Origin of the sequence: Colwellia sp. 75C3, assembly GCF_002836255.1 — a bacterium.
Taxonomy (GTDB): domain Bacteria; phylum Pseudomonadota; class Gammaproteobacteria; order Enterobacterales; family Alteromonadaceae; genus Colwellia.
Genome location: NZ_PJAU01000031.1, coordinates 1 through 57,671, shown reverse-complemented (window position 1 = coordinate 57,671; position 57,671 = coordinate 1). Strand labels below are relative to the sequence as shown.

Sequence of the window (57,671 nt, the reverse complement as noted above, 5' to 3'; positions counted from 1 at the left end):
TTCTTTGCGATGTCATCTGGCGCTCTTTCAATATAAGAGTTTAACTGATTAAGCGTTGATTGAAGCTGAGATTTAGTTACCTTTCGAGTAGCTGCCAATATTGACCACTGATCATTATAAGGAATACCTTCATTGTTAATGAAAACACTATTGTTATTTTTTCTTGGCTCTAGCTGTAGTGGTAAAGCAATCAGGTTACCAAAGCCACCCTCTGGCATAATATCTTGGCAAGGGAATAGTCTATCGAAGCAATCAAACGATAGTAACGGATAGAGTTCCATTGTTTTACGAAGTAAACCATTACCTAATCGCCGAGCATCACTAGCAGCTACAGCTTCCGAGAAAAAGATCCATATATGGCCACCGTTGCCACTTCTTGAACGTTCTAATAGATAGGGAATATTTAATGATTCGCAAGTCGTTGCAAACGCCGTTGTAGCCTCAAACCAGTCCTCTTTATCAAAATCTGCTGCAAGTAAATACGTTGAATTATCACTTAATAGAGGATATATGCCGATGGTTTTAAACCCTTTCAAATGTCCATAAACGGCTTGGTGATCTGGTACTTTAAAGTTCTGATTTTTACATTCAGTACAGCTGATTTTTGGTTTGTTGCAAATCTTTGGCTGCCATTCATTCCAACAAGCAGGTGAATAACCACTTCTACCGTTTTTTGATTCCCATCTAAATGGGTAAACATCGTTACGACCTTTAAAATATGAAAGAAAAAGGTCAATTTTAGATTCAGGAGAGGCGTGTAGATTGAAATTTTGGGTTAATTCAGCTTCATGTTGCGTTATTAACGCTTGGCGATCATTAAGCAAAGCAAGCCGCTCTTCATTTAATAATTGAAGACGATCATCTATTTTGGCAAGTTTATTAATATAGCTTTCAGGCATGATTATAATATTACCAAAATACGATTAGAAATGTTTTGAGAGATCCATGCGTTGATGAAGAATACGAGCAACATCAATACCGTTATCACTGACTTGATAAAATACAATGTGTTTTTCTACAGGAAAGCTTCTAGCACCATTATAAATATCATTTCTTTCTCTACCGAAGTCAGGGTATTGAGCTAGTTTCAATAATGCCGCATCTATGGTTTGAGCATAAATTTTTGCCTGTGTACTTCCCCAAGATTCAATAGTTGTTGAAATTATTTTGAATAAATCCTCTTCGGCTAAAGGAGATAACCTATAGTTCGACATTGGTATTCTTACTTGTAGACTTACTATCTACTGCAAGGGAGGCTTGTTCAAAGATATCCATTACGCTGTGCTTTGATGATTCGCCAGCAGCTAACTGTTTAAAACCTTTAGCTACTTCTTCTCGTAATATTTCAAGTTGCTTGCTTTTAGCTACGTCTTTTTCAAATAACATTCTTAATCCATCACGGATCACTTCACTTGCTGAGGTATATAAGCCATCAGATACCTTTTCGGTAATTCTTCGTTCAAATTCTTTACCTAAAGTAATATTCATAATTAACACTCCAATCATCTCGTAAACATATTATGCGCATTATATGCACATAATTCAAGCTTGATTGAAAGGTTAAAACCAAAGCTAGCATCAGCTCATTTATATAAAATACAGTAAAAAATAAATTTATCGGGGGAAATCAAACAAATTAATACCCCACCTTATCCCCCTGAAATTGCAGTTATATGCAACCGAATGCAATAACATGCAAGCCCCTAAAAACGAAAAAAGCCCGAAAACCAAGGTTTTCGAGCTAATTTGCAACACTATGCAATATAGTGCAATAGATCTGGGCGTTACATCATGCCGCCCATGCCACCCATACCACCGCCCATGCCGCCCATATCAGGCATAGCAGAAGATGCATCGATTGGAGCATCAGTAACCATAGCTTCAGTCGTTAACATTAACCCTGCAACAGACGCTGCAAATTGTAGTGCTGAACGAGTCACTTTAGTTGGGTCTAAAATACCCATTTCTAACATATCACCGTATGTACTGTTACCAGCATTGTAACCGTAGTTACCCGTGCCGTTACGTACTTCGTTTAATACTACTGATGGCTCATCACCACAGTTAGCTACGATTTGACGAAGTGGTGCTTCCATTGCACGGATTGCAACGTTAATACCGTGTGTTTGATCTTCGTTAATGCCTTCAAGATCTTTGATTGCAAGTGCTGCACGAACTAGAGCAACACCACCACCAGCAACAACGCCTTCTTCAACGGCTGCGCGTGTAGCATGTAATGCATCTTCAACGCGGAATTTTTTCTCTTTCATTTCAATTTCAGTAGCAGCACCAATTTTGATAACGGCAACGCCGCCAGCAAGTTTAGCTAAACGCTCTTGAAGTTTTTCTTTATCGTAATCTGAAGACGAATCTTCAATTTGACCGCGAATTTGTGAAACACGTGCTTGAATATCAGCTTCAACGCCAATACCATCAATGATGATAGTTGTGTCTTTAGAAATAACAACACGTTTTGCTTGGCCTAAATCTTCTAATGTTACTTTTTCAAGTTCCATACCGATTTCTTCAGAAATCACAGTACCCGCAGTTAATGTAGCAACATCTTGTAGCATCGCTTTACGTCTGTCGCCAAAACCTGGTGCTTTAACAGCAGCAACTTTAACGATACCGCGCATGTTGTTAACAACTAAAGTAGCAAGCGCTTCGCCTTCAACATCTTCAGCAATAATCAATAATGGCTTACCTGCTTTAGCAACACCTTCAAGTGTTGTTAATAATTCACGAATATTTGATACTTTTTTATCAACAAGAAGAATGAAAGGGTTTTCTAATTCAACCGTGCCATTTTCTTGCTTGTTGATGAAATATGGTGATAAGTAACCACGGTCAAACTGCATACCTTCAACAACATCAAGTTCGTCAGTTAACGCTTGGCCTTCTTCAACAGTAATAACACCTTCAGTGCCTACTTTGTCCATTGCTGTTGCAATGATTTGACCAACAGTTTCATCTGAGTTTGCAGAAATAGTACCTACTTGCTCAATCGCTTTGTTATCAGTAACAGGCGTAGAAGAATCTTGTAATGCAGCTACTGCAGCAATTACCGCTTTATCAATACCACGTTTAAGATCCATTGGGTTCATACCCGCAGCAATCGATTTCAAACCTTCGTTAACAATAGCTTGTGCTAGCACTGTAGCAGTAGTTGTACCGTCACCCGCTTCATCATTGGCTTTAGAAGCAACTTCTTTCACCATTTGTGCGCCCATGTTTTCAAACTTGTCTTCAAGTTCGATTTCTTTGGCAACAGTAACACCATCTTTAGTGATTGTTGGACCACCAAAAGATTTATCAATCACTACATTACGGCCTTTTGGACCTAATGTTACTTTTACTGCGTCTGCTAATACATTTACACCACGTAGCATTTTTGCACGTGCGTCATTTCCAAATAATACGTCTTTTGCAGCCATGTTATTTATTCCTATAATTTTGTTTATTGCACTGTTTTTAACAAACAATGCTAAGTCTATTAATTTATTAAGGCTTTACTTTAAGCTCATCGGCTCAAGAGCAAAGAAAAAGCGCGGAGCTTACGTTAGTAAGTGAGCACTTTTGATGTCGCTATTGTGTTGTATTAGCGACAAGTTAAGTTCTTAATTATTCGACGATTGCTAAAATGTCGCTTTCTGAAAGAATTAACACTTCTTCGCCATCAATTTTTTCAGCTTTAACGCCGTAACCTTCACTGAAGATAACTTGATCGCCAACTTTTACGTCTAGTGCGCGTACTTCACCGTTTTCTAAAATACGGCCATTACCTACAGCAATAACTTCAGCGCGAGTAGATTTTTCAGCAGCACTACCCATTAGTACAATACCGCCAGCAGATTTTGACTCAGCTTCTTTACGTTTAACAATGACACGATCATGTAGTGGACGAATGCTCATTAATTCTCTCCAGAGATTACTTGTTTAATTAGTTATTTAGTAAGTTTTCTAGCCTGAGCTAGTGCTTGTTGCTAATAGAAATGGGGATAAAAAAAGCCGACACAAGGTCAGCTTTAAAATAAATTTGTTCTCGTAAGCTGTAAATACCAATAGGACTAGTCCTTACGCTTGAACTCACCTTCTAAGGTATCACCTTGGTGATGTGAAATAGGTTCATTTGATGAAGCTCTTGATGAAGTAAAGGGGTCATTGCTATTTTCATGCTGATAGACATTGCCCGCTGCCCCCTGATGAAAAGAGGCACCTGCACCAAGTTGATTAACTTTGATGTGCTTTTGTACTTGAGCAGCAATTGCTGCACGTACGCTCGGCACGAGTAACAACAAACCAAAAATATCAGTGACAAAGCCGGGTGTTACTAATAAAACACCTGCGACTAATAACATTAAACCCGTTACTATTTCACCTGAGGGCATCTCACCCTGGGCCATTTTAGTTTGTACCGACTGTAAAGTTGCTAAGCCTTGTTGACGTACATATTTAGCACCTAACCAAGCACTTAGAATAACAATAGCGATTGTTGGCCAAACACCTAATAAGGCGCCTACTTGCATAATCACCGTTATTTCGATGATAGGGATAATAATAAAAAGTACAAATAATAGTTGAAACATAATAATTCCTTATTTTTCTATGAAACTTATATTGGGCTAAACAGGTCTTTTTCAAGGCCTAGTGATAGGCATACATATTAGCCCTAAGTTTTCCTTAACACTCAAGGTATACTATCAACAAGAACAGAACGATAAGGTAACAAAATTGTATCAATTAGTACTGACAACCTGCCCAGATGAAATTGTAGCTAAAAGTATTGCACAACATTTGGTGACAGAAAATCTTGCCGCCTGCGTTAATATTGTTCCTAATATTACCTCAGTATACTGTTGGCAAGGCGAATTACATTGCGACAATGAAGTACAATTACTGATAAAAACCGATGAAAAAAAATTTGGAATGTTAAACGACCGAATTAATCAATTACACCCGTATGACGTGGTGGAAGTTATTGCCTTGAATATCCAGCAAGGTGATAAGCATTATTTAAACTGGATCACTAATTCTTTGAAGTAGGCTTAATGAAAAATTTACTATCCCTATGCTTAATGATGTTAGCAGCTTTTACTTTTCATCCCGCTGCGGCACAAGAAAAGCAATCGATTTTTGATGTCTCTAATACCAGCTTATTCAGCAATGATGATGAGTTTTTAAAGGTTGATCAAGCATTCAACTTTAATTTTCATCAGAAAGATAACCAATTAGAAGTGAGCTTCGACATTGCTCCTGGCTATTACCTTTATCGCCACCAATTCAAATTTAAAGGTAAAAACATCAACTTTACTCCGGTTTTATTACCTGAAGGTATAGACCATGAAGATGAGTTTTTTGGTGTTCAAAAAATATTTACTGAGCAACTAACATTCACCATAGACCTTGAACAAGTTTCAAGTGATGCCTCTATCAAGGTTACCTACCAGGGTTGTGCCGAAAAAGGTCTATGTTATCCACCAACAAGTAAAATCATTGAGTTAAATAAATTAATTACCAGTGAAAGTACTGCCAATAACTCATCATCAAACTTTACTGTAAGTAAAGACCTACAGTCGAGCCAAGATGGGGCGCCAAAAAGTGAGCAGCATCAATTATCTGACATGCTCAAGCAAGATAGTCTGCTATTAACGCTAATAGCCTTTTTTGTTGGTGGTTTATTACTGTCATTCACCCCCTGTGTTTTCCCTATGTACCCTATTTTAACGGGTATTATTGTCGGACAAGGCAAAGCATTAACCACAAAGAAAGCATTCACCTTATCTTTTATTTACGTACAAGGTATGGCGATTACCTACACATTATTAGGCGTAGTTGTCGCTTTAGCCGGAGCAAAGTTTCAAGCGTTGTTTCAACATCCTGTTGTACTGATTAGTTTAAGTGTCTTATTTATCTTTCTAGCGCTATCTATGTTTGGTGTTTTTAATTTAGCCTTACCCGCTAGTTGGCAAAACAAATTAAATAACATCAGTAACAAACAAAAAGGTGGTTCAATTACCGGTGTACTAATGATGGGAGTTATCTCAGGATTAGTCGCTTCACCCTGCACTACCGCGCCATTAACCGGTGCTTTATTATATATTTCTCAAACCGGTGATGTAGTACTTGGTGCCTCTGCTTTATACGCATTAAGTTTAGGTATGGGTTTACCTTTACTAGTACTGGGCAGCTCTGGTGGCAAGTTATTACCTAAAGCCGGTGCATGGATGAATATTATCAAAAATATCTTCGGCTTATTGTTGTTAGCGGTACCAATATTTTTACTTGAACGCTTTATTCCTGAAGTTGCTAGCCAAGCATTATGGGCATTATTGATATTAGCCAGTGCTAGTTATTTCTATGTAGCTAATCAAAATCATGCTGCAGCGAAAAACCCGCAACAAGCAAAAGGTTTTGGCTACGGTTTACGTTTTCTGATTATATTTTTAATGCTGTTTTTCGGCGCTAATCTTGCCTACCAGCTGATATTTCCAAGCAAGGCTGTTGCTACCAATGATGTTCAACATGCGAGTTTTAAACAAGTCACTTCTTTAGCGCAACTCCAAAATGAGGTAACTAATGCCAATATGCAGGGTAAAACTGTGATGGTAGATTTGTACGCAGATTGGTGTATTGCTTGTAAGGAGTTTGAAAAATATACTTTTGTAGATGCTCAAGTACAAAAGGCATTAGCTAATAGTGTGTGGTTGCAAATTGATATGACAGATTTTGATTCAACAGATAATGCCGAACTTGTTCAGCATTATACCATTCTGGGATTACCTTCTATTTTGTTTTTTGATTTACAAGGTAATGAATTAACCAAGCAACGTACCACTGGTTTCATGAAAGCCAGTGAGTTTACTACTCACGTACAGTCGATATTTAAATAACCTGAACTCTTTTTAATAAATAGAGTGTAGTCAGCCTACTTTAGGCTGGCTACACGTTAGGCTGACTTATTTTCTGAAATGTCATCAGTAACAACTTTGGGTACTTTCCAGTAACCTCCTGTAGTGTGTTTATCTAACGAAGATAATAATTCTTTTTCAGGGATTGGTTTAGAATAATAATACCCTTGGATAATATCGCAATCATTTTCAGTTAAACTACGTAGCTGTGCTTGAGTTTCAACACCTTCAGCAACCACCATCAAACCTAAATTTTTCACCATGGCAATGGTGGAAGTGATTATTTGAAAATCAGAATGGTTTTCTAGCATACCAAAGATAAAGCTTTTATCTATTTTAATCACATCAACTGGCATTTTCTTTAAGTAAGCTAACGAAGAATAGCCCGTACCAAAGTCATCAATAGCAAAACTAAAGCCAATTGCTTTTAAAGTTCGCATCATGCCAATGGTATGGTCCATGTCTTTAACTAACGTTTGCTCTGTTAATTCCAACTCAAAACTTTGCGCGGTTAATGAAAACTCTACTAATAAATCTTTTAAGAATGCGGGTAAATTAGCGTCCATAAACTGTCCCGCAGATAAATTAATCGCAATCCGTACGTCCTCTAAACCATATTTTTTAAGTTCTACTACTAACTCAAAGCATCGACGAATAATCCAATAGCCTAATTCAATCATATGCTGCGAGTTTTCTAAAATAGGAATAAAGTCTTCCGGTGAAATCATACCGCGGTCTGGATGTTGCCAACGTAATAGTGCTTCAAAACCATATATTTTTTTTGTTTTAGCACATATTTGCGGCTGTAAACTTAAGCTAAACTGTTGCTTAGCTAGCGCTTGCCTTACTTCACCTTCAAGCATGACGCGATGAGCAACACGCTGAAACATTTCTTGATGATAGATATGATATTGGCCACCACCATTATCTTTAGCCTCATACATGGCAATATCGGCATGGCTGATCAAGTCATCTGATTTTTCGGTAGCTGATTCAGTGTAAGCAATGCCTATACTTGTTGATACGTAGAAAATATTTGAACCGAGCTTTATTGCATCCTTAAATTGGAGTAACACCTTCTCGGCAACCTCAATGGCTTCTTCAATGCCTTTAAGGTGACTTAATACAATAACGAACTCATCACCACCAAAACGGCAGGCTAAATCAATTTCACCGACACTAACGCGAACACGATCTGCAGCTTGAATAAGTAGTTTATCGCCAATATTGTGTCCATTACTGTCGTTAACTTTTTTAAAATCATCTAAATCGAGAAAAAGTACTGCAACACCACTTTTATGACGCGCAATATTACCCAGTGATTTACGTAACTGGTAATTGAGCATGTTTCTGTTAGGTAAACCCGTTAATAAATCATACATGGCTATATTTTCTAACTCTTTGGTCTTTTGTTCGACCACCAAGTTAAGTTGTTCTAATTCAAAGCTGAGCTCTTGTGATGAATTAGCTAATACATCTAATTCATCAGCAAACAGTCTTGGTCTTTTTAAATCGACTTGTCGGAACTGACCAAATTTCTTTTGTGCTAATAAAGGTAAAGCACTAGATAGCAGTAATAACCGCTTAGTAAAAGGACTAGAAATAAAATAAACAAAGGCTGCTAATAGGATAAATATGAGACTTAACGAGAGAATAAAGCGTTTTTGATAAGCATCATTTTTTGCTTTGTAAGCTGTTACATCGTCAATTAACGCTAAATAAAAATCTTGCTTGGCTTGCTTTGATAAGGTTAATAAATTAATTAAATAACTACTATCATCTGAATTTAGGTACAACCCCTGTTCTAACGCTTGATTGAGCGCTGAGTATGATTTGTCGATAACCAACAAGGACTCAGCCAACCCCATATTCGATGCCGAAATAACTTTAGCTGGGGTGGATTTTAGTGCTGATTTATCTTTTACTGGAATACGAATGACGGCAACATCTCTGTTTAATGTTGTTTTTAGTGCAAACAGCATATCAACCAGTGAAGTACTCATGGTCACAACCACCATATCTCCTTGCTTATTAAGCAAAGGCAAACTTAATAATAATTGGCAGCTTTGCGGACAATATATTCGGTGCTCTGGTTCTTGTAATCTAAAGACTTGTGCAATGTTATCTTGCACAACTTGAGGAAAGTCATTAGTTGCGAATAATATATTTTCTTTATCATCCACTAACCAAATATCCTCTACATTAAGGTGTAACTGTAAAGCATCGTATTGCTTTTCAAGTTGAACCGCTAAAGTGGAAAAGTCATCTTGTTGAGATAATTGTATTAAGTCAGTGAATGACTCTAACCAAACAGTTAGTTTGTTACGTAAAATACTATTGTGTAAATCTACTTGTACTTGCCCTTGAGCAATATTATTTTGTTGGAATTCTTCATAATCGGCCTGTAAACGCCAATAGGATAACGAGGAAAAACCTACCGATAAAAAGAGTAAGGTGGTGACAATTAACGTCAAAAGCTTGGTTGGTACACTAACAAATTTTTTATTCATTCTTACTACTACTTTTAAAACCAATACATCAACTGGATAGCCCACATTTCCCAGTCTTCGGAGTCATTAATTAGGCTATTCGGCACCACAACAGGGGTAAGTCTTCCTGCGCCATTTACCCAGTGATATTCCATGCGAGCGCTAAAGTTACTGGTAATATCGTAATTCAGTCCTAAAGTAACATCTTTATGGAAGCCAAAGTAATAAGGAACTAAGCCACCGGTACTTTGTTCTAGCTTCTGACCATTTTTATCATCTTTATCTAAATAAAAATCTTCATATCGTGCGAGGATGGTTAAATCAGAGGTCAATTTATAACGTACTTGCCCATAATAACCTTGGCCGGTACTTTCTTTATAGACATCAGGTCCGTAAAAGCCATCAATAACAAAACGTTGTTGATATACTTCACCGCTAAACTCCCAGTGCTCACCTTCATACAGTACATTGATAGTATAAAACTGAAAACTAAAATCTGAGTTAACAAAAAAATCAAACTCTGCATTTTCTTGGTAACTAAAATCTGAATCGAGTAAGGAAAAACCAAAACGCCAAGGTGAAAAAGCGGGCTGCCAGTAAAAGCTTCCATGGGTTTCGTAATCTTGCTTGGCCACCCCCATGGCAATTCCGCCTAAAAGAATATCTGTTTGTTCATCCGAAACAGGTGATCTTCCATAACTTAAAGTAAAATCAAAGTTACCAAAGTCATCATTACTGTGGCTAATTTTTATCGCCGCACCATCACTGCCTACTGCAATATCACGAAAACCATCAAAATAAACAGATTGTGGTAAAATGATGCTTGGTCGCGCAAAAGGAACAACTCTTGAACTAGAGTAAAGCCAGTGATTATTTTTAAAACGTCCTAAATAAACGTTAGCTTGCCAAGATTCACTATTGTAAGCAGACCAATCAAGTAGCGCGTAATCGACTCGAAAGCCTTTTTCATATCGATTACCGCCATCTAAATAAACCACTTGGCCTGCAAGACGAAATTGATCTGATAATTGATAAGAAGCATTAAGGCCAATTTCAGTTAATTCTGTAGACAGCTCACCATCATCATTAACAAAGTCACTGCCATTAACATCAATTACCCCTTGCGAGATAAAACCATGTAATTGAAAATCTTGCGAGTTTGAATAGGTTTTATTTTCTTCAGACTTTATAGCTCCTGCGTAGCAAGCAGTAAATATTACCGCGAACATTACTGTTCGGGAAATAAACCGTTTTAAACAATAAAAATTATTAACACTGCTAGATATTTCTACTGCAGCATTAGTCTTTAATTTTAACAACATTGACTACTCCTTTACTGCTAACCTGCTGATTATCTTCCATATCAGCGACATCTATATTTCTATGACTTATAGTAATTTCACTTTGCTTTATCTTTATTAATGTTTTGTCATCTATATAACCAATAGCGCCGGGTGTTTTGATAATCGCTTGAATGAGTTCTTGTTCAGAGGCAACAATGGTAGGTGCTACGCCCAAACCGGAGTAAGTTAGTTTGTGCCAGATACGGTTAAGTTGATAAGGAAATATCTGTAATTTTTCTTTAGCAAATCGCTTATGCAGTTTGTGCTGACTAGGTAAAACAAACACACTAATGGCACTATTATCGCTCCAGCGTAATTGACGCATTGTATAAATACGTCGTAACTGCGACTTAGTTAAGTTACTTTCAACAACTTGTGGGTGAGTTACTACCTCAATAGCTGAAACTTGTGAAGTCACAAGGCACGCAAGCATGAGCATAATAACGAGGAAATAGTGTTTAATAAGGAAGCCCTATAATAACGCTGAATAAATACAAAAATTCTTTTTAAAATCAATACAGTAATACCAATAACTCAATAATAATAGCCCAAATAACAAAAAAATCAAACATTTACCTTACCCAAAAGAGGTATGACCAGTACTTTGCTGCTATATTCTTCGAAAACACGGGTATTATCGTCAATAACAAAAAAAACATTAAAAATTAACTTTTTTTGTTCACAGTGACTCAATTTTATGTAATTATTAGCGCCAATTATTATTTAATAGTGTTTTAGCAGAAGATGACCGCAAAGTTTACAGTTTTAGTGTTAAATGGACCAAACTTAAATATGCTGGGTAAACGTGAGCCTACCATTTATGGTAAGCAAAGTTTATCAGACATTATAGCTGAGCTGAGCCAACAAGCTGGTGAAAAGCAAATAACGCTGCAACATCTTCAGACTAATGCTGAACATGAATTAATCGATGCGATTCATCAAGGCTACCAACAGGTTAATTTTATCATCATCAACCCTGCTGCTTTCACACATACCAGTGTCGCACTTAGAGATGCTTTACTTTCCGTTGCTATACCTTTTATAGAGGTGCATTTATCAAATGTGCATGCTCGTGAAGCTTTCAGAAAACATTCTTATTTATCTGATATCGCTATAGGTGTTATTTCCGGTTTTGGTGCGCAAGGTTATAGCTTTGCCCTTGATGCTGCTCACAGCTATTTAAATAAAGCGCAAGAAGATTAATAAGAACAAATAACAAACCGTATATGTTAGTGACCAATCATTAACCTATATTTATAAATATTATTTTTAGTAACCCAAATTAAGGTGTCCCAATGGATATTCGTAAAATCAAAAAACTTATCGAACTGGTTGAAGAGTCAGGTATCAATGAATTAGAGATCTCTGAAGGTGAAGAATCAGTACGAATCAGCCGTGGCGCTGTAGTAATGCAACAAGCTCCTATGATGCAAGCAGCTCCTGCCGCAGCACCTCTAGCAGCGCCAGTAGCCGCTCCTGCTGAAGCCGTTGCACCTGTAATTACTGGTCATATCGTTCGTTCTCCTATGGTTGGTACTTACTATGCATCTGCTTCACCTGATTCTCCAGCATTTGCTGAAGTTGGTAAGCATGTAAATGCTGGTGATACACTATGTATTGTTGAAGCAATGAAAATGATGAACCAAATTGAAGCTGATAAGTCTGGCGTTATCAAAGAAGTATTAGCACAAAATGAAGACGCTATTGAATTTGACCAACCTTTATTCATCATTGAATAAGCCCACTTATCTAAAATAAAAGATTTCAAAAATAAGGGTTATTCCATGTTAGATAAAGTTGTTATCGCCAACCGTGGCGAAATTGCCTTAAGAATACTACGCGCTTGTAAAGAGTTAGGTATTAAAACAGTAGCTGTACATTCAACTGCTGATAAAAACCTTAAACACGTATTATTAGCTGATGAAACCATCTGTATTGGTAAAGCACCAGCACCGGATAGTTACCTAAATATTCCGGCAATAATTACTGCGGCTGAAGTGACTAATGCTGTCGCTATTCATCCTGGCTACGGTTTTCTTGCTGAGAATGCAGATTTTGCTGAGCAAGTTGAAAACTCTGGTTTTGCCTTTATCGGTCCAAAAGCAGAAAGCATCCGTATCATGGGTGATAAAGTTCAAGCGATAAAAGCAATGAAAATTGCTGGTGTGCCTTGTGTACCTGGTTCTGATGGACCATTAAATGACGATGATGCTGCAAACAAAGCCCATGCTAAACGAATTGGTTACCCAATTATCGTTAAAGCAGCTGGTGGTGGCGGTGGTCGTGGTATGCGTGTTGTACGCAACGAAGAAGACTTAATAGAGTCTATTGCCTTAACCAAAAAAGAAGCCGGCACTATTTTCAAGAATGATATGGTTTACATGGAAAAATTCCTTGAAAACCCACGTCATGTTGAAATTCAAATAATGGCTGATGGTAAAGGTGCTGCAATTCACTTAGGTGAACGTGATTGTTCAATGCAACGTCGTCATCAAAAAGTAGTTGAAGAAGCTCCTGCACCAGGTATTACACCTGAAATGCGCGCCAAAATTGGTGAGCGTTGTTGTAAAGCTTGTATTGATATTAACTACCGTGGCGCTGGTACTTTTGAATTCTTGTATGAAAATGGTGAATTCTACTTCATTGAAATGAATACACGTATTCAGGTTGAGCATCCAGTAACTGAAATGATCACTGGTGTTGATTTGATCAAAGAGCAACTTCGTGTTGCTGCTGGTCAACCATTATCTTATACCCAAGATGATATCAAGGTTTCAGGTCACTCTATTGAATGTCGTATCAATGCTGAAGATCCTCGTACCTTTATTCCTTCACCGGGTAAAATTACGCGTTTCCACCCACCAGGTGGTTTAGGTGTTCGTTGGGATTCTCATATTTATGCTGATTACTCTGTTCCACCACATTATGACTCTATGATTGGGAAACTAATTACTTGGGGTGATAACCGTGATGTAGCTATTGCGCGTATGCGTAACGCTTTATCAGAGCTAGTGATTGATGGCATCAAAACTAACATAACTTTGCATCAAGATATTTTAAGTGATCAAGGTTTTGTTAATGGCGGCGCTAACATTCATTATTTAGAGCACAAGTTAGCTGAACTTGACTAATACCAATTAAAATAATGAATCGACCAACTTAGAGTTACGTAGCGAGCTTAGAACAAACAAAATGAGTTAAACATAGTTATTCTATATTTATTTCATTTTGTGAGGTTATCAGTTTGCTACGAAACTCCCGAAGGGCGAGTTTAAAAGGCTTACATGCGGTGTTATTGATTTTGACAAGGGAATAACCATTCTCTTCAATCAATGCCTTGCCTCTAAGCCTTTTAATTCTCGCTAAGTGGTGCATTCATTAATTCAATTGGTATAATAAATACTCTACTCGGTAATAAACAAAAGCTCTGCAAATGCAGGGCTTTTTTGTTATTATAACCTCAACAAATTCAGTTAAATCCCCACCTATTTTGAGTTAAAAAAGTCATGTCAAATCCCCATAAAAAACCAATAGCCCCTGCAGATGATGATTGTTGCGGTGGTGGCGCCTGTAACCCTTGTGTTTGGGATCATTATTACGCTGAATTACAAAAGTGGCGTATAGCTGAAGCTAAAATTAGAGAGCTACAACAAGCTGAAGAAGAAAAAAACTCTAAATAATATCCCCGATAAATAGTTGCCTTTCATATATTTTATTGTCAAAATAAAAACGTTTTTAACCAAGCATAACTATAAATTTTAAGGATAAATCACATGAAAGCGATGAAAAAAGCGTTTACCATTAGTGCATTAGTGGCTGCGTTAGCTATTACAGGATGTAACTCAACTAGTTCACCTTCAAGTGCTGCAGAAGATGCTATGACCAACAAAGCAGGTATTATCGAGGGTGCTAAAGTATATGCTCTGGTTAATTTACATGCTGATGCCGCGAACAATCGGTTACATGCAATGAATTATCAGTTACCTAAACTCATGCCTATTTGTAGTGAGTTCGTCATTGACGATATTGAAACCAAAATTATTGAGATGTCACATAAAGGCATGAAGTATACTTATTTATGGGACAAATATACCAAAAATGCAGGGCAATCACTTAATGCTAACTTTGCCTTATTTTTTGGGAAATCGTGTGATGAAGCTAAAGCAAAAGTGAGTACTCTCAGCGACATAGATCAAAAAGGTATCAAACGTGGCAAACCTATTTTAGGAATGAGCAAAGAAGCTGTTCTACTTGCTATGGGTCGCCCGCCAATTCATGCGACCCCAGATTTAGAAGGTGATCTTTGGACATATTGGGTAAATCGCTGGGCTAGAAACGTTCTTGAATTTGATGAAGCAGGAAAGCTCAAGCATATTGAGAAATAGTTAAATAAACGTTCTACTTTAGTTTTCTGTTTCAATAAATGGAGAGCTAGAAATAAAAAAGCCAGTAAGATTTTAATCTTACTGGCTTTTTGCTATATATCATAACAGTGAATACGGCTTACAATCACACCTTGGCAATACGTTTCGCAAAGATATTTGCCTTATTAAAACCAATACTTGAGTTCCTAGCCAATCTACTAAACATCAAGTAACACCACGGCACTAGATACAAGCTAGTGACTGTTGAGAACGTTAAACCACCAATAATAGCTACAGCTAAAGGTGCATAAGAAGGTCCATCTCCGCCTATTTGTGTTGAGCCTAACGCCAGTGGCACCATACCCAATACTGTCGTTGCCACTGTCATCAATACTGGACGAAGTCGCGTTATACAAATATCTGCAATCACCGCTTCTAGTTCTTCAATCTTTGGCGACATCTGGTTTATTTGATCAATGAGTACAATACCGTTGTTGACCACGATCCCCATTAATATCAAAATCCCAATCATACCCATCACCGACATACTGCTACCCGTGAGAAGGAAAAACCAAAAAACACCAACAATAGAGTAAAGAATAGAACTAATAATAGCCGCAGGTAATAATAGCGATTCAAATAAAGCCGCCATAACAATATATATCATTGCTAAAGCCAACAACATATTCACTAGCATAATATTTTGCTCTTGCTGCTGACGATTAAAACCACGCCCTAATTTCCATGTGTAACCTGCAGGTAAGTTCAAGGTCTCCATTGCTTGCTCAATACGCTCTTTTGCTTGCTCCATAGTTATATCATTCATGTTTGCCCCTATGGTCAATGCTGTTTGTCGTTCTTCACGATAAATTGCAGCGAGCCTTGGCTGAACATGGAATTTTGCAACACTTTCTAAGCTAATATTTTGGCCATCAATTTCAGTAATGGGTAATTTTTTCAATTGATCTAAAGAGTACTTCAATTTTTCATCATAGAGTAAGCGAATATTTACTTCACCATTAGGATCATGACGGAAACTACGCAGTTCAAGCCCTCTTAATGCTGTGCCTACTATTTGTGCCACTTGGCGAGAATCAAGTCCCAGTTGATTCGCTTTAAATCTATCGATCACCACAACCATCTCTTTTTGATGTTGCGAGATATCGCTTTTTACATCGGTTAACCCCTCTACGTGAGAAAGTACCGGGACAATTTGATCTGATAACGTCATTAACATTTCTGTTGAAGCGCCCAATAAGGTGACACTAACACCGCCCGCTTTTGCACTTTGCCAACCAAAATCTGGTTTAGCTTCAGCAAATACCGGTAACTCTTTTCTAATACGCTCTTTTAAATCACTCATTGAGATATCGCGACTTTCTTTGAGCAACAAAGTAGAAGAGGCGCGCTCACCACTGTAGTAGCTATAGACCGATTCAATATAAAACTCTTCTTTATGTTTATATAAGTAGTCTTCCATCCGGTTGACCATGGCTTCTACATGCTCAACGGGAAACTGGCCTTCAACGTGATAACGCATAAACAATCGTGTACCGTCTTGATTATCATTATTATCAGAGGTGATAACTCCCATAGGAATCGCCGAACTTGCTAGAATTAACAAAGCAACAAAACCAGTAATTTTAGGATGAGCTAATACCCATGAAAGGCTTTTTTTATAGCGCATCTTGCTCTTTTTATCTGCTGTCTTAGCCGATTTTTTAGTGGTTTTAGCTGCAAGGCTCGCCAATGGCATTTTCGATAAACATAACGGTAGTAAGGTTTTGGCAATTAATAATGATGCCGCCAATGAAATACAAATGGCAATAGCGACATGCTCCAAGAAAACAGTCAACTGTACTTTTTCGCCAATGATGTTGGGTAAGAACACTATCATAGTAGTTAGCGTCCCCGTCATTACCGCTAACGACACTTTATCAACGCCGTTCAATATATTTCTTATTTTTTCTTGTTTGGTACTTGCTGGATTATTACGGTGCTCTGCAGCTATTGACTCGGTAATCACTACCGAATTATCAACCAACATGCCTACCGCTAATAATAGCCCCATCATCGATAGGATATTAAGTGAGTAACCTAAAAAGTACATAACCGCTAAGGTGATACAAATTGAAAAGGGTACTGAAGCTACCACTAAAATCGTTGCTGTGGTGTTTCGAAGAAACAGAAATAGCACAATAAAAGATAAAACGGCACCAATGCCACCGGCCATTAATAAGTCAGATAAAGAGTCAGTCACCCCTTTCGCCTGATCTTCCATCATAAAGATATTGATACCACTAAACTGAGCACTTTCTGATATTTCATCAACGGCTGTAACAACTCGGCCAGCAACATCAACAAGATTAGCACTAGACTCTTTAAAGATATTTACACCAATAGCGTAACTTCTATCTAAATGTCGACCGTCAATTCTCTCAGGTTGCTCAAAAAGAACCTCAGCGATATCGCCAAGGTAAACATTATCTTTAACCATCAGCGCTCTAATATCATTTAACTCAGTAAACTCTCCCTTAGGGCTAATACGAATAGTATTGGTGGCTGACTTTAAAGAGCCAGCATTAATAGTAAAGTTATGTGCTTGCAGTATTTGGGTTAATTGCAGGATATCAACATTATGACTCGCCACGCGCTCGCTTAGTAAACGTATAGAAATTTGTCGTTGATCCACACCATAAAGCTCAACTTTTGAAACCCCTTGCATGCGCTCAAGTGGTTTTTTCAAATAATTATTTAGTAACTGAAAGCTATTTTGTAATTCGCGTTCACTGGAAATACGTAGTGTTAAAATAGGCATATCCGCGGTTGAAAACTGGTAAACAAACACGCGTTGTAAATCTTCAGGTAATAAATGACGAACCGCATCGATTTTTTCCCGCGCTTCTATCGCTTTCCCCGTTAAACTACTTTCCCATTCAACTTCAATACCTATTTCTGCGCCATGCTCTGTAGAGGTAGAACTGAGTCGCTGTATTCCCCCCATCGTTGCTAGCGCTTCTTCAAGTGGTTTTGTTACTAACCGCTCTACTTCTGCTGGTGTTGATGCTTGATATGGCGCACTTATCATCATTTCTGGAATGTCGATACCTGGCCATTTTTCAAGTGGCAGTAACTGACTTGCCGCCACCCCCATCATCAACATAGTTAGACATAACATTAAGGTGGTTACTGGTTTTTTAATTGCCAGCTTAGTTAAATTCAACTTATTATCAGACATTTTGAGGCTCCGGTAATGGGCTTATTCCAGAATTTTTATTAACACTATTACCTTTAACACCGGAACCTTTAACATCAGAACCTTCAACATCTTCACCGTTTAACGAGGCAAACTTTTTATGGTCAAACAACTGGTAAAGTACTGGTAATATAATTAACGTTAATAACGTTGAGCAAAGTAAACCACTGATAACGGTTATTGCCATCGGCGTTCTTAGTTCAGCCCCTTCTCCCATGCCTAAAGCCATTGGTAGTAAACCAAGCGCTGTGGTTAGTGTCGTCATTATAATAGGACGTAATCTAGATTTAGCAGCCTGCTTTATAGAACTATCCTTATCCAAACCTTGTTCACGTAATTGGTTAATTCTGTCTAATAAAACAATGGCATTATTCACCACAATACCCGCTAACATAATCAAACCTATGAAGACGATAACACTGATATTACTGCCAAATAAATATAGGCCATAAATAGAGCCAACAGCTGCTAACGGCACACTAAACAAGATTAATAATGGCTGTAATAATGATTCAAACTGAGAAGCCATGACCAAGTAAACTAAAAAGACTGCAAGCGTTAATGCCATTAACATGGAATCAAATGACTGCTGCATTTCTTCACTTTGTCCGCCAAAAGTGGGTATTACGGTTAAAGGCAGTTTTAATTGCTTTATTAACTCTTTCGCATTAGCCAACGCGCTATTTTGATCACCCATGGCTATATTTGCGCTAATAACGGCAACACGCTGTTGGTTAATACGATTAATTTGAGCAGGCCCTACTGTTTCAACAATATTACTGATACTTTCGAGTGTAATAGGGAAATCATTACTTGGGTTAACAACCAACTCCCTTAAATCATCAATTGAGTTACGGTGCTTTTCATCACTACGTACTAATATATCTATTTTACGGTCAAGTAAGGTATATTTACTGGCGATATTCCCTCCTATTTTAACCGCTACAAGTCTTGCTATATCAGGTGCATTCAAACCTAACTGAGCTATTTTTTGCTGATTAAAATGTATCGCTAATTCTGGTTGCCCTTTGCGTTGGCTATTAGCAACATCAACAAACTGCTCATCTTGATTCATTAATGTTGTTAAACGCTTACTGTAAGTTGATAGTAAGTTTAGGTCGTAACTTGCTAATTCGATGCTGATTGGTTTACTAAAAGTAAATAACTCAGGATGATTTAACTGTGTGGTTGCGCCAACAATTTTTTGGCTGTACTGGCGAATATCTGCCATTACTTGCTTTTCATCTTGGCTATCATGCAACATTATTTGCAACCTAGCTTGATGTTCACCACCTTTATCAGCACTACTTGTCATCAAGCTACCTCGCCCGGTTAACGAGTAGGTACTCTTAATACGATCATCTTGTTGCAACTGTTGCGCTATTTTATTAATAGCTTTATCGGTTACTGCTAGTGGCGTACCTGGAGCAAGTTCAAGCTCAAGATAAAACTCTCCTTGTGCTAACGGCGGTAATAATTCTACACCTATCTTAGGTAAGATGAAAAACGCAGAGCCTGCAAACACTAAGCTGAAAAATAACGTAATAACACCATGTTTCAAGGCTAACGATAATGACTTTGAGTATAGAGATGCTAGTTTTTCAAAAATAAAATTAAAGCCTGCGGTGAGTGGTTTCATAACAAATGATGCGACTTTACTCACTCCGTGAAAACTTAATAACACAATGCGCGTAATGAGCATGGGTAACCAAATAAAGATAACTTTCAGTGGTAATACTAAAATAAAGGTTATTTTTTTATACCATACAAGTTCTTTAAAGCTGGTTTTATCTTGGATACTATCTTCCGTCGTTTCCTCGACGGTTTTAGCAGCCTGTCTTGAAGCAAGCATTGGTATTAATGTTAACGCGACAACTAATGAAGCAATTAAAGCAAAGGCGACTGTCATGGCTTGATCAGCAAAGAGCTGTCCGGCAACGCCTTCAACAAAAATTAAGGGAACAAAAACTGCCAGCGTAGTCAGTGTTGAGGCTATTATTGCCCCGCTCACTTCTTTAGTACCCTTTCTAGCGGCTTCAACAACACTCAGCCCTTGTTCTTTATAACGCGCGATGTTTTCAAGTACCACAATGGCATTATCGACCAGTAATCCCGTTGCTAATGCAATTCCGCCAAGGGACATAATATTAAGGCTGATTCCGTTACCATACATCATGTTAAAAGTAGCGATAACCGACACGGGTATTGATAGTGAAATAATAAGCGTAGGGGTAATAGATCGTAAGAAAAGGTACAGGATAAACATAGCTAACAAGCCGCCAATTATCGCAGCTGATTTAACTTCACTAATAGCATTAGTAATAAATGTAGATTGGTCGTATACCACGGTTAATTGATAACGATCGCCCAATAATTTGTTAATGGCGTCTAATTTATTATTTATTAATTTAGCCACTTGCACCGTATTAGCATCACCTTCTTTATATATAGCTAATTCAACGGCTTCAGCGGCGTTAATACGCGTTACATCGGTGCGTTCTTTGTAGCCATCAACAATAGTAGCGATATCATTTAGCGTGATGATTTGCTCATTTTCACGATAAACGACCAACTGACCAATTTGATTGATATTGGTAAATTGATTTAACGTACGCACTAAATATTGGGTATTGCCTTCAATTAACTTACCCGCTGAAATATTGATATTTTCTGCATTAATTCTATTAATAATTTCTTGGCTACTTAAATTAAGCTGTGCCAATTTGTGCTGGTCAATAACCACTTGATATTCTTGTTCTAAACCACCGCCTAATTTTACCGATGCGACGCCTAGCAGTGATTCTAATTGGCGTTTAACATCATATTCTGCAAAGGTTCGTAGTTGGGTTAATCCCGCGACTGAATTATCTGATGTTTGTAAACCCAAGCGAATAATAGGGTCTAAAGACGGATTAAATTTTAAAATCAGCGGTTTTTGAACATCTAGCGGTAAACGAATAAGATCGAGTTTCTCCCTGACTTCTAAGCTGGTGATATCCATGGCAACATCCCATTCAAACTCAAGTAATACGTCTGACTGGCCCGCTTTAGATACCGAACTTATTTTTCTTAAGCCTTTAACTACACCAACAGCTTCCTCAATAGGTTTAGTCAGTAGTTGTTCAATTTCAGCAGGAGCTGCCCCAGTATAGTTAGTTCGTACCGTTAAAGTTGGATAGGACAATTCAGGTAATAGATTAACCGCAAGACGAGATAAACCGACCAAACCAAAAAGCATAACAGCAAAAGTAAACATCCATACGGTAACCGGACGTTTTATTGCCACATCAACAATACTCATGATAAAGCTCCAATAGTATTCACACTACTTATTAATAATGCGGTAAAAATTAAAAATATAGTGGTTATTGGATATTTAGAAACCACAAAGAACAAGGATTCAATCAAGATATTCATACTAACTCTCTATTTAGTGGCTTTTGCTATGGCAGTATCTATCTCAGATAACTTTTCATCATTGAGATTTTCACTACCAGGAACATCTTCATCACTAACGTTGGCATTTAATATTTCAACTAAGGCATTTTCTTTCAGGTTGTGCTGACCATTGATTACCACTCTATCACCTTCATTGAACTCACCACTTATCTCTGTAAGTTGCTCTTGAACGAAACCTTTGTTGATCAATACTTCTACCGCTTTATTATCTTTGACCAAGTAAATTTTACTTTGGTTATCAAGGGTAATGATTGCATCTGTTGGAATGGTCAAGGTGTCTTTGTGAGTATCAAAAGTCAGCGCTATTTGCGCAAACATACCTGGTTTTAACTGCATTTTTTCATTAGTTAACGATAAAATCACTTTGAAGGTACCACTGCGACTGTCTATTACAGGGGAGATTGAGCGTACTTGAGCAAGAAACTGCTTACCTTGACGAGCACTAAATTGTAATAAAGCCTGTTGTCCTAATTCAACATAACTCAGCTTATGCTCTGGTAAATAAACAACAGCTTGTAAACTTGATTGGTCAACGATATGAAATAATTTTTGATAACCCTGGGTGAAATGACCAGTTTTAATAAAACGTTGAGAAATATAACCAGAAATTGGCGCTACAATTTGGCTATCTTTTAAGTCTAGAGCCGCTAATTCTTTTGCTGCAATTGCTGCTCGATGTTGATACTTCAACTTATCTGATGCTTGTGCGCTCACTAATTGCTTTTCAGCCATTAAAGATAATCGCTTTAACTCCTGATCAAGACCCGCTAGTTCGGCTTCTGCTTTATCGAGTGCTAATTGATAACGTCTGGCATCAACTTTAGCAAGCACCTGCCCTTTCTCTACATAATCCCCTTCTTCAACCGTTAGCTCTTCAATAATGCCGGTAACACGCGTGATAATTTCAGCTTCGTTACGAGACTCTAATGTTGCCGTGGTGTGAAAATTTGATGAAATATCTTTACGTTCAATACTCGCAACCATCACAGGGATAGCAAATTCAGCAATTTCCTTATCCTCCTCCTTCGCTTGAGGCTCTGAGCACGCAGTTAAAAAGGTAGCTGCAATCAGTGCAGAAGAAAGTAGTAATGTTTTAGAAAAAGTAAACATGGGGTATTTCCGTATTTTTTAATAATGCATTAACAATAGCACAGGCTATGCCAGTAACTCATTTCACTTATGTAACAACAAGTTACATAAGATCACACAATCCAGTATCGTAAAATGTGGTTAAATTGACTAACGAATTAACTTTTTCGTTAATTATTGTTGTCAAATTAACTATTTAGCTATCATTTAAATTGATATATATAGATAGCTTCATTTATTAATAAATATTGAACGGAGTTACTTATACCCAATGGTATTAGGAAATGTCCTTGAATGAGGATCTATGCAAAATGGCATTAAAAGTCTTTAAGGAGTAACTGTACAAATAACAACATTTACCCAACAATTCGCAACAACCTAACATCTCAACTTTGGTTATTATCTAATCACTAGCTAAATAGTGAGGCACATAATATGTTAGATACGCTAAGACAAAATAATGACTTTACAGCTGTTGCCACTTTCATGGGTGATAGCAGACAGAAAAACTATAATAGAGACGCCATGTGGGACAAACTTAATTTGAGCCAACAATATGCCGTATGCAGCCTAGGACAGTTTGGTTATTTACTTACTTATGTGCGATCAGCTGGGGATAATACCGTGGCAATACTTAAACAAGATGACACTATTGCCACGATAAACCAAGCAGGTATCATCAATGTAAAGCCAACGGTAACCTGTCGTCAGTAATAGCTCCTAAATATCATCAAAGCACTAAACAGTATAAAGCCGAGCCGCAGCTCGCCTTTTGATTAATAGCTTTAGTCTATTACAAAAAAACCCAGCAACTAGGCTGGGTTTTTTATTATTTACTTCACTAACAAATATCCCTAGAAAGGAATATCATCATCAAAATCAATTGATGGTTCTTGTGGGTTCACTTTAGGTGCTTGCTGCTGTTGCTGGTAACCACCTTGTTGTGCTGGTGCTTGCTGTTGTGGGGCAAAGCCACCTTGTTGTGCTGGTGCTTGCTGTTGTGGAGCAAAACCACCTTGTTGTGCTGGTGCTTGCTGTTGTGGAGCAAAGCCACCTTGTTGTGCTGGTGCTTGCTGCTGTGGAGCAAAACCACCTTGTTGCTGCTGTGGAGCTTGCTGTTGGAAACCACCACCTTGCTGCTGTCCTTGATTAGCGAAACCACCGCCCTGCCCTTGAGACGATTTACCATCTAACATTTGCATTACGCCGTTAAAGCCTTGCACTACGATGTCTGTCGAGTATTGATCTTGACCTTGTTGGTTGGTCCACTTTTTCGTTTGCAAAGAGCCTTCAATATATACTTTTGAACCCTTTTTCAAGTATTCACCAGCAATTTCAGCAAGCTTGCCAAACATAACAACACGGTGCCATTCTGTTTTTTCTTTTTGCTCACCACTTTGCTTGTCTTTCCATGAGTCTGACGTTGCGACAGTAAGGTTTGCTACTGCGCCGCCATTTGGCATAAAACGTACCTCAGGATCTTTGCCTAAGTTACCTAATATGATTACTTTATTTACACCCGCCATGAAAATATCCTATTAATTGAGCTATTAAGACGTACGTTGCTTCTTTATCTATTTAAATAGAAAGAAAGTGAGTCTTTGAAATTTAGTTTAAGGGGGTAATTCTATAGTGAGCGGCGATCAAATTCGAGTGATTTTTTGTTAAAAGTGCATTTATTTTATTTTAATCTCTTTTAGAAATATCTTAATAAATAGCATGGTAAAAACAGTGCGAAAACACGGCAATGATATTGGCTACTAATTAATTGTTATCGCAGAAGATTAGTATAATAGCGCTAATATTCGATCAGAAAAAATGACAGACAACTGGTTAAGCTGTCTTTAACTCAATAAGGTGTCCGGTTAGCTGTGCACGAATTTCATCAGATATTTTTTTAGAGCATTGCGCTTGATAATCAAAATTCACCATGGCTGCCTTACCCGATACACATTTATCACCGTGTTGCCAAAGTTCTTGATAAACATCAAACGAGGCGCCACCAATTCGGCTAATGTATGTTCGGATTTCTATTTCTTCACCATAAAAGAGTTGAGCATGATAAGACACTTCAATTTTAGCAATTATAAGTTGCCATTTTTTCGGATCTAAATCCGGGGTGAAAAATTTAAAGATAGGTGTTCGACCACCTTCAAACCAAACAGGTGCTTTGGTGTTATTAATATGACCTAAAGCATCGGTATCACTAAAGAGTGGCATCATTTTTTCACTGAACATAATTAACCTTTCAACTGATTTTTTCCCTACTGTAACTCATTTAACCTAAGTTCATATTACTTTTTAATATAAGATATAGTACCTTAGGCATATCAAAAAATATTAGAGATAAATCAATGAATAAACCTTTATCCTTACTTGGCTATTTTTTTACTTACATAGCCATAACATTAGTCCTCAATATCACCACAGTCACTCCCGCTTTAGCATCTGGTGATGCCAAGGCTCCAGAACGAAAAGTCGGTAAAGGACCTTATAAACGTCTGATCCTTCGAGGCGGTATTGTTATTACTGGTGAAGGTGCTCCTGCGCGGGGTCCTATGGATATTGTCATTGAAAATGATCGTATCGTAAAAATTGTCAACGTTGGCAATCCTGGGGTACCTATTTCTCAAACACGTCGTCCTATAGCGCGCCCTGGTGATGAAGAAATTAACATTGAAGGTCAATATGTTCTGCCTGGCTTTATTGATATGCATGGCCATATTGGTGGTAGCGCCGATAATATTCCTGCCGAATATGTTTTCAAATTATGGCTAGCTCACGGTATTACCACAGTACGAGAGCCCGGAAGCTTTAATGGTATTGATTGGGTAATGGAACATGTGAAACGCAGCGAAAAAAATAGCATTGCCGCACCGCGCATCATCCCCTACTTTGGTTTTGGCTTAGGGTTAGATGAAAATATAACAACAGCAAAGCAAACTAAAAAATGGGTAAAATCAATTGCTAAAAAAGGCGCGAAAGGCATTAAGTTTTTTGGCGCAACACCAGAGATAATGACAGCTGCTCTTAACGAAGCTGAAAAGCAGGGTCTAGGCAGCATGATGCATCATGCTCAACTTGATGTAACAAATATGAACGTGCTCGATTCAGCTCGCTTAGGCCTGACTACGATGGAGCATTGGTATGGTTTGCCTGAAGCATTGTTTGAACATCAGCATATTCAAAATTACTCACCTGAGTATAACTATAATAATGAGCAAGATAGATTCGCTGAAGCCGGCAGGTTATGGCAACAAGCAGCAAAACCCAACAGTGAAAAATGGTTGAGTGTTCGCGATGAATTACTCAGTTTAGATTTCACTTTAAATCCAACCTTTACCATTTACGAAGCAAATCGCGATTTAATGCGTGATATGAATGCCGATTGGCATAAAGAATATACCTTGCCAACTTTATGGGATTTTTTCCAACCTAACCGTAATGCTCATGGCTCGTATTGGTTCGATTGGACCACTGATGATGAAATTGCTTGGAAGAAAAATTACCAACAATGGATGGGGTTTGTAAATGATTATAAAAATCACGGTGGTCGAGTAACCGTTGGTTCGGATTCAGGTTATATATTCAAAATTTATGGTTTTAGTTATATTAGGGAATTAGAACTGCTAAGAGAAGCAGGTTTTAATGCTCTTGAGGTTATTCAATCAGCAACGATTAATGGCGCTGAAGCATTAGGAATGGAGGATGAAATTGGCTCTATCCGTGTAGGTAAAAAAGCTGACTTAGTGATAGTGGGTGAAAACCCATTACGTAACCTTAAAGTGCTTTATGGAACAGGTCATTTTCGTTTAGATGAAAACAATAAACCTATCCGCGCAGGTGGCGTTAATTACACAGTAAAAGACGGTATAGTTTACGATGCCAAGTTACTATTAGAACAAGTAAAAGTAATGGTTGAAGATGCTAAGCTCAAAAAAGTAGAGAGTGCTAAAAAAGTAAAACACTAAATAAAAAGTGTAGAACTGATCCGTTAACGCTATAGTTAAATGAGTGATATATATACCACTTACCATTCAAAGTGCAGGATTTCAGTGGGAATTAAAATGTCTGTAGACAAGGAGAATAATTAAAGCATAGTCACTCTATGGTTTGATTATTTAATGCAGTATAAAGTCATTTTAAACCCATCGAAGAAGTGCTTGAGCAACATCACTTCATCGATGCTGTGATTTATAATGGAATAACCATTATTTCATCACAGCGCCTTGAATTGAAATAGCTCAAGCACTCTGAAACATGCATCTTGATTGATAACGGGTATAAAGTATTAATCATTTAACATTTAACTCAGGTACGCGATGCAGTTTTTATTAAAAGCCAATATAAAAATAAAAAAATGTAATATTAGCTCGCCAATCCCCAGAACAAAACGGTCACTGACTTGGCGAAATAGTATTACACCAAGACTACTCTCATGGTTAGTCGTTGGCATGCTATTACCTACATCCTTTGACGCTATTTCTGCCTCAGAACTAGCGCTAAAGAACGAAAAACCTATCAGTACTTCACATGATGATTTAATCACTAAACAGGCTTTTGATGACGCAGATAAAGCACTATCTGACCAACAAATACTGTGTGACACTAGCCAACCCAAGATAACGTTCAAACCACAAACCATTTTTGATGCAAACGAAGAAGGATTTACTTTTTTACATCGCTGGGCCAATGCTATTCACATTGATACCAAAATAGTAACCTTAGAAAATGAGGCCACTTTTTTTATTAATAAATGCACAAAAACCTTTGCTGATATGGCTGAACTTGAACGACATTTACGTAGTCGTAAATTTCTAAGGGATGCTGAGGTTAGCGCTGATGAATATGTAGAGAACATTACCATTACCACTTGGGATAATTGGTCACTTATGCCTACCGTTAGCTTTGGCCGTAAAGGAGGTATGAACACTTACAGCTTTGGTATTAAAGAACGTAATTTACTGGGATTAGGCATAGATACTGAAATTGAATCATACCGAAATACCCAACGTTCCGGTTACAAGCTACTAGCCACTATTCCTCTTTTTCAAAAACAAAACACCTCAGTTAAAATGAGCTTTGCCGATAATGATGATGGCCAGCAACGTAGTTTATTTCTGCATAAAATTTTTGCTGGTTTTCATACCAAAACAGCCTACCACCTAGGTTTTAGTGAAGAGTCACGTAACGATACTCTTTTTCAAAACGGTCAAGACCAAAGTGTATTTGGCCATGATATCAGCTTTAAAGAAGGTAGCTATGCTTGGCTTAACTTTAATGATGACAGTAGATTATTAAGGTATCGTTTAGGCATAACACAGGATAAGAACACTTTTTCTGAACTTTCTAGTGAACAAAGCAGCGATTTATCTAGTTCTCCACTCACGGATGTTCATCCCGAAGATAGAGATTTACTTTATCCATGGATTGCTTTCGAATATATAGAAAAGGACTTTAGAAAACTAACAAACGTACATTTAATTACCCAGATAGAAGATTTTAACCATGGCTGGCAACTTAGTTCTAGCCTTGGTATAGGTAATGGTAATAAAGAGAACTCGGCCTGGACAGTTTGGAGAATGCGAGTAAAAAAAGGCTTTAACTTACATGATAATGCCTTGTTATTACTTGATCTAGCGCTGGCCAATGATATTTATCAACAAAGAGATAGTCGTTTATTAGTAAAGATTAGTGGGGAGTATTTTTATCAATTAAATAAGAGCTGGGGCTTTTATTTAAGTAATAACAATGTTGCCAGTACAAATCAATATCTTGATCAGCCAGTAACTATGGGTGGAAATACCGGTTTACGAGGCTTTCCATTACAGTATCAACACGGAAAAAATAGCATTAAGGTCACATCTGAAATCAGGTATTATCCACAAATCAATCTTTTCAAACTCTTTGATTTAGCCGGTGTGGCTTTTGTAGATGCGGGTCGTACTTATGGTGAGTCAACGGTTAAAAATATAGAGGAGGGTTGGTTAGGATCTGCTGGACTTGGCTTGAGATTACACTCTCCTCATTCTGGCGGTAATCATCCTATTATTCATATCGACTTTGCTTTTCCGCAAAGTGAAAACCCTGATATTAATCGCTTTGAAATAAGAGTGCAGGCAAAGAAATCGTTCTAATCGACTTAATATTCCCCCGATTAAATAACACTTGCTTTAACGACAACCCCTTTAAAAATAAAGGGGTTTCGTTATAACAGACAACATTTACAAGAACCGTTTTAATACTCTGTCAATTTGGGCAACACGTATTTTTTTCAATAACTTCTGTGGCTTCTCAGGGTAATCATCTACTGATTCAATATCAGAATAATGCGTGACTTTAGTGGTGTTAACTAAAATACCTACGAGTTCATCATCCGTTTTCTGCAAAAAGTGTTTGTTAGTGTCATCAATTAATAGGCCATTTTCTAAATCCAATGCCCAAGCTCGCGGATTTAAATTACTGCCGGTGATCAAGTGATAACGATCATCAACTCTTAAACCTTTAAGGTGAAAACTATTGTCTTTATCTTTCCACAAGTGAATATTCAATAAGCCTTGATCGATAAAATTTTGATAACGTTTTACAAAACGCTTAAGTAACATTTCATAAACGTAAGGAATAATGCCAATAGTGCTAAAGTCTTCATCGTTACCAATAAAGAAATCATTAGCGGTTTTATCACCAACAACTACGGTTGTTTTAACACCACGTTTTAATGCCTTAATAACATCTCTAGCAAGCGGATGCGGTAGATTAAAATAAGGCGTAAATAGCACCATATTATGTTCGGCTTTTTGTACTAAATGACGAGTCGTTTGGTTAAGCTGGTTTTTACGTCGCCCAAAGCCAACTAACGGCGTAATAAATGCTTTATCACTTATGATCTTAGACTGACTGAGACCTTGTTGCTGAGCAACGCTATAATGAGATTTTTTTAACTTAAGCTTTAATGCGACTAACGTTTTCTTTTGCTCGTTTGCATCAGGTGTCCACTCTTGATTAAGTAGTGGCGCGAGGCCTGAATCGATAAAAGTGTCAGTTAAATAATGACAAAAACTATCGGCTAATGTCGCACTATTGATAGTACAGTAACGATCTAAACGATAACGTTCACCTTGGTGTAAGTAAATATCATTAATACTTGCACCCGTATAGAAAAGCTTTTCATCGAAGACCATGCCTTTAAGATGCAAAACACCAAAGACTTCTTTACGTTTTACTGCAGCGCCATATATGTTGATTGTTTGCGGATAATCTTGTGCTAACTTTAAGTACAAAGCACGGTTACCTAAGCTCGCCTTTTCACCGATTAAACCGCGTTGACCGCGATTAAAGTCGACAAAAACATTAATCTCTATCTCTGGAAAGTTTGCTTTAGCTTGATATAACGCATGGAGGATTTCTCTACCTGCGTCATCATCTTGTAGATACAAGGCAGTAATGAATATACGCTTTCGCGCACCTTCAATTAATAACAACAACTGCTGCTTATACTCTTTAGGCGTGGTGAAAAATTCAACATCACTGCCATCGACAATTATTTCTTGCACTGTGCTCTATCTAAAAAAAATCAATTCGGGACAGTATATCAATAGTTAACCAAAGAAATATAGGGTTTTTCTTCGGTTAACTACCCTAAACACCATCGATAAGGGGTAATTATATACCCAAGCCACATGAAGAAGCTGGTTTCAGCTGGAATTAGAAACGCCTTTAGGCAAGGCATTGATTGAAAAGAATAGTTATTCTATTGTCGAAATCAATAACGTAGCATAAAACGTTTCTAAACCAGCCTTATGGGACCCTGAGCAGTTTATGCGCATCGTAGCCTCCTTTTTGAAGGGAGTACCCTTAATAAAAAGAAGCGATTTGATTATAAATCGCTCAGTGGTACTGAAACACGTAGATTCAAGTAGCTTGGGTATCGTTAAATTTGCACTGCTAATTCAGCTGCTTGGCGTATTGCGCGTTTAGCATCGAGTTCAGACGCAACATTAGCACCACCAATAAGGTGTACAGGTACACCGCCATCAATGAGTGCTTGCTGTAAGTCTCTATTCGATTCTTGCCCAGCGCAGATGATAATATTGTCAACTTCAAGTAATTGCTCTTTACCATCAACTTCAATCACCAAACCTTTTTCGGTAATGGCTTTGTAGCTCGCGCCTGCGACCATATTAACGCCTTGTTTAACTAAATTAGCTCTATGCACCCAACCAGATGTTTTACCTAAACCTTTACCTACCTTGGTGGTTTTACGCTGTATCAGCGTGATCTTCCTTTCTGGATGATGCTTAGGTACATCTTGTTTATCTAGTAAGGCACCATTGTTCTGATAATTTTTATCAACCCCCCAGTTTTTAAGCCATGCCTCTGGGTCATTAGTTAATGACTTTTCTGATAAATAAGTTGCTACATCAAAACCAATACCACCCGCGCCTATGATGGCAACATTATTGCCGACTTCGATTTTATCTCGTAGCACTTGTAAATAAGTAAGCACTTTCTTACTCGCGAAGCCTTCTTCTAGCCCTTCAATACCTAATTTTCTTGGTTTAATACCGGTAGCAAGTATGACTTCATCAAAGCCAGCCTCAAGTAGCTTTTCTGCACTTTGTTCACTATTAAGATGTACTTTAATACCGTGCAAACTTAACTGTTTGTTAAAGTAACGTAAAGTTTCAAAAAACTCTTCTTTACCAGGCACTTGTTTCGCTACATTGAACTGACCACCTATCTCGCTAATTTTATCAAATAGCTCAACATGATGTCCTCGCTCTGCAGCATAAACACTAAATGCTAAACCCGCAGGTCCTGCACCGATCACCGCTAATTTTTTAACTTTTTTAGCTTTTTCTAAAACAAGTTCTGTTTCATAACATGCCATCGGGTTAACTAGGCATGAAGCGCGTTTTTGTGCAAAAACGTGATCTAAACAGGCTTGGTTACAACCAATACAGGTGTTGATTTCGTCGGCTTTATTACTCGCCGCTTTATTAACAAACTCGGCATCCGCAAGGAAAGGTCTCGCCATTGACACCATATCAGCTTGTCCTGTCGCTAAGACTTGCTCGGCAACTTCAGGCGTATTAATTCGATTGGTCGTGATAAGTGGAATAGACACTTCTTTTTTCATTTTTTCAGTAACCCAAGTAAATGCCGCTCGGGGTACTGACGTTACAATGGTGGGCACACGTGCTTCATGCCAACCAATACCTGTGTTAATTAATGTGGCTCCTGCTTGCTCTACCGCTTTTGCCATGGTGACAACTTCTTCCCAACTATTACCACCTTCAACCAAATCCAACATAGATAAACGAAAGATAATAATAAAATTTTCGCCCACTTTTGCGCGTACCGCTTTGATCGTTTCAATCGCTAGGCGCATTCTATTTTCAATGCTACCACCCCACTCATCACTACGTTTATTGGTTCTGACACAAGCAAACTGGTTAATTAAATAGCCTTCAGAGCCCATTATTTCTACGCCATCATAACCAGCTTCAGCTGCCAATTTTGCTGAATAAGCATAATCTTTAATGGTTGATTTAATTTGCCTAACCGACATAGCTTTAGGCATAAAAGGAGAAATAGGTGATTTAACTTTACTTGGAGCGACCCCAAAAGGGTGATACGCGTATCGACCGGTATGTAATAGCTGCAAACAAATTTTGGTTGGGTATTGATGAACGGCGTCTGTTACTTGTTTATGTTTTTTTGTTTGCCAAAAATGACTTAACTCGCTGCCAAAAGGCGCAATTCTACCGCGTAAATTAGGACTTACACCACCGGTAACAATTAAGCCAACTCCGCCTTTTGCCCTTGCTTGATAGAATGCAGCTAATTTAGCAAAACCACCTCGCTCTTCTTCAAGGCCAGTGTGCATGGATCCCATAAGGACACGATTAGCTAATTGGGTAAAGCCAAGATCTAATGGTGCTAGTAAATGTGGATAGGCAGTTGTTGTCATAATTATGCTCTGCTATTGGTCGTACCAGTTGGAGTAGATTCATTAATTTACTGGCATTTCGTCAAAAACACAAGTTATGATAAAATAGCTTCGTTAAAATCAGATTGAAATTAGCTTAAAAGTAAGCAGATATTAACTCAACTACCTAGTTACCTACGGCTAACTAGCAACATTTATAATAACGATAGAATATAATTTAATGCCTAATAAAAAACAGTTAATTGATCTTGTTGTCATAGAGCTTTCGAAAGAACATCAACAAGCGATTGACGCTGCAAACGACGCGCATGCCGCTGCGGTTGACGATCAAAGTGTTGCTGAAACACAATATGATACGCTAGCGATAGAAGCGAGCTATTTAGCCGAGGGGCAATCTAAGCGAGTGATTGAGTTTCAGCATGCCATTGATGCTTATAAAGCACTCAATTTAGTTGAATTCAATAATGATAGTTATATTGCTTTAGGTGCTTTAGTCCAATTATCCGCTGATTTGGAAGCTAATCACTGGTTCTTTATTGGCCCTGCCGCAGGTGGATTTCGCTGTCAGCTAGATAAAGTAAATATCACGGTAATAACACCTCAATCCCCCATGGGAACGGCATTAATTGGCAAACAACAAGATGATGATATAGAAATAATGCTTGGTTCCAATAAGCTAACAGATTACATTGCTGCACTTAAATAAGCTAAATAGACTTAACTTAGCTCATATTAAATTACGCTAAGTTAGGCTAAGTTACGTCGCTTAACTCGACTCTATCTTAAAGCCAATTTTCAAAGTAACTTGGTAATGACCAACAGCGCCATTAACTATATGGCCTCTCGTTTCTGTGACCTCGAACCAATCCATATTTTTGATGGTTTTATGACACTCCGCCAAGGCATTCTCTATAGCTTCTTCAATACTGGTTTTAGATGAACCAACCATTTCAATTTTTTTGTAAGTATGATGTTCTGACATAATAGTGACACGCTAAAATAAAGAATAAAGTAAACTTTAGTTTAGCGTGCTTTTGTCAGTTTGCTGAGTGAGTAAATAACTAAATTTATCCATCAGTGAGGAAAAGTAAGCAGTCGGTAATCTCTAATTTTGTAATAAAGCTTTAACAGCGAGTAAATCAACCTGTTTAACATCAACCTTTAAATAAGCGACCGCTTCGGTATGCACGAGTGTTGCTTCAATAACGCCTGGCATATTAATTAATTGTTCCGCCATTTTACCCGCTTCTTCTTCGCAAGTAATATTAGTGGCAAAACTAAAGCTCTTAGATTTCTTTAATGGCTGCATTCCAAAACTTATCACTAACCAAATAACAGTTACTACTGCCATCACTAAGAAAATAGTTTGCTCACCGTACTGACTGGCAATATAACCACCAACAATACCACCAACAAAAGCGCCTAAAAATTGGCTACTCGAATAAACTCCCATCGCACTACCTTTAACGCCAGCAGGTGCTATACGCGATAAAATCGATGGCATAGTGGCTTCTAAATAGTTAAAGGCAGTAAAAAATATGACAATAGATAAGACTAAGCTCCAAAAACCTGTAGGTAAAAGCCAAAGTAAAAATAAAGCTAAAGACAATAAGGCTATTGCAGCGCTAAACATTGGGTTTTCTTTTTGTTTCTTAATGGCAAAAATCATAAAAGGAACCATTAAAAAGAAAGAACCAAGTAAGGCAGGCAAGTATATTTGCCAATGGTCTTCGAGTGCTAAACCACTAGCAACAAACTGTTTAGGTAAGGTGATAAAACAGGCAGTTAACGCCATATGTAAAATGAAAACGCCCCAGTTTAAACGTGATAACTGTGGATGACGAATTAAACGAGTAATTTGCTCAGGCAAAGCGACATTATCGCCACGAGGGGCTTTATTTACCGAGTTTGGCACCATGAATTGAATCATAGCCATCGCAAAAATAGTCAATAATCCCGTAAACCAAAATAAACCACTTAAGCCAAAGGCATCAGCGACTATTGGTCCTAAAATCATGGCAAAAGTGAATGATAAACCGATAAACATACCTATGGTTGCCATCACTTTAGGTCGCTGTTCTTCACGGCTTAAGTCCGCCGCCAACGCGAGTACGGCACTAGCAATAGCGCCCATGCCTTGAATTGCACGACCCAGCACTACACCATAAATAGTGTCGGACATTGCCGCGACAATGCTACCAATTAGAAACACCACTAATCCAGCAAGAATGACTGGTTTTCGGCCAAACTTATCAGACAAAATCCCCATAGGTATTTGCAACAAAGCTTGAGTTAGCCCATAAGCACCAATAGCTAAGCCCAACCACATAGGGCTATAACCCGTAAGTTGTTCACCATAAATGGCGAACACGGGTAATATCATGAATAAGCCTAACATGCGTACGCCAAATACACTTGCTAAGGAAAATGCGGCTTTTTTCTCAATACGGTTTAAACCTGAAAGACTCATACGTTGCTGAAACCTAAAGTAAATGGAGAAGCGGTAAAAATTGCCGATAGTTTACCATGCTAAGAAGCACAACAAAATCCCCACAATGAAAACAAGGTGTTAAGCTGGTCGTCATGCTAATTTTTTTGGTTCGTCTGCTTAACGACATATTACCGTTTGTTACCTTTTTTACAGTGCTAATGAGGTACTGTAAAAATAAACAGTTTAATTTGATATTCTGCCTTAGATTAGTTTTTATACTGTAAATTATATGACATAATCGTCGGTTCTATTTTATCGCTATTTGAGTTAAAAACGCATGAAGAATATTGAAGTCAGAGGGGCTCGCACGCACAACCTCAAAGACATTAGTTTAACAATACCTCGAGATAAACTCGTGGTAATTACCGGCCTTTCTGGCTCAGGAAAATCTTCTCTTGCCTTTGATACACTCTACGCTGAAGGACAACGTCGTTATGTAGAGTCTCTTTCAGCGTATGCTCGTCAATTTTTATCGTTAATGGAAAAGCCAGATGTAGATCATATCGAAGGTTTATCACCCGCCATTTCCATTGAGCAAAAATCAACGTCTCATAACCCCCGCTCAACCGTTGGTACAATTACTGAAATATACGATTACTTGCGTTTACTTTATGCGCGAGTTGGTGAGCCTCGTTGTCCTGAACATGGTCAAGCACTGGCAGCACAAACTGTTTCGCAAATGGTTGATAAAGTTTTAGCGCTTGAAGAAGGTACTAAAGTAATGCTGCTTGCGCCCATTGTGCAAGACCGTAAAGGTGAGCATGTAAAATTACTTGATAACTTAGCTGCTCAAGGTTTTATTCGTGCGCGCATAGATGGTGAAGTCTGTGACTTATCCGATCCTCCAACGCTAGAATTACAGAAAAAACACACTATTGAAGTTGTCGTTGATCGCATAAAAGTACGTAAAGACATTCAATTACGCCTGTCAGAGTCTTTTGAGACGACCCTAGCCTTAACTTCAGGCACGGCTAAAGTCGCTTTTATGGACGAGCCCGACCGAGAAGAGTTAATTTTTTCAGCCAACTTCGCTTGTTCACTCTGTGGTTACAGTATGCAAGAGCTAGAGCCTCGTTTATTCTCTTTTAATAACCCAGCAGGCGCTTGTCAAACGTGTGATGGCTTAGGCATTGAACAATATTTCGATAGCACTCGGGTGATTGCCAACGGCGAATTAAGTCTTGCTAATGGTGCCGTACGTGGTTGGGATAAGCGTAATTTTTATTACTTTCAAATGCTGCAAGCCCTTGCCTTACATTTCAAATTTGACGTTGATAAACCTTTTAATAAATTATCCGCTGAAGCGCAAAAAACCGTACTTTTTGGCAGTGGCAAACAAGAAATTGAATTTAAATATATGAACGACCGTGGTGATGTTGTGGTGCGTAAGCATCCCTTTGAAGGCATCATCAATAATATGCAACGCCGCTATAAAGAAACCGAATCAAACTCTGTACGTGAAGAGCTAGGAAAATATCTTAATTCACAACATTGCCCTGATTGTAATGGTAGTCGATTACGCTTAGAGGCTCGTAATGTCTTTATCGACGATACACCACTTACTGTCGTGGCTGATTTATCTATTAGTGATGCGCTCAACTTCTTCCAAGGTTTAACACTTACCGGTCAAAGAGGCCAAGTTGCCGAAAAAATATTAAAAGAAGTAAACGAACGTTTAGGCTTTTTAGTGAACGTTGGTCTTAATTACCTCAACTTATCCCGCGGTGCAAACACGCTATCTGGTGGTGAAGCACAGCGAATACGTCTGGCCAGCCAAATTGGCGCAGGTTTAGTGGGCGTGATGTATGTATTAGATGAGCCATCAATTGGCCTGCATCAACGTGATAATGAACGTTTACTTGGCACCTTATTACACCTTCGTGACTTAGGTAATACCGTTATAGTCGTTGAGCATGATGAAGATGCTATTCGCGCGGCAGATTTTGTTATTGATATTGGACCCGGTGCCGGTGTACATGGTGGTGAAATTATCGCCCAAGGTACCGTAGATGACATACTCAATTGTAAAGAGTCTTTAACGGGTAAATATCTTTCTGGCGTAGAGCGTATTGAAATACCTAAGAAACGTCATGCTTTTGATAAAAAGAGTGTTGTTAAGCTCAAAGGCGCTACCGGCAATAATTTAAAAAATGTTGATTTAGTCATTCCAACGGGTTTAATGACCTGTGTTACTGGTGTTTCTGGCTCAGGTAAATCAACCCTTATTAACGATACCTTATATAAATTAGCCCATATTGAACTCAATGGCGCAACAATTGATGAGCCCGCGCCTCATAAATCAATTACCGGTTTAGAGCTTTTAGATAAAGTTATCGAAATTGATCAAAGCCCGATTGGTAGAACGCCACGTTCTAACCCAGCAACCTACACAGGTATATTTACCGCGATACGTGACATGTTTGCCGCTACACAAGAGTCTCGCTCTCGTGGTTATAAATCAGGTCGCTTTAGCTTTAATGTTAAAGGTGGTCGCTGTGAAGCCTGTCAAGGTGACGGCATGATCAAGGTTGAGATGCACTTTTTACCTGATGTTTATGTACCTTGTGATGTGTGCAAAAGTAAGCGATATAACCGTGAAACGTTAGAAGTTTTATATAAAGGTAAAAATATCCATCAAGTTTTGGATATGACCATTGAAGATGCGTTTGATTTTTTCAAAGCCATACCTGCGATAAACCGTAAGCTACAAACCTTAATGGATGTTGGGTTAACTTATATCAAGTTAGGTCAATCTGCCGTGACTCTCTCTGGCGGTGAAGCGCAACGCGTTAAGCTTTCAAAAGAGTTATCAAAAAGAGATACCGGCAAAACCTTATATATTTTAGATGAGCCAACTACTGGACTGCATTTTCACGATATTAAACAATTGCTCAATGTTATTCATCGATTACGTGACCATGGTAATACCATCGTTGTGATTGAACATAACTTAGATGTTGTTAAAACAGCCGATTGGGTTATCGATTTAGGTCCAGAAGGCGGTGCAGGTGGTGGTGAAATATTAGTGACTGGTACACCTGAACAAGTTGCCAAACATAAAACCTCACATACAGCGAGATTTTTAAAACCTTTGTTAGCGTCTAAATAAAGCAATTGCTTTAACTTTATTAATAGTAACCATAACAACAGTTAAGCATAACAACAGTTAAGCATAACGCAAAATACATTGCGTTATATTTTGCTTCTTCCTTTTATTTAATAGGTTTTTTATGCACATCAATAATAGCGAACGACTCAAGTTTAGATTAATGGACAGCGATGATGCTCAAGTTTTGTGGGCATTAGATCAAGACCCCGAAGTAATGAAGTTTCTTAATGGCGGCACCCCCACCAGTATGGAGATAGTTAACAGTACGTTTATTCCACGCATGGAAAAGTATCGAGATAGCGATAAAGGCTGGGGAATTTGGCAAGTATCAGACAAAGTAACCAATGACTACTTAGGTTGGGTATTAATCCGGCCGATGGCATTTTTTACTGATACACCCAACTTTACAGATTTAGAATTAGGCTGGCGTTTTTTCCAAAGTACTTGGGGAAAAGGTTATGCCACCGAAGCTGCCATAGCAATTAAAGAGGCTGTCACCGCTCACTCTGATGTCACCCATGTTTCAGCTCTTGCTGTGGCAGATAACTTGGCTTCAGTTGGCGTAATGAAAAAAATGGGCATGAGTTTTGTTAGAGCATATTTACATAAAGACCCAATCGGTGACTTTGATGCGGTGCATTATCAAATGCCGGTGACAAAGCGCTAAGCCGAAAGCCGATTAATCAATCGGTATTTCGATTAAGAAAACCTTCCTTACATCGGGTTAATAACCTGCCCCCAATAGCACTGAAAACATTAGCTTTTCAGTGCTATAAACAATCTCATTGTCGACAGTTATACCTTCCATTTCTTTTTTGACAGTTATTCCTCAGCTATATTAAAAATATTTTCAGCTCAAAAAATCAATAATTAAAAACAACAAATAACAATAAAAACAATAAAAACAAAGAGATATTTAAGTTCACCAGGACCTCCCTCCCAAGCAAAAGCTCAAATATTAGGCTAAGGTCTAATAGGTTAATTTTGTCGACAGTTTTACTGTATGTGTATCAGCATTATTTAAAAGGCCAATATAATGAAACACACTGCACAGCAAACATTAGCTATAAACTCACCGGAAACATACTGGCAAGAGCAGGCAGAGCTTGTTGCATGGTATAAAAAACCTCAAACAATATTGTCGACAAATAATGACTCTTGGCATGAATGGTTTGCTGATGGTGAACTAAACTCTTGTTATCTTGCGCTGGATTATCATGTTGAACAAGGCCGAGGGGCTCAAACTGCGCTGATATATGATTCCCCTGTTACCGGAAAAAAACAAAAGTTTAGTTATAGTGAGCTCACCAGTTTAGTGGCAAAGTTTGCTGATGTACTGCGAGCACAAGATGTTAATAAAGGAGATAGGGTATTAATTTATATGCCAATGATCCCACAAGCGGCTATAGCTATGTTGGCATGTGCTCGATTAGGTGCAATTCATTCGGTTGTTTTTGGCGGCTTTGCTGCTAATGAACTTGCCGTACGTATCAATGACGCTGAGCCAAAAGTGATTGTAGCCGCCAGCTGCGGTATTGAAATAGCAAAAGTTATTCCCTATAAGCCACTTATTGATGAAGCCATCGAAATCGCTGTTCATCAACCTAAAAACTGTATTATTTTTCAAAGAGAAGAAGTTCAAGCATCGCTTATGCAGAACAGAGATCTTGACTGGCAAGAACAGATTGATGTAGCGGTAGAAATTCCACCTGTGCCTGTTAAAAGTACCGATCCCCTCTATATTTTGTATACCTCTGGTACCACGGGAAAACCCAAAGGAGTGGTTAGAGATAATGGTGGTCATGCTGTTGCCATGCTTTATAGCATGAAAAATATCTATGGCATGCAACCAGGAGATACCTTTTGGGCCGCCTCAGATGTAGGTTGGGTTGTTGGTCATTCATATATTATTTATGGCACGTTAATGGCGGGTTGCACGACAATAATGTATGAAGGAAAACCGATTAGAACGCCTGACGCTGGCGCTTTTTGGCGTGTCTGTGCTGAGTATAAAGTAAATGCTTTATTTACCGCTCCGACCGCTTTTCGTGCGATCGGAAAAGAAGATCCACATGGCGACTTTTTAAAAGACTACGATCTTTCTTCATTAAAACGTTTATACCTGGCAGGCGAACGCTTAGATCCAGCAACCTATCATTGGCTGAAAGAAAAAACACAGTTACCGGTAATCGATCATTGGTGGCAAACCGAAACAGGCTGGGCAATTGCCAGTACACCATTAGATGACGGTTGTGGCAATATGATACCCACAAAAGCGGGCTCTGCAGGATTTCCTGTCGCGGGTTTCAATGTTGAAATTCTTAATGCAAGCGGTCAACAAGTGCCTGCAGGAAAGCAAGGCAGTGTCGCTATTAAATTGCCACTTCCTCCCGGCTGTTTAGCGACTATTTATCGCGACCCTGAGCGCTTAACATCGGGATATTTGTCAACTTATCCTGGTTATTATATGTCCGGAGATGGTGGCTATATTGATGAAGAGGGCTACCTCTTTATCATGGGTCGCATTGATGATGTTATCAATGTTGCAGGTCATCGTTTATCAACCGGTGAAATGGAAGAGGTTTTATCGGCTCATCCTGCGGTAGCAGAGTGCGCTGTTGTCGGTATTAATGATTCATTAAAAGGACAAGTTCCTCTAGGGTTGGTAGTGATAAAAAATGGTGTTAATACCAGTGACGAAGATCTAATTAGTGAATTAAAGCAAAGTATCCGCAATGATATTGGCGCAATAGCGTCATTGAAAAAATTACTTATTATTGATCGATTGCCAAAAACTCGTTCAGGTAAGATTTTACGGAAAACTCTTAGACAAATGATTGACGGACAAGAGATTGAAATACCGTCAACCATAGAAGATAGCCAAGTAATAACTGAGCTGTCATCAACTCTACTTAATATAAACAAAGCATAAGCTTTTATATAATAATCTTTATCAACACAAGGAAGTGTTGATAGCGCAATATTTTGCAGATAATCAAATAATAGTTTGAATAACTTGACTTTTTTTTAGGCTATTTCCAACTTTGTATCCTATATTCATTGGTGCTAATAAGAATATCAAACAGATAATTTATTGTACAACGTAGAGCCGCTATAAATTAATCCAATTGATATAAACATCATGGAGATAATGGATGCAAACGAAAAACACTACCGCCAAAACAACAAAAACAGTAAAGCCAACAGTCAAGAAAGATCAAAGCAACGCTAAAACGAAAGCAGCTATTGCTAGCTCATCGGGTATAACTCCAAGTGATGATTTTGATATCATAGTAAAAACAGATAAAAGTGCTAATAGGTCTTCAGATCCAACACACCTCTATTTTACTGAAAAAGACTTGTCTCGTATTTTAACTAATTTAGATACCTTACGTGATGAAGTATACCCTGTCCCTTCAGAACAAGAAGGGCAAGAAAAAAAACCACAACCTTTCCCATCAGTTTGCCTTATTGGCCTAGGGCGATGTGGATCTAATATAGCGCTAGATGTTGCCTCATTAGTTCACAGTGCCCGCAATTATTATTTAAACGAATTTCATAATGAGATGAAAAAAGCCAAAGAACGTGAAGGCAGTTCGTTAAAATGGATAAAACGCAGCTTAAAACTACAAAATAAAAAATCGAACAAGCCGGTTTTTTTAATTGAGCCATTAGTCATGCTGGGCGACTTAGATAAAGATATTGAAGGGCGGATTCGGTATTCGTCACAAAGCTATGATAAAGATTTTCTTGATGATTATAGTAAACTAAAAATAATGGATTTATCCGAGGTTCACGCCGGTGGTGCTGGTAATGCGCCTATTTTAGGACAATATCTTGCTAAAATGATCCTCAATAAAGAAACAGAACATTTCAGTAATACTGATTGGCAATTCATCCATTCTTACCTGATTGATTCATGTGGCATTAAAGCCAACCAATCGCGATTATATTTTTATATATTTAGTGCTGGCGGAGGTACTGGCTCTGGAATGGCGTCAGAGTTTGGTTTAGCTCAGCAATACTCTTACATGAGCAAAACCTTTGAGATTCGGTCAGAAAAAGAAATAGCCACTCACGGGCAAAATTTTGTCTTTGAGCCTATCTTTACCAGCGGAATTTGTATTCTACCAAATATAAACGACCCAAGTATTGAAGTTTCTGAAGCACTGCATATCAACGCCGGCCGTTTATTATGTAAGTATTTGGCTGAAGAGTGGGACTTTTCGTACAATCTAGATAATGAGAAAGATCATGTCGACGGAGATGCGCCTTATCGGATCAGGCCATGGAATGCCATGATGCTAATATCAAATGACATTATGCGTTATGCAGAGCAAAGTGATACCAACGGTGGCATTAAATATATTGATGTCAATACTATGGAAAAACATGCCAACCAATATATTAGCCAACAAATTTTTAATATATTAACAGCACAAGCTGTCACTACAGATTACGATGATAACTACTTTCGTCGTGCTGGTATCGATATAGGGGAAACTATTCGTTTAGATGCTAATGATTTATTCATGAGCTTAGCGGGTCCTGTTGCTATCGCTTATGCCGAATCAGTAGTAGCCGACTCCCCACCAGCAAACCATGATCAAAAGCAACCTAGTTTTAATGGTGAAAAAGTTGTATTAGATGTTGACGATTTATTTTTCAGGTCAATTGATTTACCGCACTTTAATGACGCCACACAAGCTATTGAAGGGGTTAGTTTATTACCCATAGAGTCAGAAGAATACAAACTAGCCCTAGAGAAATATAAAAGCTCAGGTTTTGATGCCAAACATTTGAAAGAACTTCATTTTTTCAAAAATTGTTCATCAATTGTTTCTATTATTTCTCTTCCTAAAGACTATAAATTGTCTTATATGGACTTGAATAAGCTAAAAATGCATCTGAACAATTTATTCCCCAATACCACGTTAAAGCGCTACGCTTTAGTTATTGGTGCCTCAGCTAATTTATCGTTAACGACCTTAATTGCCAAAAGCCCATGTTTAAGTGATGACTTTTTAACACTCATTGTTTCTTACATTAAACGTTGTTTTGCTAAAGAGGAGTATCGCTTCGATGATTCTTTAGATGTAGCCATTATCGACTTTATTAAAGCGCCGGTATTTGATGAATCAAAATTGGAGGAAATGTTAATTGAACATGAAAACCCGGCAAAAATACTCGATACCAATTGGTATGCGATCAAACCTATGTATGAAAAGAAGTATCGAGAATTAGTCCGTGATGATAAGAAATTTACTTCCATTAACGATATACGATTAACCATCGATAGTGTGAAAAAATCAATCCATTACCTGAGAGAAATATATCGTCATCGAATAAGTAAAACCAAGGTTATCTCACTCAATAAAAAGTCTACTAAGCCGAGTGTTTTATAGTGTTTGTTCTAAATAACGTCGAGAAAACCCCGTGATTCTAGCGAAATAAAGTCGCGGGGTAGTTCAAAAACTAAAGACTACAGACCTTATTTAGTCTTTGGTTTTATGGCTGTTATAAGGCCAAACATCTTTTAGATCTTCCTGCTTCACATCATCCTGTTTACTAGAAGATGTTTGTTCAGGCGTATTCTGTTTAGGCTTGGAATCACTTTCTTTATCTGCATTATTTAATGAGGCCGATAGCTCTTCAAGATCACTCATGTTTGCAGTCGTCTGTTTAGGCTGAGCTGTATTGACAGCCGTTTTACTCGAACTTTCAACGGCTTTGTTAATTTCGGCCATTTCAACGTCCGTTAATTCTCGCCATTGTCCTGGTGCTAAATTGCCTAACCCAACTTTCATAATACGTGAGCGTTTTAATTTTAAAACCTCATAATCAAGATATTCACACATACGGCGAATTTGACGATTAAGACCTTGAGTAAGGATAATGGAAAACTCAAAACGGCTTTTAACTTGTACGATACAAGGTTTGGTAATGGTGCCTAAGATAGGTACGCCACGAGACATTCTCTCGATGAAACGTTCACTTATAGGTTTATCAACGGTGACAATATATTCTTTATCGTGAGCATTTTCAGCGCGTAGAATTTTATTAACAATATCGCCATCACTGGTGAGAAATATCAAACCTTCTGACGGTTTGTCTAAACGACCGATAGGGAAAATACGTTTATTGTGGCCAATAGCATCAATAATATTACCGCGCACATGTTTTTCAGTGGTACAGGTAATACCAATAGGTTTATTATAAGCGATGTAAATGCGATCCGACTTGTCATCTCTAGTTGGCGATATTTCATACCCGTCTACTTTAACTACATCTCCCGCTAACACCTTAGTACCAAGCTCGGGCACTCGCTCATTGATGGTTACACGCTCATCTTCTATCATTTTATCGGCACTACGGCGCGAACAAAAACCAGAATCACTAATGTATTTATTTAAACGTTTTGGGGGCGTTGGAGTGGTCAATTTAATCTCTGCTCATTTTATTTAGTACATTCACGTTACTCGGTATTATACTTAAAACTAACACTAATGTATTAATCATATTTAACTCCCTATGTTAATTTTTGCTCACCGAGGCGCTAGCGGCGTTGCACCAGAAAACACGCTACGATCTATTCGTACAGCTTTAGATGCTGAAGTAGATGGTATTGAAATAGATATTCATGAAGTTGACGGTAAACTATTTGTTATTCATGACCGATGGTTGCACAGAACGACATCCGGTCAAGGGCAAATTTTTAACTATGATTATCAGTATTTACGTAGTTTAGACGCGGGTGATGGTGAAGTTATTCCGACCTTAGACGAAGTCTTAGCGCTAGTAGCCGGAAAATGCACCATCAATATTGAATTAAAAGCAGTGAAAAATTTAACGCTATTATTTTCCTGTATTGATGACGCTATCAATACAACGGCATTATTGAGTAATGATATTTTATTTTCATCATTTAATCATAGGTTATTACATGCCATTCACCAACAGCGAAGTGATTTTGCTATAGGCGCTCTTACGGCATGTTACCCATTAGAATACGCAAAGTTTGCTGAACAACTCAATGCTTATTCTGTGCATCTCCATGTCGACTTTATTAGTGAGCACTTTGTCGCTGATGCCCATAAACGAGGTTTAAAAGTATTTGTCTATACGGTCGATGAATTAGAAGATATCAATGCAATGAAACAATTAGGTGTCGATGGTATATTTTCTAATTACCCAACAAAAGCTAAAAGCCATATTGCCCATTTAAATGGTAATGGCAATTAAATTAAATTAAATTAATTCATCGTGTATTTTAAAAGTGACAATAATCATGCTTAAACTAACTTAGTTATGGAACTAAGTTAGTAAGAAGTACTACATTGCAATACTTCTTACATCAACTTTACGCACTCTCATTCATTAACACTTGTTGTCCATTTTGAATCAAACGGCTCAAGGGATTTACACCAAATTGATAACAAAGCTCTGCTGGTTGTTCGATATTCCATAAGGCAATATCTGCATCATAACCAACAGCCAACTGCCCTTTGCTCTCGCTTAATCCTAGCGCCTTTGCGCCATAACAAGTAATACCAGCCAAAGCTTCAGAAGGTGTTAATCTAAACAAAGTACAGGCCATATTTAACATTAGGTGAATATTATGAATAGGAGATGTACCTGGATTTGCATCAGTAGCAACGGCCATAGGTACTTGATGTTTACGCAGTAGCTCTATTGGTGGTAACTGAGTTTCACGTAAAAAGTAAAAAGCACCGGGTAATAATACCGCGGTCATACCCGATTTTTTCATCGCTTTAATGCCAGCTTCATCGAGGAACTCAATATGATCAGAAGACAAAGCATCATAATTTGCAGCGAGCTCTGAAGCGCCTAAGTTAGACAATTGCTCCGCATGCACTTTAATAGGTAAGTTATGAGCTTTTGCCGCATCAAAAACACGTTTGGTTTGCTCAAGACTAAAACCAATGCCTTCACAAAATACGTCAACAGCATCAGCTAAGTTCTCACTAACTACTTGTGGCAACATTTCATCGCAGACAATATCAAGGTAAGCCTCGGCATTATCTTTATACTCAGTCGGTAACGCATGTGCGCCTAGAAAAGTACGTTTGATAGTTACAGGCAATTCTTCAGCAAGAAGCCCTGCTACTTTTAACATTTTAATCTCGTTAAGAGTGTCTAAACCATAACCAGATTTTATCTCAACCGTGGTAACACCTTGTTGATGCAAAGCAGTTAAACGCGGTAAAGCGCTGGCAAGTAACTCTTGCTCACTCGCCTTTCGCGTCGCAGAAACCGTTGAGACAATACCACCGCCGGCATTTGCTATTTCTTGGTAGCTTTTACCTTGTAAGCGCATTTCAAATTCGTTGGCACGGTTACCGCCATACACTAAATGTGTATGACAATCGATTAAACCTGGTGTTAACCATTGGCCTTTACCATCAATAATATCAACTACACTGCTATCAACGTCAGGCAAATCACTTACTTTACCTAACCAAGCGATTTTTCCTTCACTAATTGCTAAGGCACCTTTGATAATTTCACCATAGCTATTAGCGCCATCAGTCATAGTTGCCAGGTTTACATTGGTATAAAGGGTTTGCCAGTGCTTAGAAAGTGTCATATCGCTACCTAATAGAGAAAGTGATGAATAATGTAAAAGCAAAAATAATCCGCTAACCTCAGATAAAAAAGGAAATGACAGGTAAGTTCACTATAATAGAAAAATTTTACCTTTAAACTTGACAAACCGCAACTTGTATATACAACCCTTGCCTTTTCATCAAAGATGTGCGACCGTATAAATAAGTTCAAACTAATGCAAACACCATCATGACTGCCAATTCTCCTCTCCATTCTAGTACTAGTGCTAAGAATAGTTCAGCAAAGGTAACTAAGCCTGCGAAGTATACTATTATCAAACAATACATTTGTGAAAATATTGAATCAGGTGAATGGCCGCAAAATGCCAAGGTACCTTCTGAAAATGAACTAACGCTAAAATTTGATGTTAGTCGTATGACAGCTAGGCGAGCCTTACAAGATTTAACCGAACAAGGAATATTAGTACGCTCGCAAGGTGCAGGTACTTTTGTTGCAACGTTTAAATCTCAGTCTTCATTACTAGAGATCCGCAATATTAGTGATGAAATTAGTGGGCGTGGTCATCAGCATAAAGCTAAGCAATTATTACTAAAATCTATTGCCGTTACAGAAGAAATAGCTATTTTACTTAACTTAAAAAATAACGAAGCGGTTTCTTACTCTGAGATATTACATTATGAAAATGATGAACCAATTCAGTTAGAACATCGTTATGTCAATGTCAGCTTAGTACCTGAATACTTGTTACAAGACTTTACTGAAATCACCCCGCATGAATATCTTTCATCTGTTGCGCCGTTAACGGAAGCAACTCATGAAATAGAAGCGATTTTAGCAAGTAGTGATATTTGTCAGCAGTTAGACATACCGTCAAGTACGCCTTGTTTACAAGTTAAACGCCGTACTTGGTCTAAACAAGGTGTAGTGAGTTTCGCTATTTTAACATCGCCCGGTGATAAATACCGTTTAGGCAGCCACCTTAAATTTTAAATCTGCCAAAATTGAAACGTTAAGGTCATCGCTGATCTGTTTTATCTTTAGCAGGTAGATTCAAAGCTGAATAGACTTCTACATTCAATAAGAAGCTGCATCCATGCAGCGTCCTTATCAAAATCAATGAGTATCATTGCTATCAAAGCTATTCCTATCTATAAGGAATAGCTCCCAAGCCTAGTATTTTACAGCGATAAGTTATTTAAAATATCGTCATCAACTAGATTAGCCAACGTTACTTTAAGCTTAGGCGTTCTTGCCATTTCACGTTTTATAGCAAAATTAGCTTCTGAATTTCGTGCCCAACTACGTCTTGCAATACCATTGTTAACATCAAACAACAGCATAGATTTTAGTTTACGCTCAGCATCATCAGTACCATCAAGTAACATACCAAAACCACCGTTGACCACTTCACCCCAGCCTACGCCGCCGCCATTATGGATAGAAACCCAAGTAGCGCCACGGAAACTATCACCGATGACATTATGAATAGCCATATCTGCAGTAAAGCGACTACCATCATAAATATTGGACGTTTCGCGATACGGCGAATCGGTGCCACTTACATCATGGTGATCACGGCCTAATACTACCGGACCAATTTCACCATTGTTGATAGCGTCATTAAAGGCTTTAGCAATTTCCATGCGGCCTTGAGCATCAGCATAAAGAATACGTGCTTGTGAACCAACAACTAACTTGTTTTGCTTAGCATCTTCAATCCAAGTGATGTTATCTTGCATTTGCTGCTGAATTTCTTCAGGTGACTCTTGCATAATCTTTCTAAGAACACTTGCTGCGATGGCATCAGTTTTATCTAAATCTTCAGGTTTTCCAGAAGCACATACCCAACGAAATGGTCCAAAACCATAGTCAAAACACATTGGACCTAAGATATCTTGAACGTATGATGGATATTTAAAGTCAATGCCATTTTCAGCCATAACATCGCCACCAGCGCGTGATGCTTCAAGTAAGAAAGCATTACCGTAATCGAAGAAATAAGTACCTTTAGCGGTATGCTTATTTACTGCATCGGCATGACGTCTAAGTGTTTCTTGTACTTTAACTTTAAACGCTTCAGGCTCTTCTCGAATTAATCGATTCGATTCTTCATAGCTAATATCTACCGGGTAATAACCGCCTGACCAAGGGTTATGTAATGATGTTTGGTCTGAGCCTAAATGGATAAATATTTCTTTTTCATAAAAGCTTTCCCATACATCAACGATATTACCTATGTAGGCAATTGATACTACTTCCTCGGCAGCTTGCGCTTCTTTCACGCGTGCAACCAATTCATCCATGTTATCAATTAACTCGTCAACCCAACCTTGCTGATGACGTTTAGTTGCGGCATTTGCATTCACTTCGGCACAAACAGTAATACAATTAGCAATATTACCTGCTTTAGGTTGCGCACCACTCATGCCACCTAAGCCGGCTGTTAGGAATATTTTTCCCTTAGACGTTTCGCCTTTGTTCAATACTTTACGGAACGCATTCATCACCGTAATGGTGGTGCCATGAACAATGCCTTGCGGACCAATGTACATGAAAGAACCCGCTGTCATTTGCCCGTATTGTGTTACACCTAAGGCATTAAACTTTTCCCAATCATCTGGCTGAGAGTAATTAGGAATCATCATGCCATTGGTTACAACAACACGAGGCGCTTCTGTAGAAGACGGAAATAGTCCCATTGGGTGACCTGAGTAAAGATGCAAAGTTTGATCACTTTCCATTTCACTCAAATATTTCATCGACAACAAGTATTGTGCCCAGTTTTGAAAAACTGCACCATTGCCACCATAAGTAATTAACTCTTCAGGATGTTGTGCAACAGCAGGATCTAGGTTGTTTTCAACCATTAGCATGATTGCCGCTGCCTGAGTACATTTAGCAGGATAATCGCTAATCGAGCGTGCTTTCAAGGTATAACTTGGCTTGAATCTATACATATAGATACGACCAAAATCTTTTAATTCTTGAGCAAACTCTGCAGCTAATTCTTGATGCCATTCTTTAGGAAAGTAACGTAGCGCATTTCTTACCGCTAATTGCTTTTCGTCAGCAGATAATATGTCTTTACGCTTAGGAGCACGATTCGCATCTTCAGGGTAAGCTTTTGCCGGTGGCAATTCACTTGGTATGCCTTGCTGGATCTCTTGTTGAAAAAGCGTTAGGTCTTGAAAATTCATAACTGTTGTCATAGCAATGGCCCTTTATTAATGGTTTAAGCTAACGGTAAATGCTTGCGACTTAACTAATTTTATCATGGCATCGATGTCAGGTTTTAATAGTCTATCTTCTTCAAGTTTAGCTACCTTCGCTCTGATCACAGCATGGTTTAGTTCAATGATATCTGAGCATTTATTAGGGCGTCTAAATTCGATAGCCTGTGCCGCATACATTAACTCGATAGCAAATATCTTCTCTAAGTTACCTAAGATTTGATTTAATTGTCTGCCAGAAATACTACCCATAGATACATGATCTTCCTGACCCATTGAGGTAGGAACACTATCCGCTGATGGTGGGAAACAAAGCGATTTGTTTTCTGTTACCAATGCAGCTGTTGTGTATTGTGGGATCATCATACCTGAGTTTAAGCCACCTGCAGAGGTCAATAATCTCGGTAAACCGTGTAATCCTTCTAATAACAGGTAACAACGACGATCTGAAATATTACCCAATTCTGATGCAGCAATCGAAGCATAGTCGAGAACCATCGCTAATGGTTGGCCATGGAAGTTACCACCTGAAATCGCTTCTTCACTACTGATAACAATTGGGTTATCCGTAACAGAGTTCATTTCAACTTCCACTAACTCTTCTAAATGATAAAACGCATTACGTGATGCGCCATGTACTTGTGGAATACAGCGTAATGAATAAGGGTCTTGAACACGTTCACATTCTTCATGATCAGCCATGTTTTGTGAATCTTTAAAGAAACTTCTCATGCGTCCCGCAACGACAAGGTTTCCCTTAAATGCGCGCACTTGATGTAACTCTTCTCTAAATGGAGACTCGCTGCCTTGCATGCCTTCGATAGTCATAGCACCGGTGACATCAGCAAGGTCTAATAAATAACGCATTTTAGTTAGCGCTGTGATGGCATGTGATAAAATAAATTGTGTGCCGTTAATTAACGCCAAACCTTCTTTAGCGTGCAGGTCCATAATCTCTAAACCATTTTCGCTAAGTAGTGGTGCTGCAGGAACTATTTTATCAGCTTGCCCCTCTTCACTTTGCCAAAACTCACCTTCACCCAATAATGGTAAGAATAAGTGAGAAAGTGGTGCTAAATCACCCGATGCGCCTACTGAGCCTTGCTCTGGTACAACAGGAATCAAATCAAGTTTGATAAACGCTAACATACGTTCTACAACGTCAAGGCGAATACCTGAAAAACCTTGGCTTAGCGCATGTACCTTAGTAATTAACATCAGCTTAGAAATTGCTTTTTCGATTGGCTCACCAACACCTACGGCATGGGTGATAAGCAGATTTTTTTGTAATAGATTAGTATCTTCAGGTGAGATTTGTGTATCACATAATGGGCCAAAGCCTGTGTTGATACCATATACAGCTTTATCTGAAGCAGCCATTTTCTCTACGCGTTGGCGGCTTGTATTGATTTTATCTATCGCTTCTTGGCAAAGCTCAGCTTTGATACTGCCATCAGCAATACCATTTACAATATCAAGATTTAGGCGATCAATACCGTATTTAAATGTCATCTTAATGCTCCTAATTGTTTATATGTTTTGTTTAGCAACGTTGCTAATAATACCTTTATTTTATCTTGCTCTAATTGTTTTATAAATACATAATAATCGTAATTCATTCCGGCTTTATCAAACTAACATTAAAAGGATAAAAAGCGTGCAGGTTCATGACGTCGATTTACGTTTACTCAGAATATTCGTCGCTATTGTTGAATGTGGCGGTTTGTCCGCGGCTGAGTCCCGGTTAAATATAGGACGCTCTACCATAAGTTCCCATTTATCGGACTTAGAAGTTCGTTTGGGCATTAAATTATGCAAACGCGGCAGGAGTGGTTTTGAAATAACAGAGCCTGGGCGCGTGACTTATCAAGCATCGCTAGAGTTACTACAACAATGTGAAGCATTTACTACTACGGTAGCGAGTTCTAAAAATGTGCTATCTGGGCGTGTTACTATTGCAACGATTGATACTATGGTCAGCGATCCGCGCTGTGGTGTTGCTCGTACTATTCGCGCCTTAAAAGCACAAAGTGACAACATTCAGTTTGATATAAATGTATGTGAAGCGCGAGAAGTGGAAACATCGGTTGTTAATGGTCGATCTTTAGTGGGGATAGGTGTAAGTAGACACCATTTACGTGGACTAGATTACTTTCCTTTACGTAATGAAAATAACTACTTGTATTGTGGTGTAGGACACCCTTTATTTGATTGTAAACCTTCTGAACTCAATAAACTATTGAAAGATGCTGAAGTTATCAGTAGTAATTATATGCGCGATAAAGAAAGTAGAAATGATGGTTTAAACTATCAAAATAGTGCTATTGCCTATCACGATGAAGGGATAGCGCATTTAATATTATCTGGCGAATTCATCGGTTACTTACCTGATCATTATGCCAATTTTTGGGTTGATAAAGGGCTGTTTAAAGCAATTTTACCTGAAAAGTATTCATACCAAATCCCCGTAGTGTTAATCTCTTCAAAAAATAACATCATCTCCCCTTTGGCAAACGCACTGATAGAAGAGATTAAGCGCTGTCATTCTTTTTAAAAATTATTCTATATTTAGCTAAGAACTTAATATAAAAGGTTATAAATAGAAAAGGGCAACAAATGTTGCCCTTTCTAACTATTTTTCTCTATTGTTTAAAACGCAGCTTTAATATCTTCTGCTGTTTTTAATCGTCGAATTTCGTCAAATAATGCATCAGCTTCTTGATAATGATTTTTTAAATATTTCAGCCACTGCTTGATACGATTACAGTAATACTTGTTATTATCGCCGTGAGTGTCAAATTCTGTATAGGCAGATAATATAGCCAGTACTTCTAACCACGGCATAATATCGCTTTCTTGTTTAATGACTTGCCCTAGGTTCGGTATAGTCAGAGCGCCACGACCCACCATAAGATCTTTACAGCCAGAAGCTTCACGACACTTAATTGCATCTTCTAAATTCCAAATTTCGCCATTAGCGATAACGGGAATATTAATGGCATTTTTAATTTTAGCAATCCACTGCCAATGTGCCGGTGGTTTGTAACCTTCTACTTTAGTACGGGCATGTACGGTCAGTTCATTGGCACCTGCCGCCTCAACCGCTTGGGCATTTTCTATGGCGAGCGTTTTGTCTTCATAACCCAAACGAATTTTAGCACTGACAATGGTATCGCTAGGAACAGCTTCTCTAACTGCTTTTATGATTTGATAAAGGTTTTCGGGATCTTTTAATAAAATTGAGCCACCGCGACTTTTATTAACCGTTTTAGAGGGGCAACCAAAGTTTAAATCGATGCCACTTGAACCGAGTTCAATCACTTTAGCTGCATTTTCAGCCATATACTCAGGATATTGTCCCAATAACTGCACACGAACAGGTGTACCCGCTTTAGTACAGCTACCGTAAATATCAGCATCAATTAACTCGGGGCAGTAACGATGAAAAACACGCTCTGGCAGCACTTGGTCAACCACACGAATAAATTCAGTGACACAAAGGTCATAACTACCTACTTGCGTAAGTAAGTCTCGCATTCTGTAATCCAACACGCCTTCCATAGGCGCAAGTACAACTCGCATTAGTATGAAGAATCCTTGGTAGAGTTCAGTGCTTCTGCGGTTTTATTTATCCGAAATCGAGTACTGATATTAATAAGTAAAAAATAGAAAGCTAATGTTAAAGAGGCAACCGTTAGATGAATAAATAACGTGAATGGCTGTAAATTTTCTTGCCAGAAAAAGATTGGTCCTACATACGTCACATAACAAAGATCCAAAATAGTGACATGACCCCATACAACAAGAAACAGTAGTTTAGCTTGATGACGAATTATAAATTTTGTTGGGAATAAGTTCAAAAGTTGGCTCTTTAATAAATATCAGCGCTAGTATATCAAAAGCATCAACATCCAGTGTAATAATGATTTTTATATGAGAAAACATTTCTATATAGTTAACTCAGAGGCTTGTTGTAAATGCTATTTTCGAAGATTCATTGTTTTTACAAACTGGAACCCCGATTAATACGCCACGGGGATGACGCCCCAAAAGTTATATACGTAGTCACGTAAGAAAATTATAACTTAAACATCAGAAAAGCAATTACTCCCCTTGCTCTAGCCATTGGAGTAAATCATCATAAACGAATGAATAATTTAATTCGGCTCGTGTTTTTATAGCTGAGACTATTTTTGGCGCATTCTCAGATGCCAAGTTAGTCTCTTCAAAAGTAGGTGTTGGTAATTGTAAGGCACTCGCTGCCGTTTGATAATATTGCTTCTTACTTACCTGTGTTGAGCTAACACCATTAAAAATTCCGCCACGGATATCACTTTCTAATAATGCTTGAATTAAGCCAACAGCGTCTTGTTGGTGAATTAAGTTAACAATGGCTAAAGGGCTTTTTAGCATACGACCATTTAACAAAAACTTACCTGGATGACGATTAGGCCCAACTAAACCTGATAATCTCAGTACATAAGCCTTTCTATTAGCAACACTATCATCAGACTCATTAGTGCTATTTTCATTAAAAATACTGTCATTAAAACTTAGTACTGCTTGCTCTGCATCATTTAATACTGATACTTTATCAGCAGAGAAATCCAATTCAATATGTTCATCAACTTGCCCTGACAAACCGTTATATATTGCACTGCTGCTTAGTAAAATAATCTGTTCAACGCAGTTACCTACTTTCGCTGATTCAACAAGCTGTTTTACTTTGTCAGCGTAGTCAACGCGACCTTGCCTAAATTGGGGAGTAATGGCGATGACTAAACATTGCTGCTTAAAAATGGGATGGCTATTTAATAGCGCTTGCTCTGTCGGTAAGCATAATACCTCAGCATTAATGTCTTGGCTTTTTAGTAATGCTGCATTCTCAATATTACTGCGGGTCGCGAGTACTGCTACGCCTTGTTTTTTTAGCTGGTTCGCTAATGCGCTACCCAACCATCCACAACCAACGATGCCTACAGAGGTGATTCCTTCATTCTTTACTACTTTAATAGTCATTGCTTACTCATTTTCATTCATTTTATATTAGTGATATTACTTACTTGGCTCAAAAGACTTTATTTGCTTAACAAGCGCTTTAGCTATGCCATTAGGCATAGGGATTGATAGGTTGTATTGAGATATCTTCCAACCTTGATTCGTTTTTATCAAAACCCCTGAACCACGGCAAGTACCATAAGTTTCACTCAATAATAATTCATCAAAAAAGGCTACCTGCCCTTGTTTAACTAAACTGATATTTCGCTCAGTTGGGATATAGAGCCAGCCGGTACCTTTTAAAAAATATGGGTCAACAAACGCTTTAAATTCTTCTTTACTCCAACGTTCGCTAGCATCAGTACCAAGAAAAATGGCATCTTGGCTCATTAAGTTAAAATAAGGCTCGGCTTGTGCATCTGCTGCCGCCTGATGAAAGCTATTTAAGACTTCAGCGATATTTTTCTCATCATTCGCAGCAAGTGCGGTAAAGCTACATAACTGTACCATTAGTCCAAAAACTATGATGGCGACTAACAAGTAATACTTTTTCATACGTTCTCACTTTTAACGTTTTGACTTATATTAGCGCTGATACTTACGCTTAGCTTAGTGCTTAACAGGATACTTACCTTAGGATTTCGGAGCTAACACCGCATAACTTCCGCTAAAGGTCGCGGCAATTGTATCACCACAGTAAAGATGAGCAGTTAACTTAATACGCGCATTTTTACCCAAGGTTAATCGTGTAAAGTCACCTGATACTGACTCAGCTTTAACTTTTGCATAACCAAGCCCTGTTATCGATTTATGATATTCGATATTCGCGTTAGCTAAGACAATGTCGCCTTTAAGTTGTAAATGCTGTAGCTGTAAATACACCCAGCCCCAACCAGATAAAGTCGCCAATGTGTAAATACTGCCAGCAAACATAGTGTTATGCAGGTTTTTATTAAAGCCACCATCGCAATGCGTAATAAGCTCATTACCATCAAAGTAACTAATTTTAATGTTCATCGCTTTGCTGAGCGGAATAGTATCATGCCAAATATCTTGTAGTGCCACTGATGATTTTTGTTGATGATTATCACAAGGGACTAACGCTTTACTCATAGAGAAATGTTCAATTTCGTCAAACAATCGATGTGAAAAGCTATGCAAGGTATAACCAAGGCGCTGATAAAAAGCGACTGCATTTTCTCGAGCGTTCAAGGTTAAATTTGTAATGCCTAACTTTTGTGCTTGCAGCTCCAAATCTTTCATCATTTGCAGTCCAAGACCTTGCCCTTGTGCTTCTTCACTGACTGCCATAAAACGTATTTGGCCGGTAAACTGGTCAGATTTTTCTAGTCGCCCAACAGCGAGTACTTTATTATTTTCATCGATAATTATACGATGAAAACTTTCCGGCTCTAGACTATCACGTTCACTACCTAAGGCTTGTCCCCACGGCTGACGTAAGACTTGCCAACGTAATTGGTAATATTGCTCAAACTCTAAAGCGGTTTTTGGTGACCTGCAGACTTTCATTGGCTATCCTTACGCTTATTCAATATTATTAATAATAAATTTAGGAATTGGCTTATGCAGTTAGCGAAACATTTAGCCCAAGGGCGGTTAGTGTATTTAAGCCAACAACAAGATGCAATAACAGTAAGTGAAAATGACTATTATCGTTGGATGGCATTTAGCGACGTAGTGCAAAGTGTTATGCACAAACGTAAACCTTGGCAATTAACGTTGCCGCATCAAATTGCCCTGCTAATGCCACTACTGCTTTTTAGACCAACACGCATCATTGAATTAGGCTTAGGCGGCGGAAACCTCACCCGATTTTTACAGCATTTATCACCCGATATCATGTTAACGACCATTGATCACAGTCAAGAGGTTATCGACAGTTTTACTCAATACTTCAATCCAGAACAAGTTGATATGGATTTAATCTGTGCTGATGGCATGACATGGTTAGCACAACAGGATGCTAGCGATATTGATTGGATTATTTGTGATGTCTATCAGTCTCAGGAACTAGGTTTTGATTGCATCGTAAATCAGCTTGAGGTGTTAACAAGCAAGTTAGATTCACATGCCTGTTTGTCAATTAATTTACCTGATATCAGTGATCACGACATTAATTTGTGTTTGACGATATTACAGCAGTTACAACCAGATCATCATATTACTTATTTTAATATTCCTAACTATCTTAATATTGTTATTCATCTAACGCCTCAACATTGGCAACTGCATCGATTAATAAAGCGAAATAAGCAGAGTTATCTCTCTCCGATTACTTTGCATCGCTGGCGAAAGTTTTGGCCTCATGGCTTACAACTTAATTAATCTGATAACTATTAATTAAAAAGACAGCACAGTAAATAATTTTACTGC

At 38.2% G+C, this 57,671-nt stretch carries 45 protein-coding genes (1 of these 45 running past the window's edge); 19 read left to right on the top strand and 26 right to left on the bottom strand.

Translation table 11 applies throughout. From position 1 onward, the window contains the following. The 6 genes from CXF85_RS00400 to CXF85_RS00375 all read right to left on the bottom strand — a co-directional run. Nucleotides 1-899, bottom strand: partial view of a TOTE conflict system archaeo-eukaryotic primase domain-containing protein gene (locus tag CXF85_RS00400; protein WP_101226553.1) — the start only. Its footprint begins 1,474 nt before the window's first position; the window shows 899 of its 2,373 coding nt (coding positions 1-899); it begins with the start codon at nt 897-899; the stop codon falls past the left edge of the window. Nucleotides 900-923: 24 nt separating this feature from the next. Further along, nucleotides 924-1,214 carry a type II toxin-antitoxin system RelE/ParE family toxin gene (locus tag CXF85_RS00395; RefSeq protein WP_232771021.1) on the bottom strand — a complete coding sequence of 97 codons (291 nt, stop codon included), beginning with the start codon at nt 1,212-1,214 and terminating at the stop codon, nt 924-926. Further along, a complete protein-coding gene (locus CXF85_RS00390; protein ID WP_101226551.1) occupies nt 1,201-1,488 on the bottom strand; it encodes a type II toxin-antitoxin system ParD family antitoxin in 288 nt (95 codons plus the stop codon). The genes CXF85_RS00395 and CXF85_RS00390 overlap by 14 nt, the downstream gene beginning before the upstream one ends. Before the next feature lie 296 nt (nt 1,489-1,784). Continuing rightward, nucleotides 1,785-3,434 (bottom strand): chaperonin GroEL, encoded by a 1,650-nt coding sequence (groL, locus tag CXF85_RS00385; RefSeq protein WP_101226550.1) that lies wholly within the window; start codon nt 3,432-3,434, stop codon nt 1,785-1,787. Nucleotides 3,435-3,621: 187 nt separating this feature from the next. Next, nucleotides 3,622-3,912 (bottom strand): co-chaperone GroES, encoded by a 291-nt coding sequence (locus tag CXF85_RS00380; protein ID WP_101226549.1) that lies wholly within the window; start codon nt 3,910-3,912, stop codon nt 3,622-3,624. Between the two features lie 155 nt (nt 3,913-4,067). Then, on the bottom strand, nt 4,068-4,586 hold the full coding sequence (locus CXF85_RS00375; protein ID WP_101226548.1) for an FxsA family protein: 519 nt from the start codon (nt 4,584-4,586) through the stop codon (nt 4,068-4,070). A gap of 145 nt (nt 4,587-4,731) precedes the next feature. On the opposite strand from CXF85_RS00375, the gene cutA reads away from it, so the two are divergent. Then, nucleotides 4,732-5,043: a divalent-cation tolerance protein CutA gene (gene cutA, locus CXF85_RS00370; RefSeq protein WP_101226547.1), complete on the top strand. Its 312-nt coding sequence runs from the start codon at nt 4,732-4,734 to the stop codon at nt 5,041-5,043. Nucleotides 5,044-5,048: 5 nt separating this feature from the next. Further along, nucleotides 5,049-6,890 (top strand): protein-disulfide reductase DsbD, encoded by a 1,842-nt coding sequence (locus tag CXF85_RS00365; protein WP_101226546.1) that lies wholly within the window; start codon nt 5,049-5,051, stop codon nt 6,888-6,890. A gap of 56 nt (nt 6,891-6,946) precedes the next feature. On the opposite strand, the gene CXF85_RS00360 is transcribed toward CXF85_RS00365, so the two are convergent. From CXF85_RS00360 to CXF85_RS00350, 3 genes are read right to left on the bottom strand one after another with little or no spacing between them, the layout of a single operon-like run. Continuing rightward, entirely contained in the window at nt 6,947-9,418 is a 2,472-nt protein-coding gene (locus CXF85_RS00360) for a putative bifunctional diguanylate cyclase/phosphodiesterase (RefSeq protein ID WP_101226545.1), read from the bottom strand. A gap of 14 nt (nt 9,419-9,432) precedes the next feature. Next, nucleotides 9,433-10,719, bottom strand: coding sequence for a hypothetical protein (locus CXF85_RS00355; RefSeq protein WP_101226544.1), 1,287 nt, complete (start codon nt 10,717-10,719; stop codon nt 9,433-9,435). Beyond that, nucleotides 10,697-11,158, bottom strand: coding sequence for a hypothetical protein (locus CXF85_RS00350; RefSeq protein ID WP_198555430.1), 462 nt, complete (start codon nt 11,156-11,158; stop codon nt 10,697-10,699). Before CXF85_RS00350 ends, CXF85_RS00355 begins: the two co-directional genes overlap by 23 nt. 326 nt (nt 11,159-11,484) lie before the next feature. On the opposite strand from CXF85_RS00350, the gene aroQ reads away from it, so the two are divergent. From aroQ to CXF85_RS00325, 5 genes are all read left to right on the top strand, one after another. Beyond that, a complete protein-coding gene (gene aroQ, locus CXF85_RS00345; RefSeq protein ID WP_101226543.1) occupies nt 11,485-11,943 on the top strand; it encodes a type II 3-dehydroquinate dehydratase in 459 nt (152 codons plus the stop codon). 92 nt (nt 11,944-12,035) lie between these two features. Then, on the top strand, nt 12,036-12,479 hold the full coding sequence (gene accB, locus CXF85_RS00340; protein ID WP_101226542.1) for an acetyl-CoA carboxylase biotin carboxyl carrier protein: 444 nt from the start codon (nt 12,036-12,038) through the stop codon (nt 12,477-12,479). Between the two features lie 45 nt (nt 12,480-12,524). Then, on the top strand, nt 12,525-13,871 hold the full coding sequence (accC, locus tag CXF85_RS00335; RefSeq protein ID WP_101226541.1) for an acetyl-CoA carboxylase biotin carboxylase subunit: 1,347 nt from the start codon (nt 12,525-12,527) through the stop codon (nt 13,869-13,871). Nucleotides 13,872-14,246: 375 nt separating this feature from the next. Beyond that, the gene (locus tag CXF85_RS00330; RefSeq protein ID WP_101226540.1) at nt 14,247-14,420 is read left to right on the top strand and encodes an oxidoreductase-like domain-containing protein; all 174 of its coding nucleotides are present in this window, start codon (nt 14,247-14,249) and stop codon (nt 14,418-14,420) included. Between the two features lie 93 nt (nt 14,421-14,513). Further along, the gene (locus CXF85_RS00325) at nt 14,514-15,125 is read left to right on the top strand and encodes a hypothetical protein (protein ID WP_101226539.1); all 612 of its coding nucleotides are present in this window, start codon (nt 14,514-14,516) and stop codon (nt 15,123-15,125) included. Between the two features lie 124 nt (nt 15,126-15,249). Here the strand turns inward: CXF85_RS00325 and CXF85_RS00320 are convergent, their stop codons facing one another. From CXF85_RS00320 to CXF85_RS00310, 3 genes are all read right to left on the bottom strand, one after another. Next, the gene (locus CXF85_RS00320) at nt 15,250-18,327 is read right to left on the bottom strand and encodes an efflux RND transporter permease subunit (RefSeq protein WP_198555445.1); all 3,078 of its coding nucleotides are present in this window, start codon (nt 18,325-18,327) and stop codon (nt 15,250-15,252) included. A 7-nt stretch (nt 18,328-18,334) separates the two neighbouring features. Next, nucleotides 18,335-21,661 carry an efflux RND transporter permease subunit gene (locus CXF85_RS00315; protein WP_101226537.1) on the bottom strand — a complete coding sequence of 1,109 codons (3,327 nt, stop codon included), beginning with the start codon at nt 21,659-21,661 and terminating at the stop codon, nt 18,335-18,337. A gap of 125 nt (nt 21,662-21,786) precedes the next feature. After that, nucleotides 21,787-22,929: an efflux RND transporter periplasmic adaptor subunit gene (locus CXF85_RS00310; protein ID WP_101226536.1), complete on the bottom strand. Its 1,143-nt coding sequence runs from the start codon at nt 22,927-22,929 to the stop codon at nt 21,787-21,789. 414 nt (nt 22,930-23,343) lie between these two features. On the opposite strand from CXF85_RS00310, the gene CXF85_RS00305 reads away from it, so the two are divergent. Then, nucleotides 23,344-23,622, top strand: coding sequence for a hypothetical protein (locus CXF85_RS00305; protein ID WP_101226535.1), 279 nt, complete (start codon nt 23,344-23,346; stop codon nt 23,620-23,622). Between the two features lie 140 nt (nt 23,623-23,762). On the opposite strand, the gene ssb is transcribed toward CXF85_RS00305, so the two are convergent. Together ssb and CXF85_RS00295 are read right to left on the bottom strand one after the other, a co-directional pair. Further along, on the bottom strand, nt 23,763-24,434 hold the full coding sequence (gene ssb / locus CXF85_RS00300; RefSeq protein WP_101226534.1) for a single-stranded DNA-binding protein: 672 nt from the start codon (nt 24,432-24,434) through the stop codon (nt 23,763-23,765). A 307-nt stretch (nt 24,435-24,741) separates the two neighbouring features. Beyond that, nucleotides 24,742-25,146, bottom strand: coding sequence for an acyl-CoA thioesterase (locus CXF85_RS00295; protein ID WP_101226533.1), 405 nt, complete (start codon nt 25,144-25,146; stop codon nt 24,742-24,744). 116 nt (nt 25,147-25,262) lie between these two features. Here CXF85_RS00295 and CXF85_RS00290 point away from each other — a divergent pair, with 116 nt between their 5' ends. Next, entirely contained in the window at nt 25,263-26,879 is a 1,617-nt protein-coding gene (locus CXF85_RS00290) for an amidohydrolase family protein (protein WP_101226532.1), read from the top strand. Between the two features lie 351 nt (nt 26,880-27,230). Beyond that, nucleotides 27,231-29,045 (top strand): hypothetical protein, encoded by a 1,815-nt coding sequence (locus tag CXF85_RS00285; RefSeq protein ID WP_101226531.1) that lies wholly within the window; start codon nt 27,231-27,233, stop codon nt 29,043-29,045. An 87-nt stretch (nt 29,046-29,132) separates the two neighbouring features. Here CXF85_RS00285 and pssA read toward each other — a convergent pair whose 3' ends face one another. Then, on the bottom strand, nt 29,133-30,461 hold the full coding sequence (pssA, locus tag CXF85_RS00280; RefSeq protein ID WP_101226530.1) for a CDP-diacylglycerol--serine O-phosphatidyltransferase: 1,329 nt from the start codon (nt 30,459-30,461) through the stop codon (nt 29,133-29,135). Nucleotides 30,462-30,838: 377 nt separating this feature from the next. Beyond that, nucleotides 30,839-32,881, bottom strand: a complete 2,043-nt coding sequence (locus CXF85_RS00270; protein ID WP_101226528.1) for an oxidoreductase — start codon at nt 32,879-32,881, stop codon at nt 30,839-30,841. Nucleotides 32,882-33,080: 199 nt separating this feature from the next. Here CXF85_RS00270 and CXF85_RS00265 point away from each other — a divergent pair, with 199 nt between their 5' ends. Further along, complete coding sequence (locus CXF85_RS00265; RefSeq protein ID WP_101226527.1) at nt 33,081-33,566, top strand: GreA/GreB family elongation factor; 486 nt, start codon at nt 33,081-33,083, stop codon at nt 33,564-33,566. 60 nt (nt 33,567-33,626) lie between these two features. Here CXF85_RS00265 and CXF85_RS00260 read toward each other — a convergent pair whose 3' ends face one another. Next, on the bottom strand, nt 33,627-33,842 hold the full coding sequence (locus CXF85_RS00260; RefSeq protein ID WP_101226526.1) for a dodecin: 216 nt from the start codon (nt 33,840-33,842) through the stop codon (nt 33,627-33,629). A 123-nt stretch (nt 33,843-33,965) separates the two neighbouring features. Further along, nucleotides 33,966-35,330 (bottom strand): MFS transporter, encoded by a 1,365-nt coding sequence (locus CXF85_RS00255; RefSeq protein ID WP_101226525.1) that lies wholly within the window; start codon nt 35,328-35,330, stop codon nt 33,966-33,968. Between the two features lie 298 nt (nt 35,331-35,628). Here CXF85_RS00255 and uvrA point away from each other — a divergent pair, with 298 nt between their 5' ends. The 4 genes from uvrA to CXF85_RS00235 all read left to right on the top strand — a co-directional run bounded on the left by uvrA (nt 35,629) and on the right by CXF85_RS00235 (nt 43,865). Then, entirely contained in the window at nt 35,629-38,460 is a 2,832-nt protein-coding gene (gene uvrA, locus CXF85_RS00250) for an excinuclease ABC subunit UvrA (protein ID WP_101226524.1), read from the top strand. Nucleotides 38,461-38,581: 121 nt separating this feature from the next. Then, complete coding sequence (locus tag CXF85_RS00245) at nt 38,582-39,127, top strand: GNAT family N-acetyltransferase (protein ID WP_101226523.1); 546 nt, start codon at nt 38,582-38,584, stop codon at nt 39,125-39,127. 369 nt (nt 39,128-39,496) lie between these two features. After that, entirely contained in the window at nt 39,497-41,392 is a 1,896-nt protein-coding gene (locus tag CXF85_RS00240; RefSeq protein ID WP_101226522.1) for a propionyl-CoA synthetase, read from the top strand. Between the two features lie 223 nt (nt 41,393-41,615). Then, nucleotides 41,616-43,865 carry a hypothetical protein gene (locus CXF85_RS00235; RefSeq protein ID WP_232771020.1) on the top strand — a complete coding sequence of 750 codons (2,250 nt, stop codon included), beginning with the start codon at nt 41,616-41,618 and terminating at the stop codon, nt 43,863-43,865. A gap of 90 nt (nt 43,866-43,955) precedes the next feature. Here the strand turns inward: CXF85_RS00235 and CXF85_RS00230 are convergent, their stop codons facing one another. Further along, nucleotides 43,956-44,819 (bottom strand): pseudouridine synthase, encoded by an 864-nt coding sequence (locus CXF85_RS00230; RefSeq protein WP_232771041.1) that lies wholly within the window; start codon nt 44,817-44,819, stop codon nt 43,956-43,958. 172 nt (nt 44,820-44,991) lie between these two features. Between CXF85_RS00230 and CXF85_RS00225 the strand changes: the two genes are divergently transcribed. Then, nucleotides 44,992-45,702, top strand: a complete 711-nt coding sequence (locus CXF85_RS00225) for a glycerophosphodiester phosphodiesterase (RefSeq protein WP_101226520.1) — start codon at nt 44,992-44,994, stop codon at nt 45,700-45,702. A 118-nt stretch (nt 45,703-45,820) separates the two neighbouring features. On the opposite strand, the gene hutI is transcribed toward CXF85_RS00225, so the two are convergent. Further along, on the bottom strand, nt 45,821-47,068 hold the full coding sequence (hutI, locus tag CXF85_RS00220) for an imidazolonepropionase (RefSeq protein ID WP_101226519.1): 1,248 nt from the start codon (nt 47,066-47,068) through the stop codon (nt 45,821-45,823). 209 nt (nt 47,069-47,277) lie between these two features. Here hutI and hutC point away from each other — a divergent pair, with 209 nt between their 5' ends. After that, nucleotides 47,278-48,039, top strand: a complete 762-nt coding sequence (gene hutC, locus CXF85_RS00215) for a histidine utilization repressor (RefSeq protein ID WP_101226518.1) — start codon at nt 47,278-47,280, stop codon at nt 48,037-48,039. Nucleotides 48,040-48,227: 188 nt separating this feature from the next. On the opposite strand, the gene CXF85_RS00210 is transcribed toward hutC, so the two are convergent. Beyond that, the gene (locus tag CXF85_RS00210; protein WP_101226517.1) at nt 48,228-50,258 is read right to left on the bottom strand and encodes a urocanate hydratase; all 2,031 of its coding nucleotides are present in this window, start codon (nt 50,256-50,258) and stop codon (nt 48,228-48,230) included. Nucleotides 50,259-50,273: 15 nt separating this feature from the next. Continuing rightward, nucleotides 50,274-51,791 carry a histidine ammonia-lyase gene (gene hutH, locus CXF85_RS00205; RefSeq protein ID WP_101226516.1) on the bottom strand — a complete coding sequence of 506 codons (1,518 nt, stop codon included), beginning with the start codon at nt 51,789-51,791 and terminating at the stop codon, nt 50,274-50,276. Between the two features lie 145 nt (nt 51,792-51,936). Here hutH and CXF85_RS00200 point away from each other — a divergent pair, with 145 nt between their 5' ends. Then, nucleotides 51,937-52,833: a LysR family transcriptional regulator gene (locus tag CXF85_RS00200; RefSeq protein WP_101226515.1), complete on the top strand. Its 897-nt coding sequence runs from the start codon at nt 51,937-51,939 to the stop codon at nt 52,831-52,833. A 95-nt stretch (nt 52,834-52,928) separates the two neighbouring features. On the opposite strand, the gene dusC is transcribed toward CXF85_RS00200, so the two are convergent. The 4 genes from dusC to CXF85_RS00175 all read right to left on the bottom strand — a co-directional run bounded on the left by dusC (nt 52,929) and on the right by CXF85_RS00175 (nt 56,807). After that, nucleotides 52,929-53,861: a tRNA dihydrouridine(16) synthase DusC gene (dusC, locus tag CXF85_RS00195; protein ID WP_101226514.1), complete on the bottom strand. Its 933-nt coding sequence runs from the start codon at nt 53,859-53,861 to the stop codon at nt 52,929-52,931. A gap of 522 nt (nt 53,862-54,383) precedes the next feature. Beyond that, a complete protein-coding gene (locus tag CXF85_RS00185) occupies nt 54,384-55,298 on the bottom strand; it encodes an NAD(P)-dependent oxidoreductase (protein ID WP_101226512.1) in 915 nt (304 codons plus the stop codon). Nucleotides 55,299-55,334: 36 nt separating this feature from the next. Then, nucleotides 55,335-55,832 carry a nuclear transport factor 2 family protein gene (locus tag CXF85_RS00180; RefSeq protein WP_101226511.1) on the bottom strand — a complete coding sequence of 166 codons (498 nt, stop codon included), beginning with the start codon at nt 55,830-55,832 and terminating at the stop codon, nt 55,335-55,337. Nucleotides 55,833-55,910: 78 nt separating this feature from the next. Beyond that, nucleotides 55,911-56,807, bottom strand: a complete 897-nt coding sequence (locus CXF85_RS00175) for a bifunctional GNAT family N-acetyltransferase/hotdog fold thioesterase (protein ID WP_101226510.1) — start codon at nt 56,805-56,807, stop codon at nt 55,911-55,913. A gap of 54 nt (nt 56,808-56,861) precedes the next feature. On the opposite strand from CXF85_RS00175, the gene CXF85_RS00170 reads away from it, so the two are divergent. Continuing rightward, complete coding sequence (locus tag CXF85_RS00170; protein WP_101226509.1) at nt 56,862-57,623, top strand: hypothetical protein; 762 nt, start codon at nt 56,862-56,864, stop codon at nt 57,621-57,623. Nucleotides 57,624-57,671 lie beyond the last annotated feature (48 nt).

What these genes read in the sequence shown, in the direction of transcription:
- CXF85_RS00395 (WP_232771021.1), bottom strand. Translation starts at nt 1,214, where the DNA reads ATGTCGAACTATAGGTTATCTCCTTTAGCCGAAGAGGATTTATTCAAA.
- CXF85_RS00390 (WP_101226551.1), bottom strand. Translation starts at nt 1,488, where the DNA reads ATGAATATTACTTTAGGTAAAGAATTTGAACGAAGAATTACCGAAAAG.
- groL (WP_101226550.1), bottom strand. Translation starts at nt 3,434, where the DNA reads ATGGCTGCAAAAGACGTATTATTTGGAAATGACGCACGTGCAAAAATG.
- CXF85_RS00380 (WP_101226549.1), bottom strand. Translation starts at nt 3,912, where the DNA reads ATGAGCATTCGTCCACTACATGATCGTGTCATTGTTAAACGTAAAGAA.
- CXF85_RS00375 (WP_101226548.1), bottom strand. Translation starts at nt 4,586, where the DNA reads ATGTTTCAACTATTATTTGTACTTTTTATTATTATCCCTATCATCGAA.
- CXF85_RS00365 (WP_101226546.1), top strand. Translation starts at nt 5,049, where the DNA reads ATGAAAAATTTACTATCCCTATGCTTAATGATGTTAGCAGCTTTTACT.
- CXF85_RS00360 (WP_101226545.1), bottom strand. Translation starts at nt 9,418, where the DNA reads ATGAATAAAAAATTTGTTAGTGTACCAACCAAGCTTTTGACGTTAATT.
- CXF85_RS00355 (WP_101226544.1), bottom strand. Translation starts at nt 10,719, where the DNA reads ATGTTGTTAAAATTAAAGACTAATGCTGCAGTAGAAATATCTAGCAGT.
- aroQ (WP_101226543.1), top strand. Translation starts at nt 11,485, where the DNA reads ATGACCGCAAAGTTTACAGTTTTAGTGTTAAATGGACCAAACTTAAAT.
- accB (WP_101226542.1), top strand. Translation starts at nt 12,036, where the DNA reads ATGGATATTCGTAAAATCAAAAAACTTATCGAACTGGTTGAAGAGTCA.
- accC (WP_101226541.1), top strand. Translation starts at nt 12,525, where the DNA reads ATGTTAGATAAAGTTGTTATCGCCAACCGTGGCGAAATTGCCTTAAGA.
- CXF85_RS00330 (WP_101226540.1), top strand. Translation starts at nt 14,247, where the DNA reads ATGTCAAATCCCCATAAAAAACCAATAGCCCCTGCAGATGATGATTGT.
- CXF85_RS00325 (WP_101226539.1), top strand. Translation starts at nt 14,514, where the DNA reads ATGAAAGCGATGAAAAAAGCGTTTACCATTAGTGCATTAGTGGCTGCG.
- CXF85_RS00315 (WP_101226537.1), bottom strand. Translation starts at nt 21,661, where the DNA reads ATGAGTATTGTTGATGTGGCAATAAAACGTCCGGTTACCGTATGGATG.
- CXF85_RS00310 (WP_101226536.1), bottom strand. Translation starts at nt 22,929, where the DNA reads ATGTTTACTTTTTCTAAAACATTACTACTTTCTTCTGCACTGATTGCA.
- CXF85_RS00305 (WP_101226535.1), top strand. Translation starts at nt 23,344, where the DNA reads ATGTTAGATACGCTAAGACAAAATAATGACTTTACAGCTGTTGCCACT.
- ssb (WP_101226534.1), bottom strand. Translation starts at nt 24,434, where the DNA reads ATGGCGGGTGTAAATAAAGTAATCATATTAGGTAACTTAGGCAAAGAT.
- CXF85_RS00295 (WP_101226533.1), bottom strand. Translation starts at nt 25,146, where the DNA reads ATGTTCAGTGAAAAAATGATGCCACTCTTTAGTGATACCGATGCTTTA.
- CXF85_RS00290 (WP_101226532.1), top strand. Translation starts at nt 25,263, where the DNA reads ATGAATAAACCTTTATCCTTACTTGGCTATTTTTTTACTTACATAGCC.
- CXF85_RS00285 (WP_101226531.1), top strand. Translation starts at nt 27,231, where the DNA reads ATGCAGTTTTTATTAAAAGCCAATATAAAAATAAAAAAATGTAATATT.
- CXF85_RS00270 (WP_101226528.1), bottom strand. Translation starts at nt 32,881, where the DNA reads ATGACAACAACTGCCTATCCACATTTACTAGCACCATTAGATCTTGGC.
- CXF85_RS00265 (WP_101226527.1), top strand. Translation starts at nt 33,081, where the DNA reads ATGCCTAATAAAAAACAGTTAATTGATCTTGTTGTCATAGAGCTTTCG.
- CXF85_RS00260 (WP_101226526.1), bottom strand. Translation starts at nt 33,842, where the DNA reads ATGTCAGAACATCATACTTACAAAAAAATTGAAATGGTTGGTTCATCT.
- CXF85_RS00255 (WP_101226525.1), bottom strand. Translation starts at nt 35,330, where the DNA reads ATGAGTCTTTCAGGTTTAAACCGTATTGAGAAAAAAGCCGCATTTTCC.
- uvrA (WP_101226524.1), top strand. Translation starts at nt 35,629, where the DNA reads ATGAAGAATATTGAAGTCAGAGGGGCTCGCACGCACAACCTCAAAGAC.
- CXF85_RS00245 (WP_101226523.1), top strand. Translation starts at nt 38,582, where the DNA reads ATGCACATCAATAATAGCGAACGACTCAAGTTTAGATTAATGGACAGC.
- CXF85_RS00240 (WP_101226522.1), top strand. Translation starts at nt 39,497, where the DNA reads ATGAAACACACTGCACAGCAAACATTAGCTATAAACTCACCGGAAACA.
- CXF85_RS00235 (WP_232771020.1), top strand. Translation starts at nt 41,616, where the DNA reads ATGCAAACGAAAAACACTACCGCCAAAACAACAAAAACAGTAAAGCCA.
- CXF85_RS00230 (WP_232771041.1), bottom strand. Translation starts at nt 44,819, where the DNA reads ATGATAGAAGATGAGCGTGTAACCATCAATGAGCGAGTGCCCGAGCTT.
- CXF85_RS00225 (WP_101226520.1), top strand. Translation starts at nt 44,992, where the DNA reads ATGTTAATTTTTGCTCACCGAGGCGCTAGCGGCGTTGCACCAGAAAAC.
- hutI (WP_101226519.1), bottom strand. Translation starts at nt 47,068, where the DNA reads ATGACACTTTCTAAGCACTGGCAAACCCTTTATACCAATGTAAACCTG.
- hutC (WP_101226518.1), top strand. Translation starts at nt 47,278, where the DNA reads ATGACTGCCAATTCTCCTCTCCATTCTAGTACTAGTGCTAAGAATAGT.
- CXF85_RS00210 (WP_101226517.1), bottom strand. Translation starts at nt 50,258, where the DNA reads ATGACAACAGTTATGAATTTTCAAGACCTAACGCTTTTTCAACAAGAG.
- hutH (WP_101226516.1), bottom strand. Translation starts at nt 51,791, where the DNA reads ATGACATTTAAATACGGTATTGATCGCCTAAATCTTGATATTGTAAAT.
- dusC (WP_101226514.1), bottom strand. Translation starts at nt 53,861, where the DNA reads ATGCGAGTTGTACTTGCGCCTATGGAAGGCGTGTTGGATTACAGAATG.
- CXF85_RS00185 (WP_101226512.1), bottom strand. Translation starts at nt 55,298, where the DNA reads ATGACTATTAAAGTAGTAAAGAATGAAGGAATCACCTCTGTAGGCATC.
- CXF85_RS00180 (WP_101226511.1), bottom strand. Translation starts at nt 55,832, where the DNA reads ATGAAAAAGTATTACTTGTTAGTCGCCATCATAGTTTTTGGACTAATG.
- CXF85_RS00175 (WP_101226510.1), bottom strand. Translation starts at nt 56,807, where the DNA reads ATGAAAGTCTGCAGGTCACCAAAAACCGCTTTAGAGTTTGAGCAATAT.
- CXF85_RS00170 (WP_101226509.1), top strand. Translation starts at nt 56,862, where the DNA reads ATGCAGTTAGCGAAACATTTAGCCCAAGGGCGGTTAGTGTATTTAAGC.